We start from the raw sequence: 56,905 nt of genomic DNA on the forward strand, positions 1-56,905 counted from the left end.
GACGAGCCGGGCGCCGCGCATGTCGAACCAGCGCCAGCCGCCGCCGTGCCCGCGCAGGCGGGCCTCGCCGTGGAAGTCGCGGCCCGAGCGCACGGCGCCACGCCAGGCGCTCATGAGCGTGTCGCGGTCGTCGGGATGGACCACGTCGAGCCAGCCGAAATCGAGCTGGCCCGCCTCCGGCACGCCCGTGTAATGCGCCCACTGCTCGCTGACCCAGTCGCAGCGGCCGTCCGGCGTGCAGGTCCAGAACAGCTGGGGCAGGGTCTCGACCACATGGCGCAGGCGCGTCTCGCTGTTGGCGAGCGCCTGCGCCTGGGCGGCCGCGAGCCGGCGCTGGCGCCGCATCGCGTCGACGAGCGCGCACAGCAGCAGGCACAGCAGGATGAGCAGGCCGACATCGAGCCGGTCGGCGCGCACGTAGTCGCCGACCGCGTCGGGGCCGAGGTCGAGCCGCAGCGCGAGGCCGGCGGCGACGACCATCGTCGCGAACATGCCGGGCCAGAGCCCGCCGACCGCCGCCGCGACCGCGGCCGGCACGACGAACAGCACCAGCAGCGGCCGGTGCCCGAAGCTGATCCCGATCCGGTCGCGCAGCGCGAACACGCCCATGCCGAGCGCGAAGGCAAGCAGCCAGGCAAGCACGCCCACGGCGGCGCGGCGCCACGGCGGACGGCGCCATGCCGCCCGCGCGCGCCTCGCCACGCGGCGCAGGAAGATGGCGGACACATGTGGCAGCACCAACGGCATGACGGTTTTCCTGAAGCCGGTTCAGGACGCCAGAGTGAACCTCGGCCGCCAGCGACAGGTGGCGTTACGCACGGCACCGACGCACCACTCCCAATCTTGACGCTTTCTTGATGCCCGCCGCCCCAGTCTTGTCGCCGGCCTGACGCGCCGCTTCCTAGCATCGCCTCGTCCCCATCACGAGGAGAGGCAATGGACGTTTTCTGGCTGACCGGCGCGGCGCTGCTCTGGCTCGCCACCCTGGGCCTGGCGCGGCTGTGCGCCTGGCTCGAATCCCCCGCGCGGGGCCGGCCATGAGCGCCGGCCTCATCGCATTCGCCGGTGTGATCGCCGGCGGGCTGCTCGCCTATCTCGTCATCGCGCTGCTGCGCGCGGAGGACTTCTCATGACCTCCGCCGCCTGGATGCTGCTGCTCGTCTATCTCGGGCTGCTGCTCGCCGTCGCGCTGCCGCTCGCGCGCTGGATCGACGCGGTGATGGACGGCCGCGTCGCCCCGCTGCGGCGCGCCGAGGCGCCGCTGTGGCGCCTGCTCGGCACCGACCCCGCCGCGACGATGGACTGGCGCGGCTACGCGCTCGGCCTGCTGCTGTTCAACGGCCTCGGCGTGCTCGCGCTGTACGCGCTGCAACGCTTACAGGGCGGGCTGCCGCTCAATCCGGCCGGCCTCGGCGCGGTCGCGCCCGATTCGGCCTTCGATACCGCCGTCAGCTTCGTCACCAACACCGACTGGCAGGGCTACGCGGGCGAGACGACGATGAGCCATCTCACCCAGATGCTCGGCCTCGCGGTGCAGAACTTCCTCTCGGCCGCGACCGGCATCGCCGTGGCGATGGCGCTGATGCGCGGCTTCGCGGGCCATGAGGCGCGCGGCATCGGCAATGTGTGGGTGGACCTCGCGCGCGCGACGCTCTGGCTGCTGCTGCCGTTGAGCGCCGTGCTGGCGCTGGCCTTCGTCGCCTGTGGCGTCGTGCAAACCCTTGCAGGCCCGCTCGACCTCGTCACGCTCGAAGGCGCGAGGCAGAGCGTCGCGCTCGGGCCGGTCGCGTCCCAGCTCGCGATCAAGCTGCTCGGCACCAACGGCGGCGGCTTCTTCAACGCCAACTCGGCTCATCCCTTCGAGAACCCAACGGCCACGAGCAACCTGCTCCAGATGCTCGCCATCCTCGCGATCCCGACCGCGCTCTGCTTCGTGTTCGGCCGCCAGGTGCGCGACGCGCGCCAGGGCTGGGCGGTGCTCGCGGCGATGACGCTGCTGTTCGTCGCGGGCGCGGTGGCGGCGATGGCGCTGGAACAGCAGGCGAATCCGGCGCTCGCCGGCCTCGGCCTCGACAGCGCCGCGAGCGCGCTCCAGCCCGGCGGCAACATGGAAGGCAAGGAGGCGCGCTTCGGCATCGCGGCGTCGGGGCTGTTCGCGGCCATCACCACGGCCGCGTCCTGCGGCGCGGTGAACGCGATGCACGACTCCTTCACCGCGCTCGGCGGCGCGGTGCCGCTGGTGCTGATCCAGCTCGGCGAGGTGGCCTTCGGCGGCGTGGGCTCGGGGCTGTACGGGATGCTCGTGTTCGCGGTCACGGCGGTGTTCATCGCCGGCCTCATGGTCGGCCGCACGCCCGAATACCTCGGCAAGAAGATCGGCCCGCCCGAGATGAAGCTGGTCGCGCTCGCCATCCTCGTCACGCCGCTGCTGGTGCTCGGCGGCACGGCGGCGGCGGTGCTGGCCGAGGACGGCCGCGCGGGCGTGCTCAACCCGGGCGCCCACGGTTTCAGCGAGCTGCTGTACGCGCTGAGTTCGGCCGCCAACAACAACGGCAGCGCCTTCGCCGGGCTGTCAGCCAATACGCCGTTCTGGAACGGGCTGCTCGGCGTGGCGATGTGGTTCGGCCGCTTCGGCGTGATCGTGCCTGTGCTGGCCCTGGCCGGCGCGCTCGCGCGCGGCAAGCGGCTCGCGGTCACGGCCGGCAGCCTGCCGACCCACGGGCCGCTGTTCGTCGGGCTGCTGGTGGGCATCGTGCTGCTGGTGGGCCTGCTCAACTACGTGCCGGCGCTGGCGCTCGGGCCGGTGGCCGAGCAGCTGTCGGCCGTGCCGGCGGGAGGCGCGCGATGAAGCTCGCAACGCTCGCGGCCTGCCCGCGCCGGCCCCGCCCCGTCACATCCCTTCAAGGAGGCCGGTCATGACCCGCCCCGCCCTCGCCCTGTTCGACCCGGCCCTGCTGCGGCCGGCCGCGCTCGACGCGCTGCGCAAGCTCGATCCGCGCGCCCAGCTGCGCAATCCGGTGATGTTCGTCGTCTGGGTCGGCAGCGCCTTCACGACCCTGCTCGCGGCGCTGCGGCCCGACGGCTTCACCGTCGGCGTCGCGCTCTGGCTCTGGTTCACCGTGCTGTTCGCCAACCTGGCCGAGGCGCTGGCCGAAGGGCGCGGCAAGGCCCAGGCCGCGAGCCTGCGCGGCCTGCGCGAGCGCACCGCCGCCCACCGGCTCGACCGCTGGACGCCCGGCGCCGCCGCCCATCTGTGGCAGGTCACGCCGGTGCATGCCGACCAGCTCGCGCGCGGCGACATCGTGCTCGTGAGCGCCGGCGAGACCATCCCCGCCGACGGCGAGGTGGTCGAGGGCGTCGCCTCGGTCGATGAAAGCGCCATCACCGGCGAATCCGCGCCCGTCATCCGCGAGGCCGGCGGCGACTTCTCGGCCGTGACCGGCGGCACCCGCGTGCTGTCCGACCGCATCGTCGTGCGCATCACCTCCAGCCCCGGCGAGACCTTCGTCGATCGCATGATCGCGATGGTCGAGGGCGCGAAGCGCCGGCGCACGCCCAACGAGATCGCACTCACGATCCTGCTGGTCGCGCTCACCCTCGTCTTCCTCGGCGTCGTGGTCACGCTGCTGCCGTTCTCGCGCTACGCGGTCGAGGCGGCGGGCGCGGGCGAGCCGGTGAGCCTCGTGGTGCTGGTGGCGCTGCTGGTCTGCCTCATCCCCACGACGATCGCCGGGCTGCTGTCGGCGATCGGCGTGGCGGGCATGGGCCGGCTCATGCAGGCCAACGTCATCGCAACCTCGGGCCGCGCGGTCGAGGCGGCCGGCGACGTGGATGTGCTGCTGCTCGACAAGACCGGCACCATCACCCTCGGCAACCGCCAGGCCGCCGCCTTCGTGCCGGCGCCGGGCGTCGCCGAGCGCGAGCTGGCCGACGCCGCCCAGCTCGCCTCGCTCGCCGACGAGACGCCCGAGGGCCGCAGCATCGTCGTGCTGGCCAAGACCCGCTTCGACCTGCGCGAGCGCGAGCTTGCAAGCCTTTGCGCGCACTTCGTGCCCTTCACCGCGCAGACGCGCATGAGCGGCGCCGACCTGCCCGGCGGCCGGGCGCTGCGCAAGGGCGCGGCCGACGCGCTGCGGCGCCATGTCGAGGCGCTCGGCGGGCGCTGGCCGGCCGAGGTGCAGGCCGATGTCGAGGCGATCGCGCGCCGGGGCGGCACGCCGCTCGTGGTGGCCGACGGCGCGCGCGTGCTCGGCGCGGTCGAGCTGAAGGACATCGTCAAGGGCGGCATCCGCGAGCGCTTCGCCGAGCTGCGCCGCATGGGCATCCGCACCGTCATGGTCACCGGCGACAACCGCCTCACCGCCGCCGCGATCGCGGCCGAGGCCGGCGTGGACGACTTCCTCGCCGAGGCGACGCCCGAGGCCAAGCTCGCGCTCATCCGCGAGCACCAGGCCGCCGGCCGGCTCGTCGCGATGACGGGCGACGGCAGCAACGACGCGCCCGCGCTGGCCCAGGCCGACGTGGCGGTGGCCATGAACACCGGCACCCAGGCCGCGAAGGAGGCCGGCAACATGGTCGATCTGGACAGCAATCCGACCAAGCTCATCGAGATCGTCGAGACCGGCAAGCAGATGCTGATGACGCGCGGCGCGCTCACCACCTTCAGCATCGCCAACGACGTGGCGAAGTACTTCGCGATCATCCCGGCGGCCTTCGTCGGCAGCTATCCGCAACTGGCGGCGCTCGACCTCATGCGGCTCGCGAGCCCCGCGTCGGCGGTGATGAGCGCGGTCATCTTCAACGCGCTCGTGATCGTGGTGCTGATTCCGCTGGCGCTGCGCGGCGTGCGCTACCGGCCGGTGGGCGCGGCGGTGCTGCTGCGGCGCAACCTGCTCGTGTACGGGCTGGGCGGGCTGGTCGTGCCCTTCGCGGGCATCAAGCTCATCGACATGGCCATCGCGGCGCTGGGCCTGGCCTGACGCGCGCAAGGAGAACGACATGGACCAACCGCACTCCGCCCTCGGCCACGGCCTCGCCGCCGCTGCCGCGCGCGACTTCCCGGCCGGCGCGACCGCGCCCGCGTCGCTGCTCGCGCAACTGCGCCCGGCGCTGCTGCTGTTCGCGCTGCTGTTAGCCGTCACCGGCCTGGCCTATCCGCTCGGTGTGACAGCGCTTGCACAGGCGCTGTTCCCCGCGCAGGCCAACGGCAGCCTCGTCGAGCGCGACGGGCGCGTGGTCGGCTCGGCGCTGATCGGCCAGGGCTTCGCCGACGCTCGGCATTTCGCGGGGCGGCCGTCGGCGACATCGCCCGAGCCGTGGAACGCCAGCGGCTCGGGCGGCAGCAATCTCGGCCCCGGCAACCCGGCGCTGACCGACGCGGTGCGCGCCCGCGTCGCGGCGCTGCGCGCGCTCGATCCGGGCAACACCGCGCCGGTGCCGGTCGATCTCGTGACCGCGTCGGCGAGCGGCCTCGACCCGCACATCAGCCGCGCCGCCGCCGACTGGCAGGCGGCCCGCGTCGCGCGCGCCACCGGCCTGCCCGAGGCCCGCGTGCGCGAGCTGATCGTTGCCCACACCGAGGACCGGCTCGCCGGCTGGCTCGGCGAACCGCGCGTGAACGTGCTCGCGCTCAATCTCGCGCTCGACGCGGCGCTGCAGGCGGCGCCACGCGACCGGGCGCCGACCGCGCCGCCCGCCACGCCGTCCGACGCAACCCCGCCCGCCGCGCGATGATCCCGCCGCGATGACCTCCGACACCCGCCCCGACCCCGAGCGCCTGCTCGCCGACCTGCGCGCCGACGCCAGCCGCGCCGCGCGTGGCCGGCTGCGCATCTTCTTCGGCGCGTCGGCGGGCGTCGGCAAGACCTGCGCGATGCTCGTCGCGGCGCGCGCCGCGCTCGACGCGGGCCGGCCCGTCGTCACCGGCATCATCGAGACCCACGGCCGCGCCGACACCGCCGCCCTCGCCGCCGCACTGCCGCAACTCCCGCGCCGCGCCGTCCTCCACCAGGGCCATGCGCTCGACGACTTCGACCTCGACGCCGCGCTCGCCTTCGGCGCCACGCATGCCGGCGCCCTCGTGCTGCTCGACGAATTCGCGCACAGCAACGCGCCCGGCGCGCGCCATCCCAAGCGCTGGCAGGACGCCGACGAACTGCTCGCCGCCGGCATCGACGTGTGGACCACGCTCAACGTCCAGCATCTCGACAGCCTCAACGACATCGTCGGCGGCATCACCGGCGTGCGCGTGCGCGAGACCTTGCCCGACCGCGTGTTCGACGGCGCCGACGAGGTGGTGATGGTCGATCTGCCGCCCGACGAGCTGCTCGCGCGGCTCAAGGCCGGCAAGGTCTATCTCGGCGAGCAGGCCGGGCAGGCGGCGGCCCACTTCTTCCGCAAGGGCAACCTGCTCGCGCTGCGCGAACTGGCGCTGCGCCGCGCCGCCGATCGCGTCGATGGCGAGATGCAGGCCTGGCGCCGGCGCAGCCCGGCCGCGCCGGTCTGGCCCAACCGCGAATCGCTGCTCGCCTGCGTCGGCGCCGACGGCGCGGCGGAGAAGGTCGTGCGCAGCGCGGCGCGGCTCGCGGGCCAGCTCGGCATCGCCTGGCATGCGCTGCATGTGGACACGCGCGGCGACGGCGCGCCCGAGGCCGCCCTGCGCGCGCTGCGTCTCGCCGAGCAGCTCGGCGCGACCACGGCGGTGATCGGCGCGCGCCAGGTCGGCCCGGCGCTCGTCGCCCATGCGCGCGAGCACAACCTGGCGCGGCTGCTCATCGGCCGGCCCGGCGCGCGCGCATGGTGGCGCCGGCTCGGCCGCGCGCCGACCGTGCTCGCCATCGCGCGGCTCGCGCCCGATCTCGACCTGCTCGAAGTCGCCGCCGCGCCGCCGGCCACCGCGCGCGCCGAGCCGCCCGCGCCGCTGCTGCCGGCCGGCGCGCGCCACTGGCGCGGCCATGCGATCGCGGTCGCCGCCTGCGCCGCCGTCGCCGTCGTGGCGATGCCGCTCGTGGGCGTGCTGGAGCTGACCAACATCGTCATGCTGTTCCTGCTGGCGCAGATCGGCGTCGCGCTCACCCAGGGGCGGGCGTCGGCGGTGGTCGCGGCCTTCGTGGGCGTGGCGCTGTTCGACTTCTTCTTCGTGCCGCCGCGCTTCACCTTCGCCGTCACCGACGCGCAATACCTGCTCACCTTCACGGTGATGCTCGCGGTCGGCCTCGTGATCGGCCAGCTCACCGCCGGCCTCAAGGCCGAAGCCCAGGCCGCGCGCGAACGCGAGCGCCGCGTGCGCCGGCTGTACGAGATGGCGCGCGAACTGTCGGCCGCGCTGCTGCCGGCCCAGGTGGCCGAGATCGGCGCGCGCTTCATCAGCGCCGAGTTCGACGCGCCGAGCGCCCTGCTCGCGCTCGACGAGCGCGACCGGCTCGCGCCCCTGCCCGGCGCTGCCGTCGAGGTCGATGCCGGCCTCGCGCGCTGGGCCTTCGACCACGCCAGCCCCGCCGGACGCGGCACCGACACCCTGCCCGCCAGCACCTGCCTCGTGCTGCCGCTCGCCGCGCCGATGCGCACGCGCGGCGTGCTCGCCATCGCGCTCGCCGCCGACGCCGGCCCCGAGCAGCGCCGCCTGCTCGACCTCTGCGCCTCGCTGCTCGCGATCTCGCTCGAACGCATCCACTACATCGACGTGGCCCAGGCCGCGACCGTGCAGATGGAATCCGAGCGCCTGCGCAACGCCCTGCTCGGCGCGATCTCGCATGACCTGCGCACGCCACTCGCCGGCCTCGTCGGCCTGGCCGACACGCTCGCGCTCGCCCGCCCGCCGCTGCCCGACGAGGCCGCGCGCACCGCCGCCGCGATGCGCGAGACCGCGCTGCGCATGAGCGCCCTCGTCACCAACCTGCTCGACATGGCGCGGCTGGAATCGGGCGCGGTCACGCCGCGCCGTGCCTGGCTGCCGCTCGACGAACCGGTCGGCGGCGCGCTCGCGGCCTGCGCCGGCGTGCTCGCGGGCCGGCCCGTCGCCACCGACCTGCCGGCCGAACTGCCGCTGCTGCATCTCGACGCCGTGCTGTTCGAGCGCGTGCTCGTCAACCTGCTGGAGAACGCCGCCAAGTACACGCCGCCGGGCACGGCGCTGCGGATCGCGGCGCGGCTGGCCGACGGCGCGGCGGGCGACGGCGACGCCGGGCGCGGACGCGCCGATGCCGGCGCCGTGCAGCTCACCATCGACGACGACGGCCCCGGCCTGCCGCCCGGCCGCGAGGAGGCGCTGTTCGAGAAGTTCGCGCGCGGCGAGCGCGAGAGCGCCACGCCCGGCGTCGGTCTCGGCCTCGCGATCTGCCGCGCCATCGTCGCGGCCCACGGCGGCACGATCCGCGCGGAGAATCGCGCGGGCGGCGGCGCGCGCTTCACGATCACGCTGCCGCGCGGCACGCCGCCGGCCGACGACGGCAGCGCGCTCGCGATCGCCGACGCTGGCCCGGACGAGGCCCACGCCGACGCCGCCACGCCGGCCGCCCGCGCCACCCCCGCCCCCGACCACCCCGCCACCCCATGACCACCGACACCCAGCCCGCCCGCCTGCTCGTCATCGAGGACGACGCCGCGATCCGGCGCTTCGTGCGGCTCGCGCTCGAAGCCGAGGGTCACGAGGTGGTCGAGGCCGACGGCTGGCGGCGCGGCCTCATCGACGCCGGCACGCGCCGGCCCGATCTCGTCGTGCTCGACCTCGGCCTGCCCGACGGCGACGGCATCGACCTCATCCGCGACCTGCGCGGCTGGTCGGCCATGCCGGTCATCGTGCTGTCGGCGCGCGGCGCCGAGGCTGACAAGATCGCCGCGCTCGACGCCGGCGCCGACGACTATCTCGTCAAGCCCTTCGGCGCCGGCGAACTGGCCGCACGCGTGCGCGCCCAGTTGCGCCGCCACGCGCGCACCGCCGAGGCCGGCGCCGACACCGCGATCGAGTTCGGCCGCCTGCGGCTCGACCTGCTCGCGCGCGCCGTCACGCGCGACGGCGCGCCGCTGCATCTCACGCCGATCGAATACCGGCTGCTCGTGCAGCTCGCCACCCAGCCGGGCCGCGTGCTCACGCATGCGCAACTGCTGCGCGCCGTCTGGGGCCCGGGCCATGCCGAGGACACGCACTACGTGCGCGTGCACATGGCCAACCTGCGCCGCAAGGTCGAGGACGACGCCTCGCGGCCGAGGCATCTGGTGACGGAGGCGGGCGTGGGCTACCGCTTCGTGGCCTGAGCGGGCCGGCGACGACTCGGCCCAGTCACTGCGCCACCGCCGTCCAGCCCCCGCCCGCTCGCGCCGAGCGCACGCAGGCCTCGACGAACGCCAGCCCCTTCACGCCATCCGCCGCGCCCGGCACGCGGCGCGCGTGATCGCTGGCCTCGGTGCCGAAACGGCGCGCGCGGATCAGCTCGGCCGCGTCGGAATAGATGTTGGCGAAGGCTTCGAGCACGCCCTCGGCCTGTCCGGCCTTGATGCGCGTCGCGCGCTTCGCGGCATCGCTGGTCCAGGGTTCGCCGCGCCGCACGACCACGCGCGGGCCGTCCTGCGGCGCGATCACGAGTTCCTCCGGCTGCTCCTGGTTCCAGTGCAGCGCCGCCTTCGAACCGTAGACGCTGATCTTCAACCCGTGCCGGTTGCCCGCCGCGACGATGCTGGCCCACAGCGAGCCGCGCGCGCCCGAGTCGAAGCGCAGCAGCGCATGCGCGTTGTCGTCGCTGCCCCGGCCCTCGACCAGCGTGTTCACGTCGGCCGCGACCTCGGCCACCTCCAGCCCGGTGATGTAGCGCGCGAGCTGGTGCGCATGCGTGCCCACGTCGAGCAGCACCGACGACACGCCGGCCTGGGCCGGATCGGTGCGCCATGCAAGCGCTTTCGCGCCCGCGCGTTCGAGCGGATGGGTGCCGAAGCCCGCCGCGTGCTCGACCTGCACCACGCGCACCGCGCCGATCTCGCCGGCCGCGACGCGCTCGCGCGCCTCGCGCACCATCGCGTGGCCGCTGTAGTTGTGCGTGAGCACGAAGCCCGGGCCGTCGGGCCGCAGCGCCGCCGCGAGCCGGCGCGCCTCGGCGAGGTCGGTGGCGAGCGGCTTGTCGCAGATCACGTCGATGCCCGCCGCCAGAAAGGCCAGCGCCGCCGGCACGTGCTGGGCATTGGGCGTGGCGATGGCCACGGCGTGGATGCCGTCGGCCCGCGCCGCCTCGGCGCGCGCCATCGTCTCGAAATCGCCGTACAGCCGGTCGGGCGCGATACCGATCGCCGCGCCCGCCGCCGCGTTGCGCGCCGCGTCGCGCGAGAACACGCCCGCGACGATCTCGAACTGGCCGTCGAGCGTGGCGGCATAGCGGTGGGTCGAGCCGATGCCCGAATCGAGGCCGCCGCCGACGAAGCCGAGCCGCAGGCGCTCGGCGGGGGTGCTGCGTTGTCTGAAGTTCATGGCGTCTCCGCGTGGCTGGCCGGGCGCGCGGCCCGGCGGGGGAAGGGGGAGCGCCAAGGCTATTCACTCCCGGACGATGCAGAATCCACCGATCCGTGGCCTAAAGGACAACGTTTCGTGAACAATGAACCGCAAGTGGCCGACCTGCGCGTGTTCTGCGCGGTCGCGCAATCGGGCAGCTTCGCGGCCGCCGCCGCGCGGCTCGGCACCTCGCCGGCGCACGTCAGCAAGCGCATCGGCATCCTCGAAGGGCAGCTCGGCGTGCGGCTGTTCCACCGCACGACGCGGCGGGTGCAACTCAGCGCCGAGGGCGAGACCGCGCTCGACCAGGCGCGCCGCGTGCTCGACGAAATGGACGCGCTCGGCGAGCTGGTGGGCGCGGGCCGGCGCGAACTGACCGGGCCGCTGCGCATCGCCACCAGCGTGCGGCTCGGGCGCGAGCATGTCGCGCCGCTGCTGTCGGCCTTCGGCGCGCGCCATCCGGCGCTCGACCTGTGGCTGGAGCTGGTGGACCGGCCGGTCGATCTCCAGGCCGAGGGCTTCGACATCGACCTGCGCATGGGCGAGCCGGCCGAGCCGCGCGTCATCGCGCATCTGATCGCGCGCAACAGCCGCGTGCTGTGCGCCGCGCCCGACTACCTCGCGCGACGCGGCACGCCGCGCACGCTCGCCGACCTCGCCGGCCACGACTGCCTGCTGTTCCGCGACCGCGACCGCGCCTGGGGCAACTGGCGCCTGCTCGGCCCCGACGGCATGGCCTCGGTGCGCGTGACCGGGCGCTTCGGCAGCAACCACGCGGACGTGATCCGGCAGTGGTGCCTGGACGGGCATGGCGTGCTGCTGCTCGCGGAATGGGACATGGCGCCGCTGCTGGCCGAAGGGCGGCTGGTGCGGGTGCTGCCGGAATGGCGGGAGCCGGCCGATCTGTGGGCGTTGACGACGAGCCGGAGGGAGCAGTCGGCGAAGGTGGGGGCTTGTCTGGATTGGTTGAAGACGGAATTGAGAGTGAGTCCAGGAGGTTAGCGCCGGGCCATTCACCGCGACGTTGGCCCGTCATTTAGATCCTCCATGAGCATTACCTGCCTTCGTGCTGCTTCGAAGGCGGGGCTTGTCGCAGGAACCTTATTGCCCAAGCGTCAATTCCAGTCCGGCTGGCCAATTGGCACCCCTCCCTGAAGTCAGTTCGATTGCCGATGTTGGCGAGAAGCACACTGGCTGTCGTCAGACCGATGTCGAGCATTTCCATCAGCTGCCTGCTGCGCGCATCGGCGCGCGCCGCCTCCCGGATCAGCGCATCGTATTCGCCGACACGATCAATAAGGTGCGACCAGCTTCGGCGTCATTATTCTGACCGCATGATCCAACTGCTCGAATTGCCGTGCCCGAAAATACGCGCCAGAGCAAGCTTTCATGCCGGGCACGCAAGGTGGAAAAAGCAGCCACGACGCCGAGCAATTCCTTCCTGCTGATTCGGTTTCACCACGATCACCTTGCCGGATTCATCGACCCCGTGGACAACGAAAACCTGCTTGGCCAGATCAATGCCAACTCGCACAATTGTCATGGACTTCTCTCCGCGAAAGCTCACGCGATGAGATGCAAGAATCGCCTCGTGGCACGTCATTGCCGTTTAGCGACTTCCGCGCCGCAACTACGAGACGAGGAAGTCCCTTTCTACAATCAGCCGGCAGAACGAGAATCTGCCACCTGATATTGGCGTGTAGTAAAAACGAAGTTTTGTTCAAGGAGGTTCCATGCCGCAGACTGAAGTTGATCTGTTCCGTTCGGTTCGCTCTGAACAGTTCCCTTGCGGGACAGTCATCGACGAAAAGCCAGCCCCTGAAGTTCTGTATCCCGATTTCGAACCTCGCTTGTTGCCAAGTGGCAAGCGCCGGCAAGCAGATGTCTCGCTCAGTGCGGACAAGCAATGGGTCAGGTCGGGTGGCGGCACCTCACTGTTCGACCGTCCGAATGTGTTCAAGGCCAAAGGCTGGTCCACGTTCGGCATACCGAGCGGCACTGTTATTCCAGATTCCTTGCTCGTTCGCCTCACTGGATTCAATCAGTCATTTCAGGCGAATCACTACCAAATTGAAAGTAGAGTCGATCTCATGCATATCGAAGCATTCAAGGGCGCACTTGATAACCTAGCCCGTAATGCTGTGGTGAGATCAATCAAACTTGCTCGTCAAAATTTGCCGAAGCAGTAAAGGAGATCATCATGCCTCAAATCAGTGGAAACGCCTTGGTGCTTCTTATCCAGTTATTGGATGAAAGAATCTCCACCTTGGAGAAGATGATCAGTGAAACCGATGAAGCGGCCGAGGAGCTTGTCGAGTATGAAGACGAATTACTGTCATGCATTACTGTGGAGAACGAGTTGATGGTTGCCTATGAGGAAGCTCTTAAGGAAACAGGAAATCTTCCGTCCTATCGGGATCTCACTCCAGGTCGCCAAACAAAGTCGGCCGGGTAATACGGACCTGTCAGAAAATTCGTGCTTGCGGCATAACCCCCCGTGAAGGAGTTGCTATGCCCCACAAGCCCAAAGCGACCGCAGCCAACGCAACCTCCCGACGATTCCGAAGGAATTGCTCGATCAATTGGGCAACGACCCAATAATTGCCGACGCGATCAACACCGCGTCGCTGGCCTTAAAGAAAGCCCTGATCGGACGCGCGTTCGGCGGTGAATTGAAGCTCCGTAACCGACGCCGTCCTGGCTGAAGTCACTGCTTGGCAGGGCCGACCACTCGAATCGATGTATCCGATCGTCTTCTTCGACGCGCTGCACGTGAAGATTCGCGAGGACGCTGGCGTGTGCAACAAATCTGATTAGCCACAGTCGCGATTACGCAAACTGGAAGGAACGCAAGACGCTGGCGGTGGCGATCCGACCGATCCACAGCGCGGCGAATGTCAAGGCGGCCGAGGCGGAATTGACCGCATTTTAACCAGATCCCCGAGGAACAAATTCTCGACCGTTGGCGCGAGCAGGCGGCGTGCGTGGGACAAGGTGACTCCGTTCTTTGCCTTCCCGCCCGAGACTCGGAAGATCATCTACACAACGGATGCGCTGGAAAGCGTGAATGCGAAGTTGCGCAAGATCATCAAGACGCGTGGGCATTTCCTGAGCGATGATGCGGCAAGCAAGGTGATTTGGCTGGCGCTGCGCAATATCATGGCGGATTGGTCGCGCGCCGCACATGACTGGAAAGCGGCGATGAATCAGTTCGCGATTCTTTATTCGGAGCGATTCATTCAGCCGGGGATTCGGGCTTGAATCTGGCCGCTGAATCGTTCACAGTGACTGTGCTGAAAGGCCGTGAGCACAGAAAATCTGACAGACCCGAATCGTTCAGAGTATCGATTCCGAATGGTCGCGAGCACGGAAAATCTGACAGGCCCCAGAACAACCCCACGAGCGATCAGATGAGCGCGACTCGGTGACCACCACACAACATGTTCCAAACGGGACAGCCTGTTTCACTACCTAAGCATCGAAAATGCCACTCTATTCCCCCTCCAGTCGCAACAGCCACGCCTTCTTGTCTCGCATTTGGCAGGATCGCGAGCACCTTTCCGAGACCGAATATAAAGGCTTTGTGCAGTTCTTTTATTTGATGTTATGCGGGCATACGGAATGCGTTATTGCGGAAATAATTCGAATTAGGCTTGAGCATGTAAAAGTTGCGATTCGTCATAGCAGCGTTGCTCCAGTGCAATTCAAAACAGGAGACCATGTAGAAACAGTCTCGTCTGCTCCTCTTGTAGACTCTGTTTTACAACTCACAGAGGCAATACGACGCGAAGCACAGACTGCGCCACTAAGAAAACTTATCGAACTCATTCCAAAGGTATTTCCATGCAAGCTCAAGGACGTTATTGGAGACTCTTCCGTAGCCGATTTAGAGGCTCTGGCTGCGTTGAGAAATCTCTTTGCTCACTCCCGCGATTTTGTCGTCGAATTCGAACTTTCATCCAGCGCCATTTCAGATCTTGGCCCACTAGAAAAGCCAATCAAAGTTCTAAAGTCTGCGAATTTAGTTTCCAATGAACCTTTCGGCGGACGCAATTGGAATGAGTTAGTCGACGCAATCCACTCAGACGAAGCGCTGCGCTATTTTTATAAAGCAGCCCAAAGAATAGAATTAGAAATCTATAAACTTGGCACTTACGGACCATCAAACTTTAATATTCGACGCCTACCACCACTGCCGGACATTGACACGGAGGCATCTGTTTGAGATTCGGACTCTCATTAATAAAGTCTGCAAAATCTGCCGATAGCGTCAGCAATCACCTAATCTCAATAACAGCTGACACTGGCCAAGCTCGATTTTGCAGACGTCCCACCTTAGTTCAAAAACTCTAAACGTCACACAAACCGCATCCCCACCCCCCCTAATTCCTGAAACCGCGCAATAACGCTGTCCCCCGCCTTAACCGCCACCGCCTCCGTAATCCCCCCACTCATCACGAAGCTCCCCGCCGGCAAGGTTTCGCCAAGCTCGTGAAGAATGTTCACCAGCATCGCCACCGCATCCGCCGGATGCCCGAGCACCGCGCCCGACGAGCCCATCGCCACCTGCTCGCCGTTCTTCTCCAGCACGACGCCGAGATTGCCCAGGTCCACCTCCCCCGCGATACGCGGCCGGCCGCCCGCGACAAACCGCGCGCTCGACCCGTTGTCCGCCACCACGCTCGGCAGATCGAACTTGAAGCCCGAGAACCGCGAATCGATGATCTCGACCGCCGGGATCACGAAGTCCGTCGCCTCGATCACTTCCTCGCGCGTGCAGTGCGGGCCGCACAGTTCGGCCTTCGTCATGAAGGCGACCTCGCATTCGACGCGCGGATGCACGAGGTCGGCGGTCGCGATCGCCTCGCCCTCGCTGCGGAACATGTCGAACATCAGGAAGCCGATGCTCGGCACGTCCACGCCCATCTGCTTCATCTTGGCGCGCGAGGTGAGGCCGCATTTCCAGCCCACCTGCCGCACGCCGCGTTCGAGCCAGCGGCGGCGCAGTTCCATCTGCACCGCATAGCCGTCGCCGACGGTCATGCCCGGGTACTCGTCGGTCAGCTTGGGGATCGCATGCGCGCGGCGCTGCGCGCCCTCGACGCGCTCGCACAGCCGCACGACGGCTTCGCGGTCCAGCGTGATGTCCATGCTCATGCGGCACTCCTTCCGGTGAACGAGACGCGGCAGCCGCCCAGGCCGCCGACGATGCAGGCAAGCCGGTCGCCGCCCGCGACGGGCACCAGCACCGACTGCGAGCCGGAGAGGATCACCTCGCCGGCCTTGAACGGGATGCCGAGCGCGCCGAGCGTGTTGGCGAGCCAGGCGACGGCGGTGGCGGGCGCGCGCTGCACGGCGGCGCCGGCGCTGGTGCTGATCAGCTCGCCGTTCTTCTCCAGCAGCATGCCGGCGAGCGTGAGGTCGATGCGGCGCGGATCGCCCTTGGCCTTGCCGAGCACGTACACGCCGCAGGAGGCGTTGTCGGCCACCGTGTCCTGGATGCGGATGTTCCAGCCGGTGATGCGCGAATCGACGATCTCGAAGCAGGGCGTCACGTAGTCGGTGGCGCGGATCACGTCCATCGGCGTGATGCCGGGGCCGACGAGGTCGTGCTTGAGCACGAAGGCAAGCTCGGCTTCGGCCTTGGGCTGGATGAGGTCGGACAGGTCGATCGGCTCGTCCTCGCCGCGGACCATGCCCGAGGTGAGGATGCCGAAGTCGGGCTGGAACACGCCGAGCATGTCCTGCACCGGCTTGCTGGTCACGCCGATCTTCTTGCCGACGACGGTTTCGCCGGCGGCGAGGCGGCGCGCGATCATGCGCTGCTGGATGCGGTAGGCGTCGTCGATCGTGATGTCGGGCTCGCGCAGGCGCAGCGGCTCGACGGTGCGGCGCGCGACGAGGGCGTCGTACAGCTCGTCGCCGTGGCGTTCGATGGTGGTCTGGTCCATGGCGCTCAGAGCTTGATGCAGACGTTGCGGGTCTCGGTATAGAACTCGAGCGAATGCACGCCGCCTTCGCGGCCGATGCCCGATTGCTTGCTGCCGCCGAAGGCAGTGCGCAGGTCGCGCAGGAACCAGCTGTTCACCCAGGTGATGCCGACTTCCACCTTCGCGGCGACGCGGTGGGCGCGCGCGAGGTTGGTGGTCCAGATCGTGGTCGAGAGGCCGTAGTCGGTGGCGTTTGCAAGCGCTGTCACCTCGGCTTCGTCGTCGAAGGGGCGGATGTGGCAGCAGGGGCCGAAGATTTCCTCGCGCACGACGGCGGCGGTCTCGGGCAGGCCGGTCCAGATGGTGGGCTGCACCCAGGCGCCGTCGGCCAGCTCGCCGGGCAGCTCGGGCACGCCGCCGCCGGTCACGACCGTGGCGCCCTCCTCCACCGCCTTGGCGTAGTAGCCCAGCACCTTCCGCCGGTGCTCCTGGCTGATGAGCGGGCCGTAGTTGCTCGCGTGGTCCTCGGGGCGGCCGTACTTGACGGCTTCGGCCTTGAGCTTGAGCGCCTGCACGAAGCGATCGAAGATCGGCCGCTCGACGTACACGCGCTCGGTGCCGAGGCAGACCTGGCCGGTATTCATGAAGGCCGAGCGGAAGATGCCGTCCACCGCCGCGTCGAAGTCGGCATCGGCGAACACGATGCCGGCGTTCTTGCCGCCCAGCTCGAAGCTCACGTCGCGCATGCCGACGGCGGCCGCCTGCATGATCGCGGTGCCGGTGCGGGTCTCGCCGGTGAAGGTGATCGCGTCGATCTCCTCGTGCGTGGTGATGAACTCGCCGGCCGAGTCCGGCCCGAAGCCCTGCACCACGTTGTACACGCCGCGCGGAATGCCGACCGCGTTCATCACCTCGCCGAGCAGCGCGGCCGTCTGGGGCGACTCTTCCGACGGCTTGACGACGACGGTGTTGCCGCAGGCGAGCGCCGGCGCGACCTTCCAGGTCATGAGCAGGAAGGGCGCGTTCCACGGGCTGATGACGCCGATCACGCCCTTGGGCAGGCGCAGGCCGTAGTTGAGCGCGCCCGCGCCGTCGGGCGTGGCCATCTGGAAGGCCTCGGTCGGCACGTTCTTCACGGTGTCGGCAAACACGCGGAAGTTGGCCGCGCCGCGCGGGATGAAGGCGTGGGTCATGACGTGATGCGGCTGGCCGGTGTCGGCCATCTCGGCGGCGACGAAGTCGTCGAAGCGGCGCGTGATCTCGTCGGCGACCTTGTGCAGCAGCGCGCAGCGCTCGTCGGTCGTCATGCGGCCCCAGGGGCCGGAGAGCGCGGCGCGGGCGGCGCGTACCGCCGCGTCCACCTCGGCGCGCGTGGCCTCGGCCACCGTGGCGATCACGCGGTTGTCGAGCGGAGAGCGCTTCTCGAAGCTGCGCCCGCCCGGATCGGCGCTGTACTCGCCGTTGATGAAGTGCCTGATCTGCCGCATGTCGTCGTCCCGGTCCTCGTGTTCGGTGGTGATGGCCCGGCGTGTCGCCCGGCGCGCATGCGCTGCCGGGGCCGTCGGTGAAGTCAGGATAGGAAGCGGCTCGTCATACCGTCCAATACTTTCCGTTGGTGCTATTCATGCGCTTCAGGTATTGCAAGTGCCGGCGGACAACGGCGCCGCGCCGGTCGGCCGCGCCGTTATGCGCGGGCGCGGCCGGGCGGCTTGCAAAGGCTTTCAGGCCGCGTCGGCCGCCGGCCTGGCCTGCAGGCGGTAGGCAAGCTGCCGCCGCGTGATGCGCAGCATCCGCGCCGCCTTCGACAGGTTGCCGCCCGCCTTGCGCACCGCGAGGTCGAGCAGGCGGCGCTCGTGGGCTTCCAGATCGAAGTCGTCGGCCAGCAGTTCCTCGCACACGCGGTCCTGCGCGGCCTCGTTGCCGGCGCCGAGCAGGCCGTCGTGGCCCAGCGTGACACCGGCGCGCTGCGGATCGTCCAGCCCCGCGAACAGATGGCTGATCTCGATCTCGCCGCCCGGCGGCGCGAGCAGCACGCCGCGCTCCAGCGCGTTCTCCAGCTCGCGGATGTTCCCGGGCCAGGCGTACTGCTCGAACATCAGCCGCGCGCGGTCGGTGAGGCCGGCGACGCGCTTGTCGTACAGCCGCTCGTACTTGCGCACCAGCGCCTCGACGAACAGCGGGATGTCGGCGCGCCGTTCTCGCAGCGGCGGGATCGTGACCGGATAGGCGCCGAGCCGGTAGTACAGGTCGGCACGGAAACGCCCCTCGGCGATCGCGCGCGTGAGGTCAACGTTGGTGGCCGCGACCAGCCGCACATCCACCTTCACCGGATCGGTGCCGCCGAGCCGCTCGACCACGCCGGTCTGCAACACGCGCAGCAGCTTCACCTGGGCCGAGGGCGACAGGTCGCCCACCTCGTCGAGAAACAGCGTGCCGCCGTGGGCGCGCTCGAAGCGGCCCTGGCGCGATTGCTGGGCGCCGGTGTAGGCGCCCTTCTGCACGCCGAACAGCTCGGCTTCGATCAGGTCGTTCGGGATCGCCGCGCAATTGACCGCGACGAAAGGCCCGGCCGCGCGCGGGCTGTGGTCATGCACCCAGCGCGCGAAGCGCTCCTTGCCGACGCCCGTCTCGCCCAGCAGCAGCACGGTGATCTGGCCCGGCGCCGCGCGGCCCGCGAGGTCGAGCGCCTTGGTAAAGGCCGGCGAGGCGCCGATCAGGTCGGTCTGGCAGGGCGTGGCCTTGGCGCGCAGCGAAGCCTGGAGCCGCTCGACCTGCTCGCGCAGCTCGGCGATCTCGCCCTGGAAGTTGTCGGGCTCGAAGTACGCGAGATAGGCCGGGTCGTTCCATTGCTCGGCCGGCTTGCCGACGATGCGGCATTCGGCCGCACCGCAGCAGATGCATTGCGTCTCGCGGAAGACGACGAAGCGGTTCATGAAGGCCGTCACATAGCCCGAGGCGTAGCCGATCTGCATCCAGCAGGCCGGATCGCCGCCGATGCCGAAGTGCTGCACATGGCCCTCGGCCTCGCTTGAAACCTCCCACGCAAATTCACCTTCAAACCGGTCGCGCGCGACGTCGATGGTCGAGCGGATGATGCGCGTCTTGACCGCGCCTTCGAGCGCATGCATCTCGGGGCCGAGCAGGAAGGCGTCGGCCGGGTCGCCGTCGCCGACCATGCGCTTGACGAGAGCCGCGTCCTGCTGGCCCGACGCAAAGCCCATGCGCACGAGCAGCCCGCGCGCGCGCTCGATGCCGAGGGATTCGATCAGCTCGCGCCGCAGCGCGCCGAGGGCGCGCGCGTGCAGCAGCTGCATCTTGTATTCGCCGAGCCAGATCAGGCCGTTGCGCGGCTCGAAACGAAGACGCGAGCGCAGGTCGTAGCGCTCGCTGAGATTCACGCCGGTCATGTCTCCTCCTGCGGCGGTGTTCCGCCGTCTCGTGACCGCGCCGGCGGCCGCATGCCACCGGCGCCGGACGATTCTAGGGGCTGACCTCGCGCGCAGACGGCGTGAATCCGGCCTCGCCGCCCGCCTCGCGCGCCCGCGCCGCCGGACGGTCGGACACGAGCAGGAAACGGCCGAGCGCCGGCAGCAGGATGAGCGCGCCCAGCATGTTCCACACGAACATGAAGGCGAGCAGCAGCCCCATGTCGGCCTGGAACTTGATGGGCGACCAGGCCCAGGTCACGACCGCGATGCCGAGCGTGATGCCCGTCAGCACCACGACCTTGCCGGTGAACAGCAGCGCCCGGTAATAGGCCTGCGACAGCGTCTGCCCGGCGCGCAGGCAGGCGAGCGTCACGCTCAGCACGTACAGCGCGTAGTCCACGCCGATGCCCACACCGAGCGCGATGACGGGCAGCGTCGCGACCTTCACGCCGATGCCAAGGGCCACCATCAGCGCCTCGCACAGCACCGACGTGAGCATGAGCGGCAGCACCGCGCACACCACCGCGCGCCACGAACGGAAGGTGATGAAGGCGAGCACCGTGACCGCCGCGTACACGAGCAGCAGCATCTGCACGTTGGCGCGCTTGACGACGATGTTGGTCGCGGCCTCGATGCCCGCGTTGCCCGCCGCCGGCAGGAAGCGGATGTCGTCCGCGTCATGCTCGGCCGCGAAGCGCTCGACCGTGCGCACCACGCTGTCGAGCGTGTCGGCCTTGTGGTCGGCGAGCCAGGCGTACACGGTAAGCAGGTCGCAGCGCTGGTTGAACATCTCGCGCGGCGCCCGCGTGACGATCGAGTTGAGCAGGTCTTGCGTGCGCGGGATCTCGTACCACTTGAGGCTGCCCTCGTTCATGCCGGTGGACGCACGCTTGGCCAGCGCCGCGAGCGAGCTGGTCGCGACCACGCCGGGCAGTTGCTGAAGCTCGTCCTCCAGCGCATCGACGCGGGCGAGCGTCGAATAGCTCGCGCAGCCGAATTCGGGCGTCTTCACCATCACGACGAAGGTGTCGCTGCTGGCGCCGAAGTTCTTCACCATGAAGGCGTTGTCGCGGTTGTAGCGCGAGTCGGGCCGCAGCTCGGGCGCGCCGGGGTCGGTGTCGCCGATGCGCAGATGCGTGCTCACCGCGAAGCCGGCCGCGCCCATCGCGAGCGCCGCGCCGATCGCCACGCGCGCCCAGCGCGGCCGCGTGAAATGGTCGAGGAAGGCCCAGAACGGATGGCGCGCCTGGGCGCCGCTGCTGTCGCCGTCGGCGCCGCCGGCCTGCTCGGCGCGCAGGCTGCGCGCGGCGGCGCTCGCGCTCACGCCGGTGTAGCTGAGCAGGATCGGCAGCAGCACAAGGTTGGTGAAGATCAGCCCCGCGACGCCGAGGCTGGCGGTGACGGCCAGGTCCTGGATGACGCGGATGTCGATCACCATCAGCACGGCAAAGCCCACCGCATCGGCGAGCAGCGCCGTCAGCCCCGCGAGGAAGAGCCGGCGGAAGGTGTAGCGCGCCGCGACGAGCCGGTGCGTGCCGCGCCCGATGTCCTGCATGATCCCGTTCATCTTCTGGGCGCCATGGCTCATGCCGATGGCGAACACCAGGAAGGGCACGAGCACCGAGTACGGGTCGAGCGCATAGCCGAGCGTCGGCAGCAGCCCGAGCAGCCACACCACGGCCACCAGCGAGCACACCACCACGAGCACCGTGCTGCGCACGCAGCGCGTGTACCACCAGAGCACGGCGGTGCAGATGGCGATCGCCATCGCGAAGAACAGCATCACCTGCTTCAGCCCGTCGATCAGGTCGCCGACCACCTTGGCGAAGCCGGTGATGTGGATCGTCACGCCCTCGGCCTCGTACTTCGCGCGCAGCTCCTCCAGCCTGAGCGAGAGCGCGTGGTAGTCCACCGGCTTGCCGGTCTCGGCCACGGTGTCCTGCAAGGGCAGCAGCACAATGCTGGAGCGGAAGTCGGGCGCGACGAGCATGCCGATCTCGCCCGAGCGCTCGACGTTGAGGCGCACCTGTTCCAGCGCGCGCGCCGAGCCGTCGTAGTCGTCGGGGATGACGGGGCCGCCGTCGAGGCCGTCCTCGGTCACGCCGGTCCAGCGCACGGCGGGCGCCCAGAGCGATTTCATGTAGGGGCGATCGACGCCCGGATACAGAAACACCTCGTCGCTGATGCGGCGCACGGTGTCGAGATAGGCGCGGTCGAAGATGCCGGCCTCGCCCTTCGCCTCCACCGCGATGCGCAGCGTGTTGCCGAGGCCCGCGAGCTGGTCCTTGTTGGCGAGCCAGTTGGCGATGTAGGGATGGCGCGTCGGGATCATCTTCTCGAACGCGGCCTGGAGTTCGAGATGGCGCGCCTGCCAGCCGAGCAGCGCGGTGACGAGCGCGCACAGCAGCACGACGATGTGCCGGTGGTTGAACAGCGCGCGCTCGACGATCGAGCCCGAGCGCTGGTCGAAATCCGCGAGGTCGGCGATGACAGGCTCGGCGGCGGTGGAACTGGGGGCGTGACTCATGGCTGGGCCTTGGCTGCGGGAGAAGTGGCGGAGGCGGCCGTGGCGGGCACCGCCCCGCTGGCCGAGACCGACGCCGAGGCGGGCGCCGCCCCGTCGGCCGACGCCGCGAGCCGCGCGAGGCCGCGGACGCCCGACAGCACGAGGCTGCCGTCGCCGGCCTGCACGGCGCCGGTGAAGGCGAAGGGCCTCTCGACGGGCCGGGGCGCGAAGCTGGCGCCGCCGTCATGGCTGGCGAGCACGCGGCCGGTTTCGTCGGCGAGCACGAGGCTGCCGTCGGCGAGGCGGGCGCCGGCGCTCACGGTGACGGGCTGGCCGAGGTCGATGCGGGTCCAGCTCGCGCCGTCGTCGGTGCTGCGCAGTACCGTGCCGCGCAAGCCGTAGAGCAGCAGCGCGCCACCCTCGCCGGGCAGCACGCCGAAGAAGCTGCCGGCGTAGGGCGTCTTCACCTCCTCGAAATGCGCGCCGCCGTCGGTCGAGCGGAACAGCGCGCCCTGCTCGCCCGCGACCAGCACGCGGTCGCCGTCGAACACCACGTCGTACAGATGCTTGCCGAGCTTGTTGGGCAGGCGGGCGCGGATCGAGTGCCAGCTGCGGCCGCCGTCATCGGTGGCGAGCGCGAGGCCGAAGGCGCCGACGGCGATGCCTCGTTGCGCGTCGGCAAACGCGACGTCGAGCAGCGGCTTGTCGGGGCCTTCGTCGGCGAGATGGCGGGCGTCGCTGAGGGCGCGGGCGTCGCCGCTGGCCTCGGCGGCGGCGATCTCGATCGCGCCGATCTGGCGGCCGTCGAGCTGGCGCGTCCAGTGCTCGCCGCCGTCGGCAGTGGCGAGGATGACGCCGCCGTGGCCGACGGCCCAGCCGGCCTGCGGCGTGGGGAATGCAAGCGCTGTCAGCGCGACGCTGACGGGCGCGGGCGCCTGGCGCCAGTGCGCGCCGTTGTCGTCTGACAGCAGCAGCGTGCCGCGCTCGCCGGCCGCGACGAGGCGCGAGCCGGCGCGCGCGATGCCGATGAGCACGGCGCCCTCGGCGCGCGGGCTGAGGCGCGCGGGGCGGTCGAGCAGGTCGGTGGCGGGCGTGGACGGCGACGAGGCAGCGAGCACGGCCGCGCCGCTCAGCGCCGCTAGCGCCAGCGACAAGGCGAGCGCCGCCCTGCCCGGCCGGACCGGAAGGAATCTGTTCATGTCGGAACCCCGTTGCGGGAAAAGACGCGCGGGCGGTCGGCCCGCGCGGGAAACAAGCGCCATGCGCGCACCACCCTTCGTGGCAATGCCCTGGCGCCCGGGGAGACAAACCCCTTCGGCGGCAGCCGCCGACCCGCGCGCGCGCATGGCGCGCACCGGCCCGCGCCGCCTGCGATCAGCGCGCGTTGTCCGCCGCGACCGCGTCACCCGTGTAGTAGGACTCGGGCTTGCGCGGCACGACGCGGTAGTTCTCTTCGTTGAGGAACTGCACCGCGCTCAGCGTGCCGGCCTGGAGGTTGAACACCGCCGCCGGCTTGACCGACACCGCGGGCACGGCCGGCACCACGAAGGGCAGCATCTGCGTCGTGCGCCAGAGCTTGCCCTCGGCGTCATAGCCGTCGGCCAGCAGCAGTACCCAGCTGTCCTCGTCGAAGTAGTAGCGGCGCTTGGGCACCGCATGCCGCTTGCCGGGCGCGACCGTCGCCTCGACCACCCACACGCGGTGCAGCTCCCAGCGCAGCTTGTCGGGGTTGAGGTGATGCTTGGCGAAGAGCTGGTCCACCTTGGCGGTGACGATCGCGTTGGTGTTGTACGGAACGTAGAGCTCCTTCTTGCCGACCAGCTTCCATTCATAGCGGTCGGGCGCGCCGAAGATGCCCATCACTTCGTCGAAGTAGTTGGCGCCCGAGGCGACGAAGTCCGGCGTGTCATAGCCCACCGTGGGCGCGCGGCGCACGCGGCGCTGGCCGACGAGGTATTGCCAGGCCTGGCGCGGCTCGCTCGCGTCGATGCTGTCGTGGATGACGAGCGATTCGCCGGCCTTGAACGGCGGCTCCGTCGTGTTGAAGCGTTGCAGGAAGTACTTGCCGTTCCATTTCTCGGGCGAGCCGTCCTTGTAGTAGTACGGAAAGTTCCAGCCCTCGTCGTTGCGCGTGGCGAGCGCGCGCGAGCCGTCGGCCGACACGACGATGTTCTTGAAGCCGTGCTCCACCGCCTCGCTCTCGATGCGCAGCATGTAGTTCCAGTACAGCTCGATGCCTTCCTTCGGGATCGGGAAGGGCACGCCGCCGTGGCAGCCCTCGATCGACAGACCGCCGGCCTTCGTCTTGCAACGGCTTGCATTGGCGAAGGTGTTGGCGATGACGTAGTCGGGCGCGGTGGCGGTGCGGTGCGTCGGGAACACGTCGACGCGGAAGCTGTCGGGGTACTTCTGCATCAGCGCCTTCGTGCCGTCGCTCAAGCGGTCGCCGTACTGGGCGGCGTTCTTCGCGCTGATCTGCGCGACGGGCTTCTCGTCGGCGAAGGGCGCGGCGGGGATGTCGCCCACCTTCGGGCCGGTGTAGCCCTTGAGGCCGGCGCCGTCCCAGGCGGGGATGCTGCCGTCGGCATTGGCGGCCTTCTCGCCGCCGAGCGGCGTGAGCGTGGTCTTGAGCTTGGCGGCCTCGTCGGCCGGGACGGCGGAATGCGCGGGCAGCGCGAAGGCGGCGCAGATCGCGGCCGCCGCAAGGGTGCGGTTGTTCATGCTGATGTCTCCTCGGGGCGGTGGGTCAGAAGCTGCGCTGGAGCCAGAGGCTCACGGTGTCGCGGTCGCGGTAGTACTGGCGGTAGCTCGCCATGAGGCCCCTGGCCGCGTCGTCGGTGGTGGGCGCGGCGCCCGCGCTGCCGTAGTAGTGCGTGGCCTGGAGGCCGAAGCGCCAGAGCTTCTGGTACTCGAAGTTGAAGCCGACGCTCAGGTCGCCCGCATGCTCCGGAAAAAGCTGGAACACGGCCGAGCGCCCGGCGATGCCGTAGCCGATGCCGATCGGTACCTGGAGGTCGAGCTGGGGCAGAACCTGGAAGTACTCGGGCTGGAACACGACGCGCGCGCCGAAATGGTCGCGGGTGTGGGTGGCGTTGAGCGCGCCACCGGGCGTGACCGGGCTGGTCGGGTTGTGCGTGACCGACATCAGATGGTTCCAGGCCAGCTCGCCCACCACGCTTGCGCCCTGCCACAGCGCGCTGGCCGGGAAGACGCTGATCGCGCTCACGTTGGCATGCAGCGTGTTGCCGAGGGCGTAGGGCGCGTTGTTGCTGTTGTTGGCATTGGGATCGACCGTGACCACGAGGTCGCCGAGCGGCGCGAGCGGCGTGCGCCGGCGCACCGACACTTCGCCCGCGACATTGGTCTCGCCCACGAGCGTCGAGGCGCTCAGGCCGTAGGTCTGGATGCCCTTCTGGTAGTACAGCGCGTAGCTGCCGCCGTTGAAGGCGCCCGGGTCGGCCGCGTTGAGCACCGGGATCGGCGACTTCTCGTGATAGCGCGCGGCGTACACGCCGAACTCGGTGTCGCTGCCCGGCAGCCTGAACTTGATGCGCCCGCCGAACTGGCCGGTATTGCTGCCGCGCCGGTCGCCCGTGCGGTTGGCCGCGCCGCCGGCGGGCGTGAGCAGCAGGTCGGCGCCGTCGCCGACGAAATCGGCCGGGCTGTAATAGCTGCCCGTCGCCGGCAGGCGCAGCGGCCGCCACTGGAACTGGTAGTAGGCGCCGACCGAGACGTTCTCGTTGAGCGACAGGTTGGACGACAGCTGCCCGACCGGCAGCGCGACTTCCTTGAACTGCGCATTCGGCTGCGAGAAGGCGCGGATCAGGTCCACCGGCCCCTGCGCATAAGCGATGCCGTTCGCGCCGAGAAACAGCGTCTCGCCATAGAGCTGGGTGTGACGGCCGGCGCGCACGCTCAGCTTCTGCTCCTCGCCGAGGTTGGTGCTGCCGTAGACGAAGGCATCGGAGACTTCCGCGTACTTGCCCATGAGCCGCTTCGTCTCGGGCGTGAAGACGTTGTTGCGGCCGCCTTGCAGCGCCGAGATCGTGTTGGGCGTCGCGCCCGCGAAGTCGTTGCCGTCGCGCTGATAGACGTTGTCGTACCAGGCCACGCCCGACAGCCGCGCGCCCATGCCCTTCCAGGCGACGTCAACTTCCGACAACCAGTCGATGCGGTTGTTGATGAGGCCACGGTCGAAGGCGAGGTCGCCCGCGTCCACGTTCGGGTTCGCGGCCGACGCCGCCACCTTCTGGTCGGGCGAGCCGACGCGCCAGCCGGCGCTGTACTTGAAGGTGTTGTCCCAGCGCAGCTTGATGTCGGGATTGCCGGTGTCGATCGTCGCGGCGCGGGTGGCGGGCGCGGCGGCGAGCAGCGCTGCGGCGATCGCAAGCGCGCAGGCGCGCGGGCGCCCCGGCGCCAGGTGGCGGCCAGTCGTCATTCCTGTCTCCTCTCGGTACTTTGTGGTCGTCGCCATGAAGGCGACGCGCCGCGCTCGCTGCCGGATCGACCCTCGTTGCGGGGCGCTCGGCACGGGCGGCAGGCATACGCTAAGGAGGCCGCCGCCATAGCGTCCAATACCGTTTCCGGCCAAACCCGATACCTGCGGCGCATGACAAGGCGATACGCTGCGCGCATCACGCAGGCAGCAGCCCTTGCGCCGCGCGCATCGCGGGCGCCGGCCGCGCGCCCTTGCCGGGCCGCGCCGAGGGCAAACACCGACGCCGCGCCGCCACAGCCGAAAGAGCCATGGAACTCCGCCACATCAAGTATTTCATCGCCGTCGCGCGCGAACTCAACATCGGCCGCGCCGCCGCCCGGCTGCACATCTCGCAGCCGCCGCTCACGCGCCAGATCCAGCAGCTTGAAGAGGAATTGGGCGTGCAGCTTTTCGTGCGCACGCCCAAGGGCGTCGAGCTGACCCAGGCCGGCAAGCTGATGCTGGCCGAGGCCGAGAACATCCAGACCGTCGTGAGCCAGACGGTGGACCGCGTTCAGCGCGCGGCCAAGGGCCATCTCGGGCGGCTCGACATCGCGGTGTTCGGCTCGGGCGTGCTGCTGCTCATCCCGCGCGTGCTGCTCGCGTTCCGTACCGCGCATCCGGGCGTGACGATGGCGGTGCACACGATGGGCAAGGCCGAGCAGATCGAGGCGCTGCGCCAGCGGCGCATCACGGTCGGCTTCAACCGCCTGCTCGCGCCCGAGCCGGACATCGCGTCGGAGCTGTTCGCGATCGAGCCGGTGATGGTGGCCATCAACGCGCTCGATCCGCTGGCCGCGCAGGAGGAGATCGCCATCCGCGACCTGGTCGGCAAGCCGCTGGTCATGTACCCGAGCACCGGCCGGCCCAACTTCGTGGACAAGGTGCATCAACTGTTCGCGGCCGAGCGGCTGTCACCGACGGTCGCGCACGAGGTGGGCGACGCGGTGACGGCGGTGGCCTTCGTGGCGAGCGGGCTGGGCGCCTGCCTGGTGGCGGAATCGGCCACGGCGCTGGCGCTGCCGTCGGTGGTGTACCGGCGGCTCAGGACGAAGAAGCCGGCAACGATCGACCTGAGCTGCATCTACCGGCATGACGATGCGTCGCCGATTCTGGAGGCGTTTCTGGAGGTGATGCGGGGGTGCAGGAGCGTGGGGGTGGAGGCGGGGTGAGGGCGGAGCGGGCTTGCGCGGGCCGTCGGTGCCGCCGGATGCGGCGGCGGGTCAGACGAGGATGACGGTGTCGCTGTAGCGCGCGACCGTGGCGTCATGCGTGAGCAGGCGCATCGGCTCGACAAGGGCCTGGGCGACGATGAGGCGGTCGAAGGGGTCGAGCAGCAGGTTCACGGCGCGGCGCCGACGAACAGGCGGGCGACTTCGTCGTTGTGCTCGTCGATCGAATCGGGGATGTCGAAGCGTCCCTTGGCGACGCCGATGCGTGGACCGGGCGCTGGCTCGTCGATCGGCACCAGCTTCGCGGCCGGACGACCGTTGCGCACGATGACGATCTCCCGCTTGCGGCCCTGCTCGATGTCGTCAATAAGGCGGGAGAGCGTGGTCTCGGCCTGGAGCAGGTTGATGACAGGCATGGCGGCGGGAGCAGGGTTGCGGACCGGGCAAATCTAGCGCTCCTGGCACCGGAGTTGGTCGGATCAACCAAGTCAAAAGGCCGGACGGCAACCACCCCGGCCGATGCGGTTTAATTCGCCCCCGCCCGCGACCGGCCCCGAACGGCCCGTCCGGCAGTACGCATGCCCCTGCCTGAAATCCACCGATGCCCCTGACCCTGCCCCAGCTGGAGCGCCATCTGTTCAAAGCCGCCGACATCCTGCGCGGCAAGATGGATGCCTCCGAATTCAAGGAATACATCTTCGGAATGCTGTTCCTCAAGCGCTGCTCCGACGTGTTCGAGCAGCGGCGCGAGGAGGTGATTCGACTTGAGCGCGAAGCCGGAAAGAGCGAGGTCGATGCTTTTACCTCGGCCTGCAACCCGCGCTGGTACAAGCGCGAAGGCTCGTTCTGGGTGCCGCCGCAATCGCGCTACCAAACCCTGCTTGACGATGCCCACCACAACGTCGGCGACTGGCTCAACAAGGCGCTCGCCGGCATCGAGACGGCCAACACCAGCCTGAACGACGTGCTTGAGCACATCGATTTCACGCGCAAGGTCGGCCAGAGCAAGATCCCCGACATCAAGCTGCGCCAGCTCATCACCCACTTCGGCGCCTACCGGCTGCGCAACGAAGATTTCGAGTTCCCCGACCTGCTCGGCGCCGCCTACGAGTACCTGATCGGCGAATTCGCCGACTCGGCCGGCAAGAAGGGCGGCGAGTTCTACACGCCGCGCTCGGTCGTGCGGATGATGGTGCGGCTGCTCAAGCCCACGCTCGCCCACGACATCTACGACCCCTGCTGCGGCTCCGGCGGCATGCTCATCGCGGCCAAGGAATACATCGACGAGCACGGCGAGGACGGCCGCAAGGCCAGCCTGTTCGGCCAGGAGTTCAACGGCACGGTGTGGTCCATCGCCAAGATGAACATGCTGCTGCACGGCATCGGCACCGCCGACCTCCAGAACGACGACACCCTGGCCGAGCCGCTGCATGTGGAAGGCGGCGAGCTGAAGCGCTTCGACCGCGTGCTCACCAATCCGCCGTTCTCCATCAACTGGGGCAACACCGAGAAGAACGCCGACGGCACGCCCGCTTGGGCGCCGAAGTTTCCGGAGCGCTTCCGTTTCGGCCAGGTGCCGCTCGGCGCCAAGAAGGCCGACCTGATGTTCCTGCAGCACATGCTGGCCGTCACGCGCGACGGCGGCATGGTCGCGACCGTCATGCCGCATGGCGTGCTGTTCCGCGGCGGCGATGAAAAGGACATCCGCGCCGGCATCATCGAGGCCGACCTGCTCGAAGCGGTGATCGGCGTCGCGCCCAACCTGTTCTACGGCACCGGCATTCCGGCCTGCATCCTGGTGCTGCGCCAGCAGGTGCAGAACGGCGCCCACCGCGTCAGCGGCAAGCCCGCCGCGCGCCAGGGCAAGGTGCTGTTCATCAACGCCGACCGCGAGTTCTTCGAAGGCCGCGCGCAGAACCATCTGCTGCCCGAGCACATCGAGAAGATCGTCACCACCTTCGACGACTTCCGCGCCATCCCGGGCTTCTCGGCCATCGTCGAGAACGACGCGCTCAAGGCCAACGACTTCAACCTCAACATCCGCCGCTACGCCGACAACGCCCCGCCGCCCGAGCCGCATGACGTGCGCGCGCATCTGGTGGGCGGCGTGCCCAAGGCCGAGGTGGCCGACAAGGCCGCGCTGTTCCAGGCCCACGGCCTGAACCCGCTCGACCTGTTTACCGAGCGCGACGCCGGCTACTACGACTTCAGGCCCGAGCTGGCTGCGCGGCGCGATCTCAAGCCCGCCATCGAAGGCAACGCCGGGCTGGTTGCCAAGGAAGCCGCGATCCGCGCCGCCTTCGAGCAGTGGTGGCGGGCGCACCGCGATCGCATCACTGGGCTGGCCGGGCAGACCGACAACCCGGCCAGCCTCGTCACCCTGCGCGCCGACCTGCTCGCGAGCTTCAGCGCCTCGCTCGACGCCATCGGCCTGCTCGACCCCTTTCAGGTGCGCGGCATCGTCGCGGGCTTCTGGTATCAGACCAAATACGACTTCCTCACGCTGATGGCGCGCGGCGCCAAGGGCGTGGCCGACGCCTGGCGCACCAGCATCGTCACCGCGCTGGAAGACAAGGCCAGCAAGGAAAGCCCGCTGGAGCACAAGCTCGTGAAGCTGCTCATGAGCGGCTTCGTCGAGGCCATCAACGAGCTGGAAGCGAAGAAGGCCGAGTTGGACAGCCAGATCAAGGCCGCGAGCCCGAAGGACGCCGAGGGCGAGGACGGCGAAGCCGCCGAGCCGGCGGAGGACGACGTCGACGACGAGAACGCGGTGGACGAAGCCCGGCTCAAGGCGTGGAAGCAGGAGCTTGCGGCCGTCAAGAAGCAGCTCAAGGCGAAGAAGGACAGCTTCGCGGCGCACATCAACGCCGCCGTCGATGGCCTGTCGGCCGAGCAGGCCGCCGAGCTGCTGCTGACCATCCTGCACGACGACATGCGCGCCATCGTCGAGCGCCACATCGCCGCGCAGCGCAAGGCGGTGGTCGCCGCGTTCGAGAACTGGTGGGACAAGTACCGGGTGACGCTGACGGAGATCGAAGGTCGGCGGGATGAGGCGGCGCGGGTGTTGCGGGGATTCTTGAAGGGGTTGGGATATGTCTGACAGCGAAGGAACAGGCTACCGGGTACTTGCCAATCTGGTGTCGCCTGTCGATGCCAAGATCACTGTTCGCAAGGACATCACGCGACCCTATGTCGGGCTGGAGAACATTCCTTCGCATGGTGCTCATTTGACGGGGTGGTCACTCGCCAGCTCGTCCATCAGCACCAATTCAATCTTTGAGGCTGGTGACGTACTGTTCGGCAAGCTCCGACCGAACCTGCGCAAATGCGTTGTTGCTCCTTTTGATGGCTACTGCTCGACCGACATCCTTGTATTGCGTGCGAATACAGGCGTGGATCCAGGATTTGCCGGCAAGGTATTGAGGACCGAGCAAGTCGGCGCGGCGGCCGAGATGACATCCGTCGGTACAAAAATGCCGCGCACGTCTTGGAAGCATCTGAGCCAGATTGAGGTCTTCTGCCCCGGTCTTACTGAACAGTCGAGGATCGCCCAAGTCCTCGACACCCTCGACACCGCCATCCACGAAACTCAGGCGATCATCGCCAAGCTCAAGGCTGTCAAGCAGGGCCTGCTGCACGACCTGCTGACGCGCGGCATCGACGCCAATGGCGAATTGCGTCCGCCTCAGGCCGAGGCGCCGCATCTCTACAAAGAGTCGCCGTTGGGGTGGATTCCGAGGGAATGGGAAGTCTCCACGCTTGAAGCTGTGTCCGCTACCGTCACCAGCGGCTCACGCGACTGGGCGCGGTTCTATGCCGATAGCGGTTCGCTGTTCGTACGTATCGGCAATCTCACGCGAGAGCACATCAACTTTCGCTTCGACTCCTGCATGTATGTCCGCCCGCCACGGAATGCCGATGGTCAACGGACAAGACTCGAGCCGGGTGACATCCTGTTTTCGATCACCGCCGATTTGGGAATTGTCGGTGTCGTTCCCGTCGATATGGGCGAGGCGTACATCAATCAGCACGTTGCTCTCGTACGTCCGAGCCCAAGTGCGGTCAATCCGCGTTTCGTGGGCCACTATCTGGCCGGTCCGGTGGCTCAGGCGTATGTCAGCAAATTGAACGATGCGGGTGCGAAAGCGGGCTTGAATCTGCCAACCGTTCGCGGACTGCTGACCGTGCGGCCAGTGAGGATGGAACAAGACTTTGCTGCCGAACGGCTGGACGAGATCGACAACCGCATCCAGATCGCCATAACGGAGTCGGCAAAGCAGCGCGAACTCAAGACCGCCCTCATGGACGACCTCCTCACCGGTCGCGTCCGCGTCACACCTCTGCTCGAAGGCGCCGCCCCATGACCGACCGCCCGGCCTCGCTCACACCCGCGCCCGCCGACTACACCGACTGGCTCGCCGAGCTGAAGACCCGCATCGACGACGCCCGGCAGAGCGCCGCGCTCGCGGTGAACCGCGAGCTGGTGCTGCTGTATTGGCAGATCGGCCACGACATCCTCGCGCGGCAGGGCCGAGAGGGCTGGGGCGCAAGGGTGGTGGACCGGCTCGCGCATGACCTGCGCACGGCCTTTCCGGACATGAAGGGCTTTTCGCCGCGCAACCTCAAGTACATGCGCGCCTTCGCCGAGGCCTGGCCCGATGGCCAATTTGTGCAAGCGGTGCTTGCACGATTGCCCTGGTATCACCAGCTGGCCCTGCTGGACAAGCTCGACGACGAGCCGGCCCGGCGCTGGTATGCCGCCAAGGCCATCGAGCACAACTGGTCGCGCAACGTGCTGGTGATGCAGATCGAGACCGACGCGCGCGGTCGCTCGGGTCAGGCGGTCACCAACTTCGTCGAGCGCCTGCCCGCGCCGCTGTCGGACCTCGCGCGCGAGTCGCTGAAGGACCCCTACCGCTTCGACTTCCTCGGCCTGCACGACGATGCCCAAGAGCGCGCCGTGGAGGGCGCGCTGGTGCGGCATGTGACGCAGTTTCTGCTGGAGCTGGGCGCGGGCTTCGCCTTCGTGGGCCGGCAGGTGCTGCTGGACGTGGGCGGCGACGAGTTCTTCATCGACCTGCTTTTCTATCACCTCAAGCTGCGCTGCTACGTGGTGATCGAACTCAAGGGCGGCAAGTTCAAGCCCGAGCACCTGGGCCAGCTCGGCTTCTATCTCACCGCCGTGGACCGCCAGATCAAGAGCGAACACGACAACCCCACCCTCGGCCTGCTGCTGTGCAAGAGCAAGAACAAGGTGGTGGCCGAGTACGCGCTGGGCGACAAGACGCAGCCTATGGGCATCGCCGAATACAAGCTGCTCGAATCGCTCCCGGCCGAGTTGCAGACCGGGCTGCCGAGCATCGAGCAGATCGAGCGGGAGCTGCGCGCCCTGCCCGACGACATGCAAGAGGAAGACTGATGAGCCCCGAACTCGAACACGTCGAGAAGCCCTTCATCGCCCAGTTGCGGGCGCTGGGCTGGACGCATGTCGAGGGCAGTCTGGACGACCCGGCCGTCACCGGCCGCGCCAGCTTTGCCGAAGTGATCCAGGAAAGCGTGCTGCGCGAGCGCCTGCGCGCCCTCAACCCCGGCCCGGACGGCCAGCCCTGGCTCGACGATGCGCGGCTGTCGGAGGCCGTGGCGGCCATCACCCGGCTCGGCGCGCACAAGCTGATGGAGACCAACCAGAAGGCCACCGCGCTGCTCATCGACGGGCTGACGGTCGAGGGGCTGCCCGGCTGGGACGGCGGGCGCGGCCAGACGATCCGTTACATCGACTGGGGCGCGCCGGCCAGCAACCGCTTTACCGTCGTCAACCAGTACCGCGTCGATTGCCCGCCCGGCTTCAACAGCGCCAAGCAGTTCATCGTGCCCGACCTGGTGCTGCTGGTGAACGGCCTGCCGCTGGTGGTGGTGGAGTGCAAGAGCCCGTCCATTCCCGAGCCGCTGGCCGAGGCGGTGGACCAGCTGCGCCGCTACGGCAACCAGCGCAAGGCTGCCTCCGAGGTCGCCGACAACGAGGGCAACGAGGCGCTGTTCGCCACCAACCAGCTGCTGGTGGCCAGCTGCTTCGACGAGGCGCGGGTAGGTTGCGTGGGCGGGGCCTTCGAGCACTACGCGCAATGGAAGACGGTGGTGGGGCCGGACGGTGGCGGCAGCGAGATCGAGGTGGCCCAGGCACTGGGCAAGCCCGGCCTGTCGGAGCAGGAGCGGCTGATCGCCGGGCTGCTGGCGCCGGCCCATCTGCTGGATGTGGTGCGGAACTTCGTGCTGTTCATGCAGGCGGGTGGCCAGACCTTCAAGTCGGTCTGCCGCTACCAGCAATACCGGGCCGTCAACCGCGCGATCGCGCGGCTCAAGAGCGGCAAGACGCGCCTCCAGCACGGCGAGCATGACGAACGCGGCGGCATCGTCTGGCACACGCAAGGCTCGGGCAAGAGCCTGACGATGGTGTTCCTGGTGCGGAAGATGCGCGCGGATGCGCGGCTGCGGCGCTTCAAGATCATCGTCGTCACCGACCGCAAGGATCTGCAAAGACAGCTTTCCGTGACCGCCGCACTCACGGGCGAGGTGGTGGAGGTGGCGGACAGCACGGCCGGCGTGAAAGCGATTGCACGGCGCAAGGGGCCGGGGCTGGTCTTTGCCACCATCCAGAAGTACCGCGACACCGACACGGCCGGCGACGCACCGCTGACGGCGGGCGACCTGCCGAAGGTTGCAGAGCCAAAAGCCGCCTACAAGGCCGGCGAGAAGTTCGAGGTGCTCAACGACGACGACAGCATCCTCGTGCTGGTGGACGAGGCCCACCGCACCCAGGCGGGCGATCTGCACGCCAGCCTGCTGGCCGGACTGCCCAACTGCGCGCGCATCGGCTTTACCGGCACGCCGATCATCATGGGCGAGAAGAAGCGCACCCATGAAATCTTCGGCGAGTTCATCGACCGCTACACCATCAGGGAAGCCGAGGCCGACGGCGCCACGGTGCCGGTGCTGTACGAGGGCCGCACCGCCAATGGCGCGATCAAGGACGGCGCCAGCCTGGACGAGCTGTTCGAGGACCTGTTCCGCCAGCACACGCCGGAGGAACTGGAGGCCATCAAGCGCAAGTACGCGACCAAGGGCCACATCTTCGACGCGCCGGCGCTCATCGCCGACAAGGCGCGCGACATCCTGCGCCACTACGTCACCCACATCCTGCCCAACGGCTACAAGGCGCAGGTGGTGGCCTACAGCCGGCTCGCGGCAATCCGCTACTTCGAGGCGCTGAAGGCCGCGCGCGACGAGCTGCTGGCCGAGGCCGAGGCCCTGAGCCCGCAGGACAAGGCGCTGGACGACGAAGCCCTGTGCCAGCGGCCGCCGCGCGCGCAGGCGGCGGTGCAGGCCTGGCGCTACCGCGAGGTCATCGCGCGCATCGAGTTCGCGCCGATCATCTCCGGCAGCAACAACGACGATCCGGCTTGGAAGACCTGGACCGACGGCGCGGCGCACGAACAGCTGATCAAGCGCTTCAAGAAGCCGCTGTTCCATGCCGACGCCACCCGCGCCGATCCGCTCGCCTTCCTGCTGGTGAAGTCGATGCTGCTCACCGGCTTCGACGCGCCGATCGAGGGCGTGATGTACCTCGACCGGCCAATCCGCGAGGCCGAGCTGTTGCAGGCCATCGCCCGCGTCAACCGCACCGGCCACGGCAAGCGCTGCGGCATCGTGGTCGACTACTACGGCGTGGCCAGGCACCTGAAGGAAGCGCTGGCCGCCTATGCCGACGAGGACGTGGAAGGCGCGCTGGCCAGCCTGAAGGACGAGGTGCCGGTGCTGCGCGACCGGCATCTGCGCGTGGTGGACCTGTTCCGGCAGCGCGGCATCGAGTCGCTCGACGATGTCGAGGCCTGCGTGGACGTGCTGGGCAGCGAAAGGCTGCGGGCCGAGTTCGCGGTCAAGCTCAAGGCTTTTCTGGCGTCGCTGGACACGGTGCTGCCGCGCCCGGAAGGGCTGCCCTACTCCGGCGACGCGAAGCGGCTGGCCTACATCCACGCACGGGCGCGCAACCGCTACAAGGACACGCCGGTGCTCGGCAAGGACGTCGGCGCCAAGGTGCGCAAGCTGATCGACGAGCATGTGATCTCGCTGGGCATCGATCCGAAGATCCCGCCGATCCAGCTGACCGACGCCGACTTCGACGCGCATGTGGGCCGCGCGGCCGGCGACCGCGCCAAGGCATCCGAGATGGAGCATGCGATCCGCTCGCACATCCGCCGGCATGCCGACGAGGACCCGGTGCTGTACCGCAAGCTCTCGGAGCGGCTGAACGACATCCTCAAGACGCTCGGCGCGCAGTGGGACGAGATCGTCGCCCAACTACACAAGATCATCGATGAGCTGCGCAGCGGCCAGGCCGGCGCGGCCGAGGCGTCCGGCGATCTGCCCGAGCATTGCGAGCCTTTCCTGCGCACGGTGCTGGACGTGATCAGCGCCGGGCAGGCGCCGACACCGGCCGAATTGCTGCGCCTGAAGGACGTGACCGTCGAACTGGTGGAACTGCTCGTGCAGGAGTTGCAGGGCAACCGGGGCATCTGGAACCCGAGCAAGCGGGCCGATCAGGAGAGCCTGAACGGGCAGCTGTTCGAGCATCTGATGCGGCTGCGCCCGCCGCTGGTAGATGCCGACAAGGCCGGCGTGCTGGCCGACAAGCTCATGGAGCAGGCCCGCGCCAGCCACGACAAGCTGGTGCAGGTGTGAACCGATGCCCGCACCCGTGAACGCGCCCGGCCTTCAGGTGGACGACCTGAGTTTCACCCTCAGGCGCAGCGCCGGCCGCAGGACGATGCAGATCACCGTCGAACGTGACGGCGCGCTGGTTCTGCTGGCGCCGCCCGAGGTGGACGAGGCCGCGCTGCGCGCCTTCGTGCTGGAAAAGCGCTTCTGGATCTACACCAGGCTGGCCGAAAAGGATCGCCTGCAACGGCAGGTGCCACGCAGGGAGTTCGTGGACGGCGAGGGCTTCCTGTACCTAGGGCGCAGCCATCGGCTGAGGCTGGTGGATGAACAGGACGTGCCGCTGAAGCTGGCGGCGGGCCGCTTCCGCCTGCGCCGGGATGCCCTGCCCGACGCGCGCGAGCACTTCATCCGCTGGTACGGCGAGCGTGCCCGGGCATGGCTGTCGGGGCGGGTGGCGGAGTACCGGTCGCGCATGGAGGTGGCGCCGGCCGGCGTGAAGGTGCAGGACCTCGGCTACCGCTGGGGATCGTGCGGCCGGGGCGACTGGCTCTACTTCCACTGGAAGGCAATCCTGCTGCCGGCGCGTATCGCCGAGTACGTGGTGGTGCATGAGATCGCGCATCTGCACGAGCCGCATCACACGCCGGCCTTTTGGCTGCGCGTGGAACGCGCCATGCCGGACTACGCGCAGCGCAAGGCCTGGCTGGCCGAGCACGGCATCGAGGTCGAGGGCATCTGAGGGCGGCGGGCGAGCGCCCCGCCGTTCAACTCACGCAAACCGCTCCATCAACGCATCCCGCGCCTCGGTGATCCTCACGAACGCCTCATGACTCCCGCCCATGTCGGGATGCAGCTTCTGCGCGAGCTTGCGGAAGGCGGTCTTGATCTTCGAGGCGTCGAGTTCCTCGTCGGCGGGCAGGTTGAGCGCCTCGCGGTGGCCGCTTTCATCGAAATGCCCGCCGCCGCGGCCCCAGTCGTCGTCACCGAAGCCGTCAAAGCCGCCGAAGCGCTCGTTGTACTCGCGCTCCATGCGCTCGCGCTGCGCCCGGCGCTGCTCGAAAGCCTCGCGGCGCAGCTCGACCTGATCGTCCTGCCAGCGCTGGCGCGACATGACGATGCAGGCCGCGAAGGCGATGCGGCCGGTGGTTTCCAGCTCGTCGAGGCTGAAGGGGCCGACCATGTCGAAGGGCGCGGCGAGCCAGGCGCGGCGGCCGTCGGCGCCGGCCTCGACCGGGCCGAGCTTCGCCATCGTCAGGATGCCGGCGGAGCCGTTCCAGACGACCCATTCATCCATCTCGTGCGGCGGCGGGCTGTCGGGCATGGACCGGCTTTCTGGGGGCGGCGGGGCCGCGGATTGGCGGATTTGTCGGGCTCCGGCGCGATTGCGCGGGCGTGCGCGCGGTGCAGCAAGTTGCGCACCCGGCGGCGTGGTGCCGCGTATGCAGACCGATGGCCTGCCCGGCGCGACGGCGGCGACCACACGCACTCGCACACCTCCGCCGCCACCACGGCGTTCCGCCACCCTCAACCCACCAGCGCCGCGATCCCCGCCTCGGCGCAGACCTCGTCCTGCGCCTCGCTGCCGCCCGACACGCCGATCGCGCCCACCAGCTCGCCCTCGACGCGGATCGGCAGCCCGCCGCCGAACATCACGAGGCGCGGCCGCAGCGACAGCCCCTGCCGCACCGCCTCGCCCGCGCCGCCGAGCACCCGATCCCACTCGCCGGTGGCAAAGCCGAAGCCCGCCGCCGTGTAGGCCTTGTCGATCGCGATCTCGGCCGAATGCAGGAAGGCGCCGTTCATGCGCGCGAACGCGACCAGCACGCCCGCGCCATCGACCACCGCGATGTTGACCGCGACGCCGAGTTCCGCTGCCTTGCGCATCGCCGCGCCGACCGCCTCGTGGGCCGCCGTCGCGTCGATGTGGCAGCGGGTGACCGTGATGCCGGCGCTCATCGCGCCGTCCCGCCGTGATGCGGGCGGACCGTGGACGCGCTCATGACGCCGCCACGCCCGCGCCGCTGGCCGCCTTGCGCTGCTCGACCTCGGCCGCGCGGATCACGCTCGCCGGCACGCCGCCGATTGCCCAATCCTCCGCCGCGACGCGATTGATGCTGCCGCGCACGCGGTTGCGCTCGACGCCCAGCACCTCCACCACCAGATCGGTCATCACCGCCAGCGCGCGCCGGCGCTGATCGGCCGGCCGCTCGGCCATCATCACCGCGCTGAAATAGGGCGAGCGGCGCCCGGCCGGCTCGTCGGGCTGGCCGCCGATGGCCCAGTGCGCGGCCGCGTGCAGCGTCACGAAGGCCCGGATGCGATCGACCGGCGATTCGAGTACCTCGGCATAGGCAGCGCTGCCGCGTTCGAGCAGGGTGCGCAGCTGCTCGTCGGAGTACTCGCCTTCGACGAGGTGGAACTGGATGAGGGGCATGTTCTTGTCTCCTTGGAGGCGCGCAAGCGCTTGCAGGCGCCGGCGCGGAGGGGCTTCGGGAGTTGTCAGGGCAGACCGCGCCGGCGGCCGGAATCGAGCATGAGCGTCGAGCCGGTCATCGCGTCGGCGGCGGGGTCGAGCAGCATCCCGACGGCCCAGGCCACCTGCTCGGGCGTGGTGAAGGTGCCGGTGGAGGATTCGGCGCGCATCTCGTCAAGCACGTCGTCGAGCGCGATGCCGCGCTGGCGCGCGCGCTCGGTGGCGACGCGGCGCAGGCGCTCGGTATCGGCTGGCCCCGGCGCGACGAGATGGGCGGTGATGCCGCGCGCGCCGTATACAAGGCTGAGCTGGCGCACGAGGTTGACGAGCGCCGCGTTGGCGATGCCGGGCGCCGCCGCGTAGGCCGAGGGCTCGAAGCCGTAATGCCCGCCGATCGCGACGATGCGCGCGCCGCGCGCCAGCCGGTCGTCCGCCGCGCGCACGAGCCTGATCAGCCCGCCGCACTTGAGGTTGACCGCGTCCACCAGCGCCGAGGTCGGCGCGTCGAGGATGCCGCCCGCCACCGCCACGCCCGGCCCGTGCACGAGCATGCGTACCGGCCGGTCGAGGCTGGCGCGGATCGCGTCGATCGCGGCGTCGTCGCCGATGTCGGCGGCGCAGGCGATCAGCTCGCCGGCGGCGGCATGGCCGGTGGCCGGGCCGTCCGTGCCGCCGTCGCCGGCCGCGCCCGCCTCGTCGCGCAGCCGCATGCGCAGCTCGTCGAGCGCGCTCGCGCGCCGGCCGACCGCCACCACGTCGAGGCCCGCGCCGAGCAGCCGCCGCGTGATGGCCGCGCCGAAGGCGCCGCTCGCGCCCACGAGCACGGCCAGTTCGCGCGCCCTGCCCCGGCCGCAGCCGGCATCCCCGGCCTCGCCGCCCTTCCCGCCTGCAAGCGCTGTCACGTCAGCACCGTCAGGAAGCTCTCGCGCGGCGTGTTGTCCTGCGAGAAGGTGGCCTTGCCGAGTTCGGACGTGTCCCAGGTGAGCGTGGGCGTGTCGGGGTAGTGCACATAGCCGCCCGAGAACACCTCGTTGCGGTTGCCCGACGGGTCGAAGAAATAGATCGTCGCGCCGCGCGTCACGCCGTGGCGGTTCGGCCCCACGTCCACCGGGATGCGGTACTTGCCGATCATGTCCGCCGCATGGATCACGTCATAGGTGCTCTCCAGCAGGAAGGACACATGGTGGAAGCGGCCCGGTTCCGGTTGCAGCACGAAGGCGATGTCGTGTGGCTTGATCGAGCAGCTCAGGAACAGCGCGAGCGAGGCCTTGGAGTCGGCATCGATCAGCCGCTCGCTCATGTCGAAGCCGAACACTTCCTGGAACAGCCGCGCCGACTCGTCGATGTTCGGCCCGCCGAGCAGCGCATGATCGAGCCGGTTGATTCGGAAGCCCCGGATCACCCCCTCGTCGGGCAGCACGCCGGGATTGAGCAACGGCAGATGGTTGCCGATCTGCTCCTTGTGCGCATAGAGCTGCATGCGCTGGCCGCTCGGCAGCGTGAATTCGATGCGCCGGCCGCTCTTCGGCATGGCGCCGGCCGCGATGTGCTTTACCGGCAGACCGAAGTCGCGCACGCGCACGGCCATCTCGTCGAGTACCGCGTCGTCCGACACCTTGAAGGCCACATGGTCGAGGCCCGGCGTGTCGGCCTCGCGCAGCACGAGGCAGTGATGATCGTGCTCGTCCCAGGCCTTGAGGTAGACGCGACCGTCATCGCCGGTCAGCGTCACCTCCAGTCCCATCCGCTTGTCGTAATGCTCCAGGGCTGCCTTCATGTCGAGCACGCGCAGGGCGACTTCGCCCAGGCGCAGGAGTCCGCGCATGGCCATGACTTTGTCTCCTCAAGTCAGGTTTGGTGGGTCGGTATGGGTGTTGTTGTGTGTGTGCGGACGGGCATGCGCTCGCACGCCCCGGCCCGCGTTGATCAGGCGTCGGCGGCGAGCAGACCGCGCGACTTGGCGAGGGTCATGGCGGTGTCCTCGATCATGTCTTCCTGGCCGCCGATCATCTTCTTGTGGCCCAGTTCGACGAGGATGTCGCGCGCCGGCACGCCGTAGCGCTCGGCCGCGCGCTTCGCGAACAGCAGGAAGGTCGAGTACACGCCGGCATAGCCGATCGTGAGCGACTCGCGATCGACGCGAACCATGCGGTCCATGAGCGGCACGATCACGTCCTCGGCCACGTCCATGACCTTGAACAGGTCCACGCCGGTCTCGATGCCCATGCGGTCGCACACGGCGGCGAACACTTCGAGCGGTGTATTGCCCGCGCCCGCGCCGAGGCCGCCGACCGAGCCGTCGATGCGCGACGCGCCGGCCGCGATCGCCGCGATCGAGTTGGCGATGCCCATGCCGAGGTTGTGATGGCCGTGAAAGCCGATCTCGGTCTCCGGCCGCAGCACCTCGCGCAGCGCCGCGACGCGCGCCGTCACGTCATGCGGGAGCATGTAGCCAGCCGAGTCGGTCACGTACACGGTCTGGGCGCCGCAGTCCTCCATGAACTTGCCCTGCTTCGCGATGCCTTCGGGATCGTTCAGGTGGGCCATCATCAGGAAGCCGGTCGTGTCGAGGCCGAGCTTGCGCGCGTAACCCAGATGCTGCTCGGCCACGTCGGCCTCGGTGCAATGGGTTGCAACATGCACGCTGCCGATGCCGCAATCGACCGCCGACTTCAGCTCACGCATCGTGCCGATGCCGGGCACGAGCAGCACCGACACCTTGGCGCGCTTGAGCTTCGGCACAACGGCATTCAGGTACTCCTCGTTCGTGTGCCGGCCGAAACCGTAGTTGAGCGTCGAGCCGCCGAGGCCATCGCCGTGCGTGACCTGGATCAGCGGAATGCCGGCGTCGTCGAGCGCGGTGGCCACGCGCACCATGTCGTCGAGCGACATCTGGTGGCGCTTGGCGTGCATGCCGTCGCGCAGGCACATGTCATGCAGCAGCACCTTGCGGCCGCGAAGGGGGTTGGCATCGATCGTCGTCATCACGCGGCCTCGGCGAGGGGAACGGGGCGCAGGGTGATCGCGCCCGACAGGATTTCTTCGGCGAACATCTCGGCGGTGCGCGTGGCGGCCGCGGTCATGATGTCGAGGTTGCCGGCGTACTTCGGCAGGTAGTCACCGAGGCCCGCGACTTCGAGGTAGATCGACACTCGCTTCCCGTCGAATACCGGGCCGTTCACGAGGCGGTAGCCGGGCACGTACTTCTGCACCTCGGCCACCATCGCCTGCACCGAGTCGCGGATGCGGTCGCGGTCGGGCTCGTCGTCGGTGAGGCAGTAGACGGTGTTGCGCATGATCACCGGCGGGTCGGCCGGATTGACCACGGCCATCGCCTTGCCGCGCCGCGCGCCGCCCACGCGCACGAGCGCGCTCGACGTGGTGAAGGTGAATTCGTCGAGATTCTTTCGCGTGCCGGGGCCGACCGAGCGCGACGACAGGCTCGCGATGATCTCGGCATAGTCCACCGGCTGCACGCGGCTCACCGCGAAGGCCATCGGGATCGTGGCCTGGCCGGCGCAGGAGATCATGTTGACGTTCATCTCGACGCGCGCCGCATGCTCCTTGAGGTTCACGGGCGGGCAGCACAGCGGGCCGATCGCGGCGGGCGTGAGGTCGATCATCATCACGCCGAGCGCGTTGAGCCGGCGCGAATGCTCGGCATGCACATAGGCCGAGGTGGCGTCGAAGGCGATCTGGATGCCGTCGGCCTCGACATGCTGCAGCAGGCCGTCGATGCCGTCGGCCGTGGTCTTGAGGCCCAGCTCGCGGGCGCGGGCCAGCCCCTCGGAGGCGGCGTCGATGCCGATCATCCACACGGGTTCGAGCAGCGGGCTGCGCCGGATCTTGTAGATCAGATCGGTGCCGATGTTGCCGGAGCCGATAAGGGCGCATCGGATTTTCTTGCTCATCGGAAGAGTCCTTTGGCGGTGTCGCATCGGGCCGATGCGAAGGGGATCGATGCGGCAGTCTGTGCAGGGCCGGCTATACCGTCCAATACCTTTGCATCGGTGGTTCGATGCGTCACAGGTATGAATGACAGCGTGCGTGGACGCGGGGTTTGCAAGCCCTTGCGGGATGCGGTTGCGTCCGGCGCGGGCGGCGGGCCGGCCGCGCCGCGCAGGGCAACGCGGACCGGCCGCCGCCCGACGCCGCCGGCGCCGCGCCGTCAGAGCGAGCGGAACAGCGGGCTGCGCACCAGCGCCGCCGCGTCGGCCGCCGACAGGAACTTCTCGGTATGGATGTCGCGCTCGAACAGCCGGCCCTGCATGAGCGTGGCGATGCATGCCTCGATCATCACCGGCGGCCCGCAGAGGTAGGCCTTCAGGCCACGGAAGTCGTTGCCGAAGCCGGCCTTCGCCACGTCATGCACGAAGCCGCGCGCGCCGGTCCAGCCCGGGTCCGCGCCATCGTCGGACAGCGCGGGCAGATAGCTGAAGTTGGGATGCTTCTTCGCCAGCGCCTCGAATTCCTCGTGGTAGTACAGCTCGGCCCGCGAACGCGCGCCGTACACCAGCGTGATGTGCTCGCTGCAGCCGTCCTCCAGCAGGTCGCGGATCATCGAGCGCGGGCTCGACAGCCCCGAGCCGCCCGCGATGAACAGCATCGGCTTCGCCGCCGAGCGCCGCACGAAGAAGCGCCCGTAAGGCCCGGTGATGCGCACTGCGTCACCCTCGCGCAGGCTGTCATGCACCCAGCCCGTGCCCTTGCCGCCCGGCACGCGGCGGATGTTCAGCTCGATCTCGCCGCGCGCCGACGGCGGGCTGGCGACGGAGAAGGCGCGCGTCTCGCCGCCGGGGATGTGCAGGTTGACGTACTGCCCGGCCTGGAAGCGCATGCCTTCCGCGTCGTCGAGCGCGATCCACACGCCCTTGATCGTCGGCGTGAGGTCGGCGATGCGGCTGACCTGGCCGTCGAAGTCGCGCACCGGCAGCACGAGGGCGTCGGGCTCCTCGTCGATGTCGGCCTCGATCACGAGGTCGGACTGCGGCATCGCGCAGCAGGCGAGGCACTTGCCGTCCTCGCGCTCGCTGTCCATGAGCGCGAAGCTCGACGCCGCGCCGTGCTCCACCTCGCCGTCGGCGACGCTGACCTTGCAGGTCGCGCACAGGCCGTGGCAGCAGGCATGCGGCAGGTAGATGCCGGCGCGCAGCGCGGCGTCGAGAATGGTCTGGCCCTCGGCGATGTCGATGGTCTGGCCGAGCGGCTCGATCGTGAGTGTGTAGCTCATCGCCCCGCCCCGCTCAGTAGCCCGCGCCCGCGAGGCCTTCGAGGCCGGGCGTGCGCAGCCGCAACAGCGTCTTGTGGCCGAGGCCCAGCTCGGCCAGCGTCGCGTCGTCGCGCGGCGCGATCGGCTCGCCGGATGCAAGCCATTGCACGGCGCTCCAGTCGATGCGCGCGAAGTCCGGATGCCTGCCCCAGAGCGTCGGCAGCGCCTGCTCGCGCAGCGCGCCGAAGGTCATCGCGGGTTCGACGCACAGCGTCATCGGCGCATAGAACATGAGGTGGCGGTCCCAGCCCACGAACAGCAGCTGCTTGCCGTGGAAGTTGGCCGGCGCGTCCTTCTCGACGGGCGTGAAGGCTTCGATCGTCGTGTAGCTCATCGCATGTCTCCCGTCGTTCAGTTGCGCGTGGCCTGCTCGCGCCAGGCCGCGAAGCTGCGCTGGTCTTCCGAGCCGTCGAAGTCGCCGTTGTCGCGGCCCGGCACGAGGTGCCAGTAGTCCATGACGGCCTTCATCGGATTGAAGTCGGCGGCGGTCGGATCGCTGCCCTCGGCAAAGCAGTTGCCCTGGAAGATCTGGTGCGCGGGCAGCCAGGCCTCGACGTACTTCTCGGGTTCGGCCTCGAAGATGTGCTTGCAGTGGTCGGAGCAGAAGTGATGCTTCATGCCGTGGTAGGTGGTCTCGCGATAGGCGATCTGCGTCGGATCGTCCGGCTCGGTGAAGAGCATCGGGATCTGGCAGACCTGGCACAGCATCGGGATCGTGCTGTTCTTGAACCGCTCTCCCTTCGCCTCGCACTCGCGCCAGTAGTCGAAGCGCGGGCGGTAGTACTTGTCGAAGCTGTCCGGATACTTGGCCGAGAGCCAGTCCAGCTCGGCCTCGGTCGGCAGCCATGTATGGAAGTTGCTGATCTCGGTGGCCGAGTAGAAGGCGCTCCAGGCCTGGTGCGAGATGTGGTCCTTCTCCTTGCGGATCTGCTCGACGCAATCGGGCACCTTGATGCCGTAGCGCGCGAGGTCGCGGAACAGCGCCATGCCGTTCTCCTCGAAGTACACCTCCCAGGCTTCCTTCCAGCTCATCACGCGCTTGGGCAGCATGTAGTCCATCATCATCGCCACCACCGACAGGATGCGCACGCCGCGCCAGGTCCACTTGTCGATCCAGCGCTGGACGATCGGCAGGTTGGCCGGATCCTGCTCCAGCATGAACTTGATGACTTCAAGGCCGAGCGTCATGTGGCGCGCCTCGTCGCTCTGGGCCGAGAAGCCGAAGGTCATCGCGCCCATGTCGCCGTTGTAGGCCGCGCCCGAGATGAAGGGCACGAACAGCAGATTGGTCAGCACGTATTCAAACGAGAAGCCGATCGCGATGATGAATTCGAAAGGCCCGGCGGTGCAGGCATCCTCGAAGAAGGACTTGGTGACCGACAGGTACCAGAGCCGGTCGTTCATGTGCCGCCAGTCGTGCATGCCGTCGTAGAAGCGGTTGTAGTTCGACAGCGAATGCACCTGGGTCTGGGCATGGCGGATCTCGTCGATCGCCTGCATCTGGCAGGCCACCTGCGGTCCCACGCCGGCAAAGTGCCGGCCCAGCCGAGCGAAGCCGCGATGCGCGTTGTATTCAAGCGTGGGCACGGCCGAGATGAAGAGCTTGAGCGCGTTGAGATAGCGCGCGTCGGTCACGCCGAGATGGCCGTTGTTCTGCACGAAGGCGTCGATGATCGCGTAGAGCTTGCGGTCCTTCTCCGACTGGTACTTCCAGTAGGCGTCCATCGTCAGGCGGAAGGGGTCTTCCCAGCGGTCCCAGTCGTGGATGCGGATGCCTTCGTATTGCAGCAGCGGGTAGATGTCTTCGGTCTTCTCGTAGCTCGGCGTCCAGCCGAGGTCGCGCGTCATCAGCGCGTACTTTTCCTTGAGGCCGAGCTTGCGCTTCACCTTCATGTCCATGGTCTTGTCTCCTCGCGCCGGCGGTGCCGGTCAGTCGTTCCAGTGCAGCGTGAATTCGTCCTCGGTCTCGTCCACATGGCCCGAGAGCGAGATGAGGTGGACCTGCATTTCCTGCAGGTCGTAGTCGCGGCCGATCTTTTCCTCGACGGTCTCGCGGCGCAGCACAAGGCGGCCGGGCACGTCGATCTTCACCATCGCGGGCTGGTGGTTGACGATGGCCGTGGGGTTGTCATCGACGATCGCCTCGACGATGGCGCGGCTGTCCTCGTTGGCCTGGAGGACGATGAATACGTTCGACATGGGGCGCCCTTCAGACGGTGAGGCCGAGCTTCGCGGCGCGGCTTGCAAAGGTTTGCGCGACGGTGGCGAGCACCTCGGCGGAGTCGTCGCCGAAGGCGGAGGCGGCGACCGGCTCCAGCGCGGCCAGCGCGCGGTCGCGCCAGGCGGCGGTCCATTGCGAGAGCAGCGCGCGATTGGCGTCGGATTCGGCGGCGGCGGTCTTGACCACCGCGTCGACCCACTTGCCGGTCTCGGCAAACCAGTCGGTCATGAAGGCGGTGAGCATCGTGACGGCGGCACTGCCGCGTTGCGGATAGCGCTTGTCCACCGCCTCGATGTAGGCGAGCGGATAGAGCAGCCCGTCGAGCACGAGGTTCTGCGCGACGAACAGCTCGAACCAGTCGCGCTGTACCAGCAGGTTCTCGACCAGCCGGCGCAGCGGCTGCCAGCGCGGCGCCTCCAGCCATTCGCGCTTGGCGACCGCGAGCGACTCCACATCGCCGAGCAGCAGGCCGAGGCGGGTGAGGTATTGCGCGATGCCGAGGTTGTCCATCGCGTGATACATCGCGGCCTGCGTGAGCACCGTGCCGTAGCCGTCGGCGCAGATGCCGCAGTTGTTGAGGTCGGCGGCCCAGGCCACATGGCGCAGCGGCAGCAGCAGGCCGAGCGCGTCGTCGCGCAGCTCGGGCGACAACAGCGCCGCCAGCCCGCGCGACTCGACGAACTCGAAGCTCGCCTCGGCCGCCTCCTGCTGGCGCGCGCGGGCCTGGGTGTAGCTGCCGTAATAGAACTGGCGCGGGTCCTTGAGCGCGTACCAGTCGGCCATGACGATCGCGGTGCGGCGCGCGTCATACAGCTCGCGCTGCGGGTCCCAGCTCGGGCGGTAGTGGAAGTTATGCGTGGGCTGGAGGTCGTAGCTGCCTTCCTGGTAGCGGCTCGGCTGCTTGTTGGCGCCGAAGCGGCGCGCCAGATGGTCGAAGGCCAGGCGCTTCGGCTCGATGGCGACGGTGCGGAGATCGATCTGCACGGAGGTCCTCTTGGGGGTGGGGCGTTTGGGGGATGCGGTCGGGCGCGCCCCGGCCGAATGCGGACGGACCGCCCGGCCGGTGCTCGCGCGGCGCGGGTTCAGGCGCCCGGCAGGCGGGCGTCGCTCAGGCGCCAGTCGAGGGCGCGGGCGTCGGGAAGCGGGGCGTCGGCCGGGCCGGCAGACGCGGTCTCGGGCGCGAGAAAGCTCACCCGGTTGACCGAGCAGAACTCGTCGAAGGCGGCGCTGCCGAGCAGCATCTCGACGAAGATTTCCGGCTCGCCGACCGCGAAGTCGAACTCGACGAAGCCGTCGGCGCGCAGCCGGCGTACGCGCACGTACTTGCGCGCCGGATCGAAGGCGGGCACGGCGCGGCTCACGACATCACCTCGGCGGTCGCGCGGCGACAGGCGTTCTTTTCCAGCCCGCCGACCACGCGCACGACGAGCGGCCCGGCCGGATAGGTGCAGCAGGCGAGCAGCCGGCGCGCGCGCCGGTCGTCGTCGCCGACATGGGCGGCGCTCATGCGCGAGGTCGCGCAATCACCCGCCACCACCTCGACCTTGCACACGCCGCAGCCGCCGCCGCGGCAGCCGAGCGGAATGCCGCGCTTGCCCATGCGGGCCATGCCGACAAGCACGGATTCGCCCGCCTGGCATTCATAGGTTTCGCCGGTATTGGCGATCGTCACCTGGTGTCTCTGGCTCTGCATGGCCGCGCCTCCTCGTTGTGGCGGCGGCTATCGCAGCGGCTGTGCCATTTGACGCAAGTCACTGAATCGAAAGGAATCTTCCGCCGCGCGACGACTCCGGCGGCGTCATGCGCTTGACGCTTGCGCCAAGCGTGGCGCCGCCGCTTCACCAAAACGTCGAGCTGCAACGCAGCAAGCGCGTTCGGCCGGCTGCCCGGCGCGCACCGACCTCGGCACCGGCCGGCGCCGGCTTCGGGTTGGCCCGGATGGCAGCGCGCGGCCCCGCGCGCGTCGCCCCGCCGGACCGAGGGATAGTCCCGAGCCGGACCGCGCGCCCGCGCCGCCCGCGTCTTGCGCCGCGCCTGACGTAAACGTCAATTCCCATGCCGCTGCTTCGCAGCAAGCAGGCTGCCCGCAACCCAGCAGCCAAGTCGGGCCGTCTGCTTTCCAAACAGCACTCGCCACGCGACAAATCAGCAATTCCGCCCGCTTTGCCGTCGCCAGCCCGTGGCACGCCATCTGCACTGTGCTGCCACTCGATCAGCAAGCCGATGCGGAATCACCGATGCCACGCTCCACCGTCCTGTCCTCCCGTCCCGCCGAGTCCGATGTGCCGCAGACCAGCCGTGCCGGCTCGCTCGCCGACGTGGACACGGTCGTCGCCGAACTGGTCGCCTGCTTCGCCGAAAGCGCGCCGATGCGCGACCTGCTCGGCGGCACGCCCAAGCTCCAGCGCGACCAGCTGCGCGCGAGCGGCCTGCTCGGCCTGACCATCCCGGTCGAACTCGGTGGCCTCGGCGGCAGCTGGTCGCTCGCGCTCGATGTCGTGCGCCGCTTCGCGCGCGTCGACAGCTCGGTCGCCCATCTGTTCGCCTTCCATCACCTGATGCTCGCCACGGCGCGCCTGTTCGGCCACGCCGGGCAATGGCAGCCCTGGTTCCGCCAGACCGCGCGGCTCGACTGGTTCTGGGGCAATGCGCTCAATCCGCTCGACCGGCGCACGCTGTGTCGCCGGCACGAGGGCTGGAACGAGTTCTCGGGCCGCAAGAGCTTCTGCTCCGGCGCGCTCGATTCCGAGATGCTCATCGTCTCGGGCTATACCGAGGACGAGGGCCGGCTCGTGGTCGCGGCCGTGCCGACCGCGCGCTCGGGCATCGCCGTGCTGCACGACTGGGACAACATCGGGCAGCGCCAGACCGACAGTGGCAGCGTCGATTTCGAGCGCGTGCGCGTCGATGACGCCGAGCTGCTGCGCGACCCCGGCCCGCTCACCACGCCGCGCTCCTGCCTGCGCCCGCTCGTGGCCCAGCTCATCCTCACCAACATCTATGTCGGCATCGCCGAGGGCGCCTACGAGGAAGCGCGGCGCTACACGCTGCGCGAGGCCCGGCCCTGGCACGCGGCCGGCTTCGAGCATGCCGACGACGATCCCTATGTGCTCGGGCATTTCGGCGAGTTCTTCATCGGCCTCGAATCGCTGCGCCTGCTGGCCGACCGCGCCGGCGCCCATCTCGACCGCGCGCTCGAACGCGGCGTCGAGCTGTCGGTGGAAGAGCGCGGCGCGCTCGCGCTCGACATCGCCTGCGCGAAGGTGGCCGCGACGCGCACCGGCCTCGACATCTGCAACCGGCTGTTCGAGGCCACCGGCGCGCGCTCGACGCACGCCGCGCTCGGTCTCGACCGTCACTGGCGCAACCTGCGCACGCACACGCTTCACGACCCCGTGCAATACAAGGTGCGCGAGCTCGGCGAATGGGCGCTCAAGGGACGCCTGCCCGCGCCGAGCTTCTATTCCTGATCCGCCGTTTCCTCAGGAGCACCCGTGGAAAATCTCGAACTCCCTCCCTACACCGTCGCGCGCTGGCCGATCGAATCGCGGCCCGTGCTCAAGCTGCCCGACGCCGTCGCCAGCTCGCGGCCGATCAAGGCCACCGTGCACATCTTCGAGGACCCCAAGTCGCTCGCACTGCTGGAGCGCATCCGCATGATCGCGCCGAGCGATGCAAACGCGCTCATCATCGGCGAGACGGGCACCGGCAAGGAGCTTATCGCGCGCCACATCCATGCGCTGAGCATGCGCGCGCAAGGCCCCTTCCTCGCCGTCAACTGCGGCGCCTTCTCCGAGAACCTGGTCGAGAGCGAGCTGTTCGGCCACGAGAAGGGCGCCTTCACCGGCGCCTTCGCGGCCAAGGCCGGCTGGTTCGAGGCGGCCAACGGCGGCACGCTCTTTCTCGACGAGGTGGGCGATCTGCCGCTGCATCTGCAAGTGAAGCTGCTGCGCGTGCTGCAGGAGCGCGAGGTGGTGCGGCTCGGTTCGCGCCGACCGGTGCCGATCGACGTGCGGCTCATCGCGGCCACCAACAACGATCTGGAGCGCGCGGTGCTCGAAGGCCGCTTCCGCGAAGACCTGTACTACCGGCTGCGCGTCGCCCATCTGGCGCTGCCGCCGCTGCGCGAACGCCCGGGCGACATCCTGCCGCTCGCGCGCCACTTCATCGAGGAATACGGCCGGCGCATGAACTACGGCCGCACCCGGCTCTCGCCCGATGCCGAGGCGGTGCTGCTGGCCCATCCCTGGCCCGGCAACATCCGCGAGCTGGAGAACGTCATCCATCACGCGCTGCTGCTGCGGCGCAATGACGTGATCACGCGCGACGAGATCTCGCTGTCGAGCCTGCAACGGCCGCAGGCGCCGGCGCCCGTCGCCGCCGAACCGGCCGTGCCGCCGAGTTCGATCGAGCAGCTCGACACGGCGCTGCGCGCGCTCTACGAGGAGATGCCGGGCGACCTGTTCAAGCTCATCGAGCGCGCGGTGATCTCCAGCGCCTACGAGTTCTGCCAGCACAACCAGGTGCAGTCGGCAAGGCTGCTCGGCATCAGCCGCAACGTGCTGCGCGCGCGGCTCATCGAGTTCGGCGAGATCAACGCGCTGAAGTGACCGGGCGGCGGCGCAGGCCGGTCTGCTTGCGCTGATCCGCTCGTGCCGGCCCGCGCCGCGCAGCGCGTCACGCGCCACGTGGCGCGGCGGGCTCCGGCGCGGCAGCGGGCACCAGCGCCCGCTCGACCATCACTCAGGAATAGAACGACGGCGCCGGATAGCGGTCGTTGAGCGCCCAGTTGCCCAGCTCGCGCAGCTTCATGTCGAGCGGGTCGTGCAGGGTCTGCACGCGCACGTTGCGCCAGAAGCGGTCGAGCCTGAGCGCCGCCGTCGTGGCGCGCGCGCCCGCGACCTCGAAGATGCGGCTCGTGAGTTCGAGCGCGAGCCGCGTGGTCGTGACCTTGGCGGTCGCGACCGCGAGCGCGACCTCGCCGCGTCCGGCCTCGTCGAGCGTCTCGGCGCGCGCCCAGGCCTCGTCGAGCCGGTCGGCGGCGCGGTCGGTCAGCACGCGGCCGGCTTCGAGCGCGGCGAAGTAGTCGCCGTAGTGGCGAAGGATGTACGGATCCTCCAGCACCGTCGGGCCGGCCGAGCCGGGCCACAGCCGCGTCTGCTCGCGCGTGTAGCCGCGCGCCGCCTCGACCGCGCCCTCGGCCTGGGCCAGGAAGACGTTGCAGAACACGAGCTGGGCGATGAGCGGACGCAGGCATGCGAAGGGCGTGCTGAGCGGGCCGGGGTCGAGCAGCAGCTCGTCGTCGGCGATGAACAGGCCGTCGAGCACCGCGCCGCCGCTGTCGGTCTGGCGCTGGCCGATGTTGTTCCAGTCGTCGAGCAGACGGATGCCGGCGCGCCGCGTCGGCACCGCGCCGATCACCAGCCCGCCCTCGGGCTTGTGGCCCGACACGATGAGCATGTCGGAATCGGTCGCGCCCGAGCAGAAGCTCTTGCGCCCGTCGAAGCGGCGCCCGCCCGGCACCGCCTCGGCCACCGTGCGCGTGTCGAGCGGGTTGAGCGCATTGCCCCAGAACCAGCGGTTGGCGGCGGTCTGCTCGAACCACGGCTGCCATTGCGCCGGCCGCGCGAACAGCCGCACCGTCGCGAGCAGCAGATGCTGGAAGCCGTAGACATGGCCGAGCGAGCTGTCGGCGCGCGCGATCGTGCGCACGGTGTCGAGCGTCGTGCGCCAGTCGGCGCCCTGGCCGCCGAACTCGCCCGGAATCGCGAGCGCGAGCAGGCCGCTGGCGCGCAGCGCGTCGCGCTCGGCCCTGGCGGTGCCGCCGGCCTCGTCGCGCGCGGCGGCCGTGGCCGCGAAGCCCGCGGCAAGCCGCGCCGCCACCGCGCGCGGAGTGTTGTCGTCCGGCGCCGGGCGCGGGTCGCGCGCCGCCGGCTCCGGCTTGCTGAGATCGTCCATTGACATTCCCGGTCTGTTCATCGAAACGCCGGTCGATTCGCAGTTCCTGTGCCAGCACCGGCGGGGCTGCCGGCATGGCGATGACCGGGCCGTCACGGCATGCGCGTGCAAGCGTATGCAGGACCTGCTGATGACCGGGCAGCAAGCCGCTGATGCGCTGCTTCCCAGCCAGCAATCGCGCCCTTCCGGCAACCGGACCGGGCCCCGTCAGCGCCATAACCACATCACCGGGTGTTTGCGCGGCAGCAGGCTGCGGCCGGCGGATGCCGCCCATCGAAGGTGAACCGACAGGCAATTGCCGCCCATGGCCGGCGGATCGATGGCTGCGGGCGGCTTTGGCGCGCGCAGCCGCCGCGATGGCATGCGCGCTGCTATTCCAGTCGGGGCAAGGGCAGTCCGGCAGCCGCCGGCGAGCCATCCGAGCATTTCATTCGCACAGGAGAAGACTTCATGAGCCAGACCAGCACGCGCCCCGAGGCCGACATCAAGTTCGCCTACTGGGTGCCCAACGTGAGCGGCGGCCTCGTGGTCAGCAAGATCGAGCAGCGCACGCACTGGGGCATCGAGTACAACACCCGCCTCGCCCAGACCGCCGAACAGGCCGGCTTCGACTACGCGCTGAGCCAGATCCGCTTCACCGCCGGCTACGGCGCCGAGTACCAGCACGAATCGGTGTCGTTCAGCCAGGCGCTGCTGCATGCGACCAGCAAGCTCAAGGTGCTCGCGGCCATCCTGCCCGGCCCCTGGCATCCGGCCGTCGTGGCCAAGCAGCTCAGCACCATCGACCATCTCACCAACGGCCGCATCGCGATCAACGTGGTGAGCGGCTGGTTCCGCGGCGAGTTCCACGCGATCGGCGAACCCTGGCTCGACCATGACGAACGCTATCGCCGCAGCGAGGAATTCATCCGCGCGCTGCGCGGCATCTGGACCACCGACAAGTTCAGCTTCCACGGCGACTTCTACCGCTTTCACGACTACACGCTGCAACCCAAGCCGCTGTCGCAGCCGCATCCGGAAATCTTCCAGGGCGGCAGCTCGCGCGCCGCGCGCGACATGGCCGCGCGCGTGTCCGACTGGTACTTCACCAACGGCAACACGCCCGACAAGCTCAAGGCCCAGATCGACGACATCCAGGCCAAGGCCGCGCAGAACGGCCGCTACGTGAAGATCGGCGTCAACGCCTTCGTGATCGCGCGCGACACCGAGGAGGAGGCGAAGGCCGTGCTGGCCGAGATCATCGCCAAGGCCGACCCCGAGGCCGTCAACGCCTTCGGCGACGCGGTCAAGCAGGCCGGCCAGGCCTCGCCCGAGCGCGAGGGCAACTGGGCCACCTCCACCTTCGAGGACCTCGTCCAGTACAACGACGGCTTCCGCACCAACCTCATCGGCACGCCGCAACAGATCGCCGAGCGCATCGTCGCGCTCAAGGCCATCGGCGTGGACCTCGTGCTCTGCGGCTTCCTGCACTTCATCGAGGAGGTCGAGTACTTCGGCAGGAAGGTGCTGCCGCTGGTGCGCGAACTCGAAGCGCAACGCGCGCTCGTCGCCGCCTGAGCCGGGAGCGCCGCATGACCGCCGCCGCGCTGCTCGCCGTCGAGAACGTGTCCGTCGCCTTCGGCGGCGTGAAGGCCGTGACCGACATCAGCTTCGACGTGAAGCCGGGCGAGGTGCTGTCGATCATCGGGCCGAACGGCGCCGGCAAGAGCTCGCTGCTCAACGTGGTCAGCGGCATCTACCGGCCGAGCGCCGGGCGCATCGTCATCGACGGCGTCGCGCACCGGCGCGTCGATCCGGGCCGTGTCGCGCGGCTCGGCATCGCGCGCACCTTCCAGAACCTCGCGCTGTTCGACCGCATGAGCGTGCTCGACAACGTGCTGACCGGCGCCGCGCTGCGACTGCGCAGCAGCTTCGTCGCGCATGCGCTGCGCCTGCCCGGCGCGCGCCGCGAGGAGGCGCGCGAGCGCGAGGAGGCCGCGCGCGCCCTCGCCTTCCTCGGCCTCGAACGCTGGGCCGACGCGCCGGCGGGCGAGCTGTCCTACGGCCTGCGCAAGCGCGTCGAGTTCGCGCGCGCCCTCGTCACGCGGCCGCGCCTGCTGCTGCTCGACGAGCCGATGGCCGGCATGACCGCCGACGAGAAGCGCGACATGGCCATCCACATCGTCGAGGCCAACCGCGAATTCGGCACGACCGTCGTGCTGATCGAGCACGACATGGGCGTAGTGATGGAGGTGTCGGACCGCGTGGTGGTGCTCGACTACGGCCGCAAGATCGCCGACGGCGCGCCCGCGAGCGTCAGCCACGACCCCGCCGTCATCGACGCCTATCTCGGCGTCGCCCACTGAGCCCCGCGCAAAGGTGCAAGGCATGGACTTCTTCTTCGAGGTGCTGCTCGGCGGCATGCTCGCCGGCGTCATGTACTCGATGGTCGCGATCGGCTTCGTGCTGATCTTCAAGGCCTCGGGCGTGTTCAACTTCGCCCAGGGCTCGATGGTGCTGTTCGCGGCGCTCACCTACGTGAGCCTGGTCGAGCGCGGCCTGCCAGCCTGGGCCGCCTTCGGGCTCACCCTCGCGCTGCTGCTGGTGCTGGCGCTCGCGGTCGAGCGCGGCGTGCTCAGGCCGCTCGTCAACCGGCCGCCGATCGTGCTGTTCATGGCGACGCTGGGCCTGAGCTTCATCGTCGAGGGCCTCGCGCAAAGCCTCTGGGGCACGCAGGTGCATGAACTCGATCTCGGCATCGAGGACCAGCCCTTCGAGCTCGCCGGCCTCATGCTCAGCGAGTTCGACCTCGCGGCGGCCGGCATCGCGGCCGCGCTGGTCGCGACGCTCGCGCTCGTGTTCGACAAGACGCGCATCGGCCTGCGCCTGCGCGCCGTGGCCGACGATCCGCTCGCCGCGCTCGCGGTCGGCATCGACCTGCGCCGGGTGTGGGCCATCGTCTGGACGGTGGCGGGCTTCGTCGCGCTGGTCGCGGGCCTGCTCTGGGGCGCGCGCTCGGGCGTGCAGTTCTCGCTCTCGTTCGTGGTGCTCAAGGCGCTGCCGGTACTGATCATCGGCGGCTTCTCGTCGGTGCCGGGCGCGATCGTCGGCGGCCTGCTCGTCGGCGCGAGCGAGAAGCTCGCCGAGGTGTACATCGGCCCGCTCGTCGGCGGCGGCATCGAGAACTGGTTCCCGTACGCGCTCGCGCTCGGCTTCCTGCTCGTGCGGCCCTGGGGCCTGTTCGGCGAAGCCAGCATCCAGCGCGTCTGAGCGCCTCCACCAACCTGCGGAGACAGGACATGAACCGACCCTCCCTCACCGACGCGGCCGTGGTCGCGCCCCCGTCCGCCACGCGCGGCTGGCGTCCGCGTCCGGCGCAACTCGCGCTCGCCGGCCTGCTCGCCGTCGCCTGGCTGGTCGTGCCGGCGGTGGCCGACGACTACTGGTTCTCGGCCGTGCTGCTGCCCTTTCTCGTGCTGGCGCTCGCGGGCCTGGGGCTCAACCTGCTCACGGGCTACACGGGCCAGCTCTCGGTCGGCTCGGCGGCCTTCATGGCGGTGGGCGCCTTCGCCACCTACAACTTCAGCCTGCGGCTGCCGGGGCTGCCGCTGCTCGCGAGCCTCGCGCTCGGCGGCGGCGTGGCGGCGCTGTTCGGCGTGCTGGTCGGCCTGCCGAGCCTGCGCATCAAGGGCTTCTACCTGATCGTCTCGACGCTCGCGGCGCAGTTCTTCGTGCAATGGGTGTTCGTGAAATTCGGCTGGTTCTCCAACTACAGCTCGTCGGGCGTCATCACGGCGCCGAAGCTCGCGGTCGCGGGCATCGACCTGTCGGCGCCGGCCGGACGCTATCTGCTCACGCTCGGGGTCGTATGCGTGCTGACGCTGCTCGCGCGCAACCTCGTGCGCAGCACGACGGGCCGGCACTGGATGGCGGTGCGCGACATGGACACGGCCGCCGCCTCGCTCGGCATCCCGATCCTGCGCACCAAGCTGCTGGCCTTCGCGGTGAGTTCGTTCTACCTCGGCGTCGCGGGCGCGCTCTGGGCCTTCGCGTATCTCGGCACGGTCGAGGCCGACGGCTTCAACCTCAACCGCTCGTTCCAGGTGCTGTTCATCGTGATCATCGGCGGGCTCGGCAGCCTCGCGGGCAGCTTCTGGGGCGCGGCCTTCATCGTGCTGTTCCCGATCGGCCTGAGCCATGCGTCGGACGCGCTGTTCGCGGGCAGCATCGATCCGGGCCAGCTGGAGAACTTCCAGCGCATCGTGTTCGGCCTACTCATCATCGGCTTCCTCGTCAGGGAGCC

The 56,905-nt window shown here is 69.3% G+C and carries 48 protein-coding genes and 3 pseudogenes (2 of these 51 running past the window's edge); 23 read left to right on the plus strand and 28 right to left on the minus strand.

Translation table 11 applies throughout. The features are described 5' to 3' along the window. Positions 1–747, minus strand: the beginning of a protein-coding gene (locus tag H566_RS29630; protein WP_051378669.1) for a hybrid sensor histidine kinase/response regulator. It extends 1,302 nt beyond the left edge of the window; the window shows 747 of its 2,049 coding nt (coding positions 1–747); its start codon is at positions 745–747; the stop codon falls past the left edge of the window. 290 nt (positions 748–1,037) lie between these two features. On the opposite strand from H566_RS29630, the gene kdpF reads away from it, so the two are divergent. From kdpF to H566_RS0111525, 6 genes are all read left to right on the plus strand, one after another. Next, positions 1,038–1,133, plus strand: a complete 96-nt coding sequence (kdpF, locus tag H566_RS28305) for a K(+)-transporting ATPase subunit F (RefSeq protein ID WP_084545009.1) — start codon at positions 1,038–1,040, stop codon at positions 1,131–1,133. After that, a complete protein-coding gene (gene kdpA / locus H566_RS0111505; protein ID WP_028311545.1) occupies positions 1,130–2,848 on the plus strand; it encodes a potassium-transporting ATPase subunit KdpA in 1,719 nt (572 codons plus the stop codon). The genes kdpF and kdpA overlap by 4 nt, the downstream gene beginning before the upstream one ends. A 67-nt stretch (positions 2,849–2,915) precedes the next feature. Next, complete coding sequence (gene kdpB, locus H566_RS0111510; RefSeq protein ID WP_028311546.1) at positions 2,916–4,979, plus strand: potassium-transporting ATPase subunit KdpB; 2,064 nt, start codon at positions 2,916–2,918, stop codon at positions 4,977–4,979. A gap of 19 nt (positions 4,980–4,998) precedes the next feature. Beyond that, a complete protein-coding gene (gene kdpC, locus H566_RS24615; RefSeq protein WP_084545010.1) occupies positions 4,999–5,733 on the plus strand; it encodes a potassium-transporting ATPase subunit KdpC in 735 nt (244 codons plus the stop codon). A gap of 10 nt (positions 5,734–5,743) precedes the next feature. Continuing rightward, a complete protein-coding gene (locus H566_RS24620; RefSeq protein ID WP_084545011.1) occupies positions 5,744–8,554 on the plus strand; it encodes a DUF4118 domain-containing protein in 2,811 nt (936 codons plus the stop codon). Continuing rightward, positions 8,551–9,252: a response regulator gene (locus tag H566_RS0111525; protein ID WP_028311547.1), complete on the plus strand. Its 702-nt coding sequence runs from the start codon at positions 8,551–8,553 to the stop codon at positions 9,250–9,252. Before H566_RS24620 ends, H566_RS0111525 begins: the two co-directional genes overlap by 4 nt. Positions 9,253–9,277: 25 nt before the next feature. On the opposite strand, the gene H566_RS0111530 is transcribed toward H566_RS0111525, so the two are convergent. Then, positions 9,278–10,453, minus strand: coding sequence for a Gfo/Idh/MocA family protein (locus tag H566_RS0111530; protein WP_028311548.1), 1,176 nt, complete (start codon positions 10,451–10,453; stop codon positions 9,278–9,280). Between the two features lie 117 nt (positions 10,454–10,570). Between H566_RS0111530 and H566_RS0111535 the strand changes: the two genes are divergently transcribed. Then, entirely contained in the window at positions 10,571–11,476 is a 906-nt protein-coding gene (locus H566_RS0111535; RefSeq protein ID WP_028311549.1) for a LysR family transcriptional regulator, read from the plus strand. 293 nt (positions 11,477–11,769) lie between these two features. Here H566_RS0111535 and H566_RS30560 read toward each other — a convergent pair. Then, a pseudogene (locus H566_RS30560) lies at positions 11,770–12,017 on the minus strand (IS110 family transposase); the annotation flags it as partial. 190 nt (positions 12,018–12,207) lie between these two features. Between H566_RS30560 and H566_RS28970 the strand changes: the two are divergent. The 4 genes and pseudogenes from H566_RS28970 (at position 12,208) to H566_RS28980 (ending at position 14,699) form a co-directional block, all read left to right on the plus strand. Beyond that, the gene (locus tag H566_RS28970) at positions 12,208–12,663 is read left to right on the plus strand and encodes a Tse2 family ADP-ribosyltransferase toxin (RefSeq protein WP_156924400.1); all 456 of its coding nucleotides are present in this window, start codon (positions 12,208–12,210) and stop codon (positions 12,661–12,663) included. Between the two features lie 11 nt (positions 12,664–12,674). Further along, positions 12,675–12,929 (plus strand): hypothetical protein, encoded by a 255-nt coding sequence (locus H566_RS28975; protein WP_156924401.1) that lies wholly within the window; start codon positions 12,675–12,677, stop codon positions 12,927–12,929. 221 nt (positions 12,930–13,150) lie between these two features. Further along, positions 13,151–13,735 (plus strand): annotated as a pseudogene (locus H566_RS28310) (transposase); the annotation flags it as partial. A 223-nt stretch (positions 13,736–13,958) separates the two neighbouring features. Next, complete coding sequence (locus tag H566_RS28980; RefSeq protein ID WP_156924402.1) at positions 13,959–14,699, plus strand: hypothetical protein; 741 nt, start codon at positions 13,959–13,961, stop codon at positions 14,697–14,699. Between the two features lie 131 nt (positions 14,700–14,830). On the opposite strand, the gene dmpH is transcribed toward H566_RS28980, so the two are convergent. The 8 genes from dmpH to H566_RS0111580 form a co-directional block, all read right to left on the minus strand. Further along, the gene (gene dmpH / locus H566_RS0111545; protein WP_245591354.1) at positions 14,831–15,619 is read right to left on the minus strand and encodes a 2-oxo-3-hexenedioate decarboxylase; all 789 of its coding nucleotides are present in this window, start codon (positions 15,617–15,619) and stop codon (positions 14,831–14,833) included. An 8-nt stretch (positions 15,620–15,627) separates the two neighbouring features. Beyond that, a complete protein-coding gene (gene dmpE / locus H566_RS0111550) occupies positions 15,628–16,425 on the minus strand; it encodes a 2-oxopent-4-enoate hydratase (RefSeq protein WP_028311552.1) in 798 nt (265 codons plus the stop codon). A 5-nt stretch (positions 16,426–16,430) separates the two neighbouring features. Next, complete coding sequence (locus tag H566_RS0111555) at positions 16,431–17,891, minus strand: 2-hydroxymuconic semialdehyde dehydrogenase (protein ID WP_028311553.1); 1,461 nt, start codon at positions 17,889–17,891, stop codon at positions 16,431–16,433. A 234-nt stretch (positions 17,892–18,125) separates the two neighbouring features. Beyond that, on the minus strand, positions 18,126–19,811 hold the full coding sequence (locus tag H566_RS0111560; protein ID WP_028311554.1) for a sigma-54-dependent Fis family transcriptional regulator: 1,686 nt from the start codon (positions 19,809–19,811) through the stop codon (positions 18,126–18,128). A 73-nt stretch (positions 19,812–19,884) separates the two neighbouring features. Further along, a complete protein-coding gene (locus H566_RS24630) occupies positions 19,885–22,359 on the minus strand; it encodes an efflux RND transporter permease subunit (protein ID WP_051378670.1) in 2,475 nt (824 codons plus the stop codon). Further along, positions 22,356–23,537, minus strand: coding sequence for a WD40/YVTN/BNR-like repeat-containing protein (locus H566_RS24635; protein ID WP_084545012.1), 1,182 nt, complete (start codon positions 23,535–23,537; stop codon positions 22,356–22,358). Before H566_RS24635 ends, H566_RS24630 begins: the two co-directional genes overlap by 4 nt. 175 nt (positions 23,538–23,712) lie before the next feature. Beyond that, positions 23,713–25,059, minus strand: a complete 1,347-nt coding sequence (locus H566_RS0111575) for a DUF1329 domain-containing protein (RefSeq protein ID WP_028311555.1) — start codon at positions 25,057–25,059, stop codon at positions 23,713–23,715. Between the two features lie 25 nt (positions 25,060–25,084). Beyond that, positions 25,085–26,776: a DUF1302 domain-containing protein gene (locus tag H566_RS0111580; protein ID WP_051378671.1), complete on the minus strand. Its 1,692-nt coding sequence runs from the start codon at positions 26,774–26,776 to the stop codon at positions 25,085–25,087. A gap of 308 nt (positions 26,777–27,084) precedes the next feature. Here H566_RS0111580 and H566_RS0111585 point away from each other — a divergent pair, with 308 nt between their 5' ends. Next, entirely contained in the window at positions 27,085–27,987 is a 903-nt protein-coding gene (locus H566_RS0111585) for a LysR family transcriptional regulator (protein ID WP_028311557.1), read from the plus strand. A gap of 51 nt (positions 27,988–28,038) precedes the next feature. Here H566_RS0111585 and H566_RS0111590 read toward each other — a convergent pair. Together H566_RS0111590 and H566_RS0111595 are read right to left on the minus strand one after the other, a co-directional pair. Further along, positions 28,039–28,146: pseudogene (locus tag H566_RS0111590) on the minus strand (PIN domain nuclease); the annotation flags it as partial. A gap of 11 nt (positions 28,147–28,157) precedes the next feature. After that, positions 28,158–28,403, minus strand: coding sequence for a type II toxin-antitoxin system Phd/YefM family antitoxin (locus tag H566_RS0111595; RefSeq protein ID WP_028311559.1), 246 nt, complete (start codon positions 28,401–28,403; stop codon positions 28,158–28,160). Between the two features lie 185 nt (positions 28,404–28,588). Between H566_RS0111595 and H566_RS0111600 the strand changes: the two genes are divergently transcribed. The 5 genes from H566_RS0111600 to H566_RS0111620 are packed head-to-tail and all read left to right on the plus strand — an operon-like array spanning position 28,589 to position 37,441. Continuing rightward, complete coding sequence (locus tag H566_RS0111600) at positions 28,589–31,087, plus strand: type I restriction-modification system subunit M (protein ID WP_028311560.1); 2,499 nt, start codon at positions 28,589–28,591, stop codon at positions 31,085–31,087. Further along, positions 31,080–32,351: a restriction endonuclease subunit S gene (locus H566_RS24640; protein ID WP_156924403.1), complete on the plus strand. Its 1,272-nt coding sequence runs from the start codon at positions 31,080–31,082 to the stop codon at positions 32,349–32,351. Before H566_RS0111600 ends, H566_RS24640 begins: the two co-directional genes overlap by 8 nt. Beyond that, positions 32,348–33,406, plus strand: coding sequence for a PDDEXK nuclease domain-containing protein (locus H566_RS0111610; RefSeq protein ID WP_028311561.1), 1,059 nt, complete (start codon positions 32,348–32,350; stop codon positions 33,404–33,406). The genes H566_RS24640 and H566_RS0111610 overlap by 4 nt, the downstream gene beginning before the upstream one ends. Further along, complete coding sequence (locus H566_RS0111615) at positions 33,406–36,723, plus strand: type I restriction endonuclease subunit R (RefSeq protein WP_028311562.1); 3,318 nt, start codon at positions 33,406–33,408, stop codon at positions 36,721–36,723. Before H566_RS0111610 ends, H566_RS0111615 begins: the two co-directional genes overlap by 1 nt. A gap of 4 nt (positions 36,724–36,727) precedes the next feature. Further along, complete coding sequence (locus H566_RS0111620) at positions 36,728–37,441, plus strand: M48 family metallopeptidase (RefSeq protein ID WP_084545013.1); 714 nt, start codon at positions 36,728–36,730, stop codon at positions 37,439–37,441. Between the two features lie 30 nt (positions 37,442–37,471). Here H566_RS0111620 and H566_RS0111625 read toward each other — a convergent pair whose 3' ends face one another. The 14 genes from H566_RS0111625 to H566_RS0111690 form a co-directional block, all read right to left on the minus strand. Next, positions 37,472–38,023, minus strand: coding sequence for a J domain-containing protein (locus tag H566_RS0111625; RefSeq protein WP_028311564.1), 552 nt, complete (start codon positions 38,021–38,023; stop codon positions 37,472–37,474). A 203-nt stretch (positions 38,024–38,226) separates the two neighbouring features. Next, entirely contained in the window at positions 38,227–38,658 is a 432-nt protein-coding gene (locus tag H566_RS0111630) for a GlcG/HbpS family heme-binding protein (RefSeq protein ID WP_034411490.1), read from the minus strand. 40 nt (positions 38,659–38,698) lie between these two features. After that, a complete protein-coding gene (locus tag H566_RS0111635) occupies positions 38,699–39,136 on the minus strand; it encodes a tautomerase family protein (RefSeq protein WP_028311566.1) in 438 nt (145 codons plus the stop codon). A gap of 65 nt (positions 39,137–39,201) precedes the next feature. Further along, the gene (locus H566_RS0111640) at positions 39,202–40,077 is read right to left on the minus strand and encodes an SDR family NAD(P)-dependent oxidoreductase (RefSeq protein ID WP_084545014.1); all 876 of its coding nucleotides are present in this window, start codon (positions 40,075–40,077) and stop codon (positions 39,202–39,204) included. Then, on the minus strand, positions 40,074–41,006 hold the full coding sequence (locus H566_RS0111645; protein ID WP_028311568.1) for a catechol 2,3-dioxygenase: 933 nt from the start codon (positions 41,004–41,006) through the stop codon (positions 40,074–40,076). The genes H566_RS0111640 and H566_RS0111645 overlap by 4 nt, the downstream gene beginning before the upstream one ends. A 95-nt stretch (positions 41,007–41,101) precedes the next feature. Then, a complete protein-coding gene (gene dmpG / locus H566_RS0111650; RefSeq protein ID WP_034411492.1) occupies positions 41,102–42,160 on the minus strand; it encodes a 4-hydroxy-2-oxovalerate aldolase in 1,059 nt (352 codons plus the stop codon). Further along, complete coding sequence (locus tag H566_RS0111655; RefSeq protein WP_028311570.1) at positions 42,160–43,086, minus strand: acetaldehyde dehydrogenase (acetylating); 927 nt, start codon at positions 43,084–43,086, stop codon at positions 42,160–42,162. The genes dmpG and H566_RS0111655 overlap by 1 nt, the downstream gene beginning before the upstream one ends. Before the next feature lie 257 nt (positions 43,087–43,343). Beyond that, positions 43,344–44,405, minus strand: coding sequence for an NADH:ubiquinone reductase (Na(+)-transporting) subunit F (locus H566_RS0111660; RefSeq protein ID WP_028311571.1), 1,062 nt, complete (start codon positions 44,403–44,405; stop codon positions 43,344–43,346). Positions 44,406–44,418: 13 nt separating this feature from the next. Beyond that, on the minus strand, positions 44,419–44,778 hold the full coding sequence (locus H566_RS0111665) for a phenol hydroxylase subunit P4 (protein ID WP_028311572.1): 360 nt from the start codon (positions 44,776–44,778) through the stop codon (positions 44,419–44,421). 17 nt (positions 44,779–44,795) lie between these two features. Then, on the minus strand, positions 44,796–46,343 hold the full coding sequence (locus H566_RS0111670; protein ID WP_028311573.1) for a YHS domain-containing protein: 1,548 nt from the start codon (positions 46,341–46,343) through the stop codon (positions 44,796–44,798). Between the two features lie 30 nt (positions 46,344–46,373). Further along, entirely contained in the window at positions 46,374–46,643 is a 270-nt protein-coding gene (locus tag H566_RS0111675) for an MmoB/DmpM family protein (protein ID WP_028311574.1), read from the minus strand. Between the two features lie 10 nt (positions 46,644–46,653). Beyond that, on the minus strand, positions 46,654–47,649 hold the full coding sequence (locus H566_RS0111680) for an aromatic/alkene monooxygenase hydroxylase subunit beta (RefSeq protein ID WP_028311575.1): 996 nt from the start codon (positions 47,647–47,649) through the stop codon (positions 46,654–46,656). 98 nt (positions 47,650–47,747) lie between these two features. After that, positions 47,748–48,026, minus strand: coding sequence for a phenol hydroxylase subunit (locus H566_RS0111685; RefSeq protein ID WP_028311576.1), 279 nt, complete (start codon positions 48,024–48,026; stop codon positions 47,748–47,750). Next, complete coding sequence (locus tag H566_RS0111690; RefSeq protein ID WP_028311577.1) at positions 48,023–48,358, minus strand: 2Fe-2S iron-sulfur cluster binding domain-containing protein; 336 nt, start codon at positions 48,356–48,358, stop codon at positions 48,023–48,025. Before H566_RS0111690 ends, H566_RS0111685 begins: the two co-directional genes overlap by 4 nt. A 544-nt stretch (positions 48,359–48,902) precedes the next feature. Between H566_RS0111690 and H566_RS0111695 the strand changes: the two genes are divergently transcribed. Together H566_RS0111695 and H566_RS0111700 are read left to right on the plus strand one after the other, a co-directional pair. Beyond that, on the plus strand, positions 48,903–50,135 hold the full coding sequence (locus tag H566_RS0111695) for an acyl-CoA dehydrogenase family protein (RefSeq protein ID WP_084545084.1): 1,233 nt from the start codon (positions 48,903–48,905) through the stop codon (positions 50,133–50,135). 24 nt (positions 50,136–50,159) lie between these two features. Further along, positions 50,160–51,275 (plus strand): sigma-54 interaction domain-containing protein, encoded by a 1,116-nt coding sequence (locus H566_RS0111700; protein ID WP_051378673.1) that lies wholly within the window; start codon positions 50,160–50,162, stop codon positions 51,273–51,275. Between the two features lie 133 nt (positions 51,276–51,408). Here H566_RS0111700 and H566_RS0111705 read toward each other — a convergent pair whose 3' ends face one another. Beyond that, positions 51,409–52,623 (minus strand): acyl-CoA dehydrogenase family protein, encoded by a 1,215-nt coding sequence (locus tag H566_RS0111705; RefSeq protein WP_425387930.1) that lies wholly within the window; start codon positions 52,621–52,623, stop codon positions 51,409–51,411. Positions 52,624–53,073: 450 nt separating this feature from the next. Here H566_RS0111705 and sfnG point away from each other — a divergent pair, with 450 nt between their 5' ends. The 4 genes in view from sfnG to H566_RS24645 are tightly spaced (at most 29 nt apart) and all read left to right on the plus strand, a layout consistent with a single transcriptional unit that may run on beyond the window. Further along, the gene (gene sfnG, locus H566_RS0111710; RefSeq protein WP_028311581.1) at positions 53,074–54,180 is read left to right on the plus strand and encodes a dimethylsulfone monooxygenase SfnG; all 1,107 of its coding nucleotides are present in this window, start codon (positions 53,074–53,076) and stop codon (positions 54,178–54,180) included. 14 nt (positions 54,181–54,194) lie between these two features. Beyond that, positions 54,195–54,968, plus strand: a complete 774-nt coding sequence (locus tag H566_RS0111715; protein WP_028311582.1) for an ABC transporter ATP-binding protein — start codon at positions 54,195–54,197, stop codon at positions 54,966–54,968. A 22-nt stretch (positions 54,969–54,990) separates the two neighbouring features. After that, positions 54,991–55,872, plus strand: a complete 882-nt coding sequence (locus tag H566_RS0111720; protein ID WP_028311583.1) for a branched-chain amino acid ABC transporter permease — start codon at positions 54,991–54,993, stop codon at positions 55,870–55,872. A 29-nt stretch (positions 55,873–55,901) separates the two neighbouring features. Beyond that, positions 55,902–56,905, plus strand: the 5' portion of a protein-coding gene (locus H566_RS24645) for a branched-chain amino acid ABC transporter permease (RefSeq protein ID WP_084545016.1). The gene runs 97 nt beyond the window's last position; the window shows 1,004 of its 1,101 coding nt (coding positions 1–1,004); it begins with the start codon at positions 55,902–55,904; the stop codon falls past the right edge of the window.

The organism is Derxia gummosa DSM 723, assembly GCF_000482785.1.
Lineage (GTDB): Bacteria > Pseudomonadota > Gammaproteobacteria > Burkholderiales > Burkholderiaceae_E > Derxia > Derxia gummosa.

Coding starts and splice junctions, on each gene's coding strand:
- kdpF (WP_084545009.1), top strand. CDS start 1,038: ATGAGCGCCGGCCTCATCGCATTCGCCGGTGTGATCGCCGGCGGGCTG.
- kdpA (WP_028311545.1), top strand. CDS start 1,130: ATGACCTCCGCCGCCTGGATGCTGCTGCTCGTCTATCTCGGGCTGCTG.
- kdpB (WP_028311546.1), top strand. CDS start 2,916: ATGACCCGCCCCGCCCTCGCCCTGTTCGACCCGGCCCTGCTGCGGCCG.
- kdpC (WP_084545010.1), top strand. CDS start 4,999: ATGGACCAACCGCACTCCGCCCTCGGCCACGGCCTCGCCGCCGCTGCC.
- H566_RS24620 (WP_084545011.1), top strand. CDS start 5,744: ATGACCTCCGACACCCGCCCCGACCCCGAGCGCCTGCTCGCCGACCTG.
- H566_RS0111525 (WP_028311547.1), top strand. CDS start 8,551: ATGACCACCGACACCCAGCCCGCCCGCCTGCTCGTCATCGAGGACGAC.
- H566_RS0111530 (WP_028311548.1), bottom strand. CDS start 10,453: ATGAACTTCAGACAACGCAGCACCCCCGCCGAGCGCCTGCGGCTCGGC.
- H566_RS28970 (WP_156924400.1), top strand. CDS start 12,208: ATGCCGCAGACTGAAGTTGATCTGTTCCGTTCGGTTCGCTCTGAACAG.
- H566_RS28975 (WP_156924401.1), top strand. CDS start 12,675: ATGCCTCAAATCAGTGGAAACGCCTTGGTGCTTCTTATCCAGTTATTG.
- H566_RS28980 (WP_156924402.1), top strand. CDS start 13,959: ATGCCACTCTATTCCCCCTCCAGTCGCAACAGCCACGCCTTCTTGTCT.
- dmpE (WP_028311552.1), bottom strand. CDS start 16,425: ATGGACCAGACCACCATCGAACGCCACGGCGACGAGCTGTACGACGCC.
- H566_RS0111555 (WP_028311553.1), bottom strand. CDS start 17,891: ATGCGGCAGATCAGGCACTTCATCAACGGCGAGTACAGCGCCGATCCG.
- H566_RS0111560 (WP_028311554.1), bottom strand. CDS start 19,811: ATGACCGGCGTGAATCTCAGCGAGCGCTACGACCTGCGCTCGCGTCTT.
- H566_RS24630 (WP_051378670.1), bottom strand. CDS start 22,359: ATGAGTCACGCCCCCAGTTCCACCGCCGCCGAGCCTGTCATCGCCGAC.
- H566_RS24635 (WP_084545012.1), bottom strand. CDS start 23,537: ATGAACAGATTCCTTCCGGTCCGGCCGGGCAGGGCGGCGCTCGCCTTG.
- H566_RS0111575 (WP_028311555.1), bottom strand. CDS start 25,059: ATGAACAACCGCACCCTTGCGGCGGCCGCGATCTGCGCCGCCTTCGCG.
- H566_RS0111580 (WP_051378671.1), bottom strand. CDS start 26,776: ATGACGACTGGCCGCCACCTGGCGCCGGGGCGCCCGCGCGCCTGCGCG.
- H566_RS0111585 (WP_028311557.1), top strand. CDS start 27,085: ATGGAACTCCGCCACATCAAGTATTTCATCGCCGTCGCGCGCGAACTC.
- H566_RS0111595 (WP_028311559.1), bottom strand. CDS start 28,403: ATGCCTGTCATCAACCTGCTCCAGGCCGAGACCACGCTCTCCCGCCTT.
- H566_RS0111600 (WP_028311560.1), top strand. CDS start 28,589: ATGCCCCTGACCCTGCCCCAGCTGGAGCGCCATCTGTTCAAAGCCGCC.
- H566_RS24640 (WP_156924403.1), top strand. CDS start 31,080: ATGTCTGACAGCGAAGGAACAGGCTACCGGGTACTTGCCAATCTGGTG.
- H566_RS0111610 (WP_028311561.1), top strand. CDS start 32,348: ATGACCGACCGCCCGGCCTCGCTCACACCCGCGCCCGCCGACTACACC.
- H566_RS0111615 (WP_028311562.1), top strand. CDS start 33,406: ATGAGCCCCGAACTCGAACACGTCGAGAAGCCCTTCATCGCCCAGTTG.
- H566_RS0111620 (WP_084545013.1), top strand. CDS start 36,728: ATGCCCGCACCCGTGAACGCGCCCGGCCTTCAGGTGGACGACCTGAGT.
- H566_RS0111625 (WP_028311564.1), bottom strand. CDS start 38,023: ATGCCCGACAGCCCGCCGCCGCACGAGATGGATGAATGGGTCGTCTGG.
- H566_RS0111630 (WP_034411490.1), bottom strand. CDS start 38,658: ATGAGCGCCGGCATCACGGTCACCCGCTGCCACATCGACGCGACGGCG.
- H566_RS0111635 (WP_028311566.1), bottom strand. CDS start 39,136: ATGCCCCTCATCCAGTTCCACCTCGTCGAAGGCGAGTACTCCGACGAG.
- H566_RS0111645 (WP_028311568.1), bottom strand. CDS start 41,006: ATGGCCATGCGCGGACTCCTGCGCCTGGGCGAAGTCGCCCTGCGCGTG.
- dmpG (WP_034411492.1), bottom strand. CDS start 42,160: ATGACGACGATCGATGCCAACCCCCTTCGCGGCCGCAAGGTGCTGCTG.
- H566_RS0111655 (WP_028311570.1), bottom strand. CDS start 43,086: ATGAGCAAGAAAATCCGATGCGCCCTTATCGGCTCCGGCAACATCGGC.
- H566_RS0111660 (WP_028311571.1), bottom strand. CDS start 44,405: ATGAGCTACACACTCACGATCGAGCCGCTCGGCCAGACCATCGACATC.
- H566_RS0111665 (WP_028311572.1), bottom strand. CDS start 44,778: ATGAGCTACACGACGATCGAAGCCTTCACGCCCGTCGAGAAGGACGCG.
- H566_RS0111670 (WP_028311573.1), bottom strand. CDS start 46,343: ATGGACATGAAGGTGAAGCGCAAGCTCGGCCTCAAGGAAAAGTACGCG.
- H566_RS0111675 (WP_028311574.1), bottom strand. CDS start 46,643: ATGTCGAACGTATTCATCGTCCTCCAGGCCAACGAGGACAGCCGCGCC.
- H566_RS0111690 (WP_028311577.1), bottom strand. CDS start 48,358: ATGCAGAGCCAGAGACACCAGGTGACGATCGCCAATACCGGCGAAACC.
- H566_RS0111695 (WP_084545084.1), top strand. CDS start 48,903: ATGCCACGCTCCACCGTCCTGTCCTCCCGTCCCGCCGAGTCCGATGTG.
- H566_RS0111705 (WP_425387930.1), bottom strand. CDS start 52,623: ATGGACGATCTCAGCAAGCCGGAGCCGGCGGCGCGCGACCCGCGCCCG.
- sfnG (WP_028311581.1), top strand. CDS start 53,074: ATGAGCCAGACCAGCACGCGCCCCGAGGCCGACATCAAGTTCGCCTAC.
- H566_RS0111715 (WP_028311582.1), top strand. CDS start 54,195: ATGACCGCCGCCGCGCTGCTCGCCGTCGAGAACGTGTCCGTCGCCTTC.
- H566_RS0111720 (WP_028311583.1), top strand. CDS start 54,991: ATGGACTTCTTCTTCGAGGTGCTGCTCGGCGGCATGCTCGCCGGCGTC.